The sequence below is a fragment of the Serratia entomophila genome (assembly GCF_021462285.1).
In the GTDB taxonomy this organism is placed as follows: domain Bacteria; phylum Pseudomonadota; class Gammaproteobacteria; order Enterobacterales; family Enterobacteriaceae; genus Serratia; species Serratia entomophila.
Map to the genome: position 1 here is coordinate 3,291,639 of NZ_CP082787.1, position 57,671 is coordinate 3,349,309.

Genomic DNA, 57,671 nt, shown 5'->3' on the forward strand with positions numbered 1-57,671 from the left:
TTCTTCACCGACTCGCTGTTGTATCGCTAACCCGCGCCCTACTTGCGCCGCACGGAACTGAGATAAATGGCGGCCAGGATGATGCCGCCCTTCACCACGTTCTGGATATAAGGCGACACGTTCATCAGATTGAGGCCGTTGTTCAGCACCCCGAGCATCATCGCCCCCACCAGCGTGCCGATAATCGCCCCCCTGCCGCCGGAGATCGCCGCCCCGCCCAACATCACGGCGGCGATGGCGTCCAGCTCGAAGCCCTCGCCGGCGTTCGGCTGCCCGCTCATCAGGCGCGAGGTCAGCACCAGCCCGGCCAGCGCGGCGGTCAGGCCGCTGATCACGTACACCAGCATCTTGTAGCGCGGCACGCGGATGCCGCTCAGGCGCGCCGCCTCCTCATTGCCGCCGATGGCGTAGACGTAGCGGCCGAACGGCAGATGGTTCAGCAACAGCCAGGCCAGCAGGTACACGCCGAGCATGATCAGGATCGGCACCTGAATGCCCAGCACGGTGCCGCGGCCGAAAAACGAGAACATGTCCGGCAGGCCGGATATCGGGTAGCCGCCGGTGTACAGCAGCGCCAGGCCGCGCGCGATGCCCATCGAAGCCAGGGTGACGATGATTGGCGGCATGCGCAGGTAGGCGATGCAGGCGCCGTTGGCCAGGCCGAACAGCGCACCGATCGCGATTGCCGCCAGCATCGCCAGCGGAATGGGCACGGCGGCCAGCATCAGCCCGGCGGCGATCGAGCCCGCCAGCGCCATCACCGGGCCGACGGAAAGATCGATGCCGCCGGTCAGGATGGCGCAGGTCATGCCGACGGCGATGATGGCGTTGATAGACACCTGCCGCGCCACGTTGGTCAGGTTATTGACCGTCAGGAAGCTGTCGTTCAACCCGCTCATCAGCACAAACAGGATCACGAAGCCGATAAACGGCAGCACCGCCGGGTGGTGCAGCAGCTTTTCCCAACGTTTGCCGAGGCCGGCGGCGCGGCCGGCAGCGGAAGACTGTTCAATTCCGATCATAATGCACTCCCGGTCGCATGAAGCATGATGTGGTTGGATTCGATTTCATCGCCGGCCAGTTCGGCGACGATGTGCCCGCCGCGGAACACCAGCACGCGATCGCATACGCCGATAATTTCCGGTAATTCGGATGAAATCATGATGATAGAGATGCCTTTTTGCGTCAGCTGCTGCATCAGCTGGTAGATTTCCGCCTTGGCGCCCACGTCGATGCCGCGCGTCGGCTCGTCGAAGATAAGAATGTTGCAGTCGTTATTGAGCCAGCGGGCGATCACCACCTTCTGCTGGTTGCCGCCGCTCAGGGTGCCGACGGCGGTGTCCGCATCCGGCGTTTTCACCCCCACCGCACGGATCAGCCGCTGCACGATGTCCTGCTCCTTGCGGGCGTTGACGAAAATCTTGCCGCGCCTGTGGTGGCGGTTAAGCGTGATGTTCTGCGCCACGGAAAACGGCAGCACCAGCCCTTCGGTCTTGCGGCTTTCCGGCAGCAGGCCGATGCCTTTTTGCAGCGCCTGCGCCGGGCTGCGCAGCGCGGCGGGCTGCCCGCTCAGGATAATGCTTTTGCGGTAGCAGCGGCTGGCGCCGATCATCGCGGAAACGGTCTCGGTGCGCCCCGAGCCCACCAGCCCGGCGAAGCCGAGGATTTCGCCCTGGAACAGCTGGAAACGGTCTTCCGCGCCCTGTTTCTCGCGCTGAATGCTCGCTTCCAGCAGCACCGTCGAGGTGTCGACCGGGTGCTGCTTCGGCGGGAAAGCGTTCTCGATTTTTCGCCCGACCATCAGCCTGACCAGCTCTTCCACATTGGTGTCGCCGGTCGCCAGCGTCTGGATGTAAGTGCCGTCGCGCAATACGGTGATGCGATCGCAAATGGTGAAAATCTCGTCCAGGTGGTGCGAGATAAACACCATACCCACGCCGAGCAGCCGCAAATCGTTCATCACGCTAAACAAATGCTCGGCCTCGCCCGGCGTCAGCGTGGCGGTGGGTTCGTCCAGCACCAGAATGCGCGCGTCCAGCGACAGCGCCTTGGCGATCTCGACAAACTGCTGCTGCGCCACGCTCAGCTGTTCAACCGGGCAATCAAGATCGATGGCCACCGTCAGCCGTTTGAAAATGGCTTCGGCCTTGCGCCGCATGGCCTTGCGGTCCAATAATCCCCAGCGATTTTTTATTTCCCGGTTCAGGAAAATATTGTCGATGGCGTTCATATAAGGAATTAACGAGAACTCCTGAAATATAATTCCCACCCCGGCATTGATCGCCTGACGATAATTATTGAAGTGGCGCTGCTCGCCCTCAATAAAAATATCGCCGGCGTCCGGTTGGTAAATGCCGCACATGATCTTCACCAGCGTGGATTTGCCGGCGCCGTTTTCGCCCAATAAGGCGTGCACCTCTCCACGCCGAATGCTGAGATCGATGCCGTCCAGCGCCTTAACGCCCGGAAAAGACTTTTTAATCTGTTTTAATTCCAATAAAGGTGTCAGCACTGTCATACCCTCCGCGTTTATCGCTCCGCGCGAACGGAGCGGTAAACGACGCCTTTACCAGCTGAAGCCCGCCGCATTGCTGCGGTCGATCAGCTTCACCTTTACCGGGATAGTCTTCGGCACGTTGGCGCCCCAGTAGCGCGCCAGGGCGATGCCCAGCGCGATACGCAGCTGATCGCGCGGGAACTGGGCCGAGGTGGCGATAAACGGCGAATTCGGCTTGAGGATCTCTTTGACGGCCTCCGCCTGGCCGTCGACGCTGACCAGCTTCACCTTGGCGCCGTTGCTCTCGATCGCCGCCAGCGCGCCCAGCGAGCCGATGTCGTTGACGCTGAAGATCCCCGCCAGATCCGGCACCGATTGCAGCATGTTCTCGGTCACCGTCAGCGCGGTGTCGCGCTCCTGTTTGCCGTTTTGCTTGGTGGCGATCTTGATGTCGGGGTATTTCTTCATCGCCGCTTCGAAGCCGCGCACGCGCTCAAGGATCGGCACCACCGGAATACCGTCGAGGATGGCGACCTTGCCCTTGCCGCCCAGCGCTTTCGCCAGGTATTCACCGGCCTGGAAGCCGGCGTCGTAGTTCTCGGAACCGACGAAGGCGTCGATCGGCCCTTCGGCCTGGGCATCTATTGCCACCACCACCGCACCGGCCTTATGAGCGGAGATCACCGCCGACTGCACCCCCACCGAATCGGTCGGGTTAATCAGCAAAATATCCACCTTCTTTTGCAGCATGTCTTCAACGTCGCTGATTTGCTTGGAGACGTCATGCCGCGCATCGGCAACGTAAACCTTGGCGTCGATGTCCTTGGCCGCCTGCTCCAGCGCTTCTTTCATGGTGACGAAATAATCGTTGTTCATTTCCTGGAATGAAATGCCAATGGTAATTTGCTTGGCCATGGTCATTTGGCTGGCCAGCAACATTCCACCGGCGACAATAAACGGCAAGCTCTTTCTGGCGAATGAAAACATAGCTTATTCTCCTGTAGGGTTCGGATATTATTGTGGTTATCAGAGCAACAGCATGTCTTGGTTTTATTTATTGATAAGGTGGCTTATTTCACCCTATTGCCGAGTGGAATAAGCCTCGGGGCTCACGTGATCAATCAGGGAACCAGAATAACCTTGATGGAATCCGTGGAGTCCGCCAGCGCGAAGGCCTCATCCCATTCATTCAAGGAGTAACTGTGGGTCACCACGCCGGTTGAGGTCACCAACCCGCGCTCAAACAGATCGATGGCGATTTCGTAGCTGTAGGGCGCCAAATGCGCGCCGCGAATATCCAGCTCCTTGCGGTCGCCGATAATCGACCAGTCGACGGTGGTTTCCTTGCCGAACACGCTAAACTCGACGAAACGCCCCAGCTTGCGGATCATTTGCAGCCCCTGGGTTACGCCGATCGGCGCGCCGGTGGCTTCAATGTAGACGTCGCAGCCGTAGCCGCCGGTCAAGGATTTGACTATCTGGTCGGCGTCTTCTTTCAACGGGTTGATCACCACGTCGGCGCCGAAGGCTTTCGCCAATGCCAGCCGCTCGTCGATGGCGTCGATAACAATCAGTTTTTTCGGCGTCTTCAGCCGGGCGACCTGCACCATGCACAGCCCCAGCGGCCCGGCGCCGGCCAGCACCACCACGTCATCGAGCTGAATATCCCCACGCGCCACGGTATGGATCGCGCAGGCCATAGGTTCGATCAGCACGGCGTCTTCATGGCTGAGGCTCTCGGGGATCCTGTGCACGATGGCGTTTTCGGAGAAGCGCATGTATTCCGCCATGCCGCCTTCCGCCACATCTTTCTGAAAACCGTAAATGTTGTGCGTTTCACACATCCAGTAGCTGCCGGATTTGCAATAGCGGCACGCCCAGCACGGCACGATCTGCTCGGCGATCACCCGCTCGCCAATTTTGTACTTCGCTTCGCTGCCCTCGCCCAGCGCGGCGATGCGGCCGTAAAACTCGTGCCCAGGCACCACCGGCGGTTTCACCCACGGGTTTTCGCCCCAAAACATCTGCGCGCCGTTTTTGCATTTGCAATCACCGGCGCAGATGCCGCAGCCCTCGACTTTGATCACCAGCTCGCGCGCCTTTGGCAGCGGCGTGGGCACCTGTTCGAAACGATAATCCTGCGGGCCGTGGCAAACGACCGCGCGCATTTTTTCCGGCAACTGGCTCATCTCTTCCTCCAATACACTCGTTAAACGCTTGAACTTTCTTAATGTTGACGTTGTCATTTTTATCAAACAAAAAAAGAACAACGCTATAAAATGATAAATTTCAATAAATTAACCATATAACATCCAAAAAATTCAAAATGACAACGTGAACATAGAACAACATATAACCAAAGCTGCAAAAATAATTATTTGAGCGAAATCACATATCGTTAACATCGCGGCTAAAAATGCTACAAATCCGGATCGCGATCCCATTACCCGGGATCGTCGATCCGTTCTGACTCGCCTAGATCAGCAACCGCACCCGATCGTAAATCTGGCGATCCTCCTGCCGCGCCGAGCGCGCATGCTGGCGCAGCGTGCGCACCAGCGTATCGATCAGCGCATGGGCGGCGGTGCTGAGGATGCTGTTGCGGCGGGTAACGATATTCAGCTGCGCCGGCTCGCTGCTTTCCCGCAGCGCCAGCGGCTGCATACGTGGGGCAAACTGCGGCAGTGCGGCAATCGGCAGCGGGCACCAGGTGCACATTTCCGCCGATTCCACCATCGACTGCAGCATGCCGAATGAGTGCGCCTGGATAATGCGCTGCGGATGCAGCCGGGCGCCATGGCGGTGAAACAAACTGTCGAGCAGCTCAGCATAGTTTTCCTGGGTATAACTCAGCGCCCAGTCCTGTTCCAGCAGTTGGTGCACGGAGGTGCTGCCGCTCAGCGCATGACCGCGCCGCACCATATACGCCGTCTCATACTCCAGCAGCGGCTCGCAGTGAAATTCCTGCGGCGCCGAGGAGGCCGGCAGCGGCGTGATGGCGAAATCCATCGTCCCTTCCCGCAGCTGCGACTGGGCGTTGGCCATCAGGCTTTCCGACAGTTCCAGCCTGACGCCCGGCACCTTATGGCGAAAGGCCATCACCGCCGCCGGCAATACCGTCAGCATCAGCCAGGGCGTAAAGGCCGCCTTGACCTGTTCCGCCGCTCTCCCCCGCAGCGCGGCCATTTCCCCCTGCGCCTGCTCCAGCTGGTTCAACACCAGCCGGGCGTGGGCCAGCAGCGTTTTGCCATAGGGGGTAAAACCCAGCCCGGTCGGGGTGCGGATTAACAGCGGCAGCGCCTGCTCTTGTTCCAGCTCACGCAGCGCTCGGGTCACCGCCGCCTGCGAAAGCCCCAGCAAGCGTGCGGCGGCGCGGATGCTGCCGCTGTCGGCGCTGGCCACCAGCGCCTGTAACTGATGCAGTTTCATTTTATCCCCCATGACAACTCAAGGTTGTCAGCATAACCGAACGGCGGCTACCCGGCAAAAAGGGAGTTTGCTAGTCTCGATCCTATCTTCCCTCCCGGCATGTTCTACTCCGCCGCGGGAAATCTTATCTGGAGACAGCCATGACCGAACCGCTGATTTTGCCTGAGATAGCCGCCGCTCACGACGAGATGGTCGCCCTGCGCCGCCACATTCATGCTCACCCGGAGTTGGGATTTCACGAATTCGCCACCGGCGAACTGGTGGCCGGGCTGCTGACCGAATGGGGTTACCAGGTCACGCGGCATGTAGGACAAACCGGCGTTGTCGCCACCCTTAAGCGCGGGGAAGGAAAATCGCTGGGCATCCGCGCCGATATGGACGCGCTGCCGATCGAAGAAACCACCGGGCTGCCCTACGCCAGCACCCACGGCGGCGTGATGCACGCCTGCGGCCACGACGGCCATACCGCCATGTTGCTGGCGGCAGCGAGCTACCTGGCCAAAAAGCCCGCATTTACCGGCACGCTGCACCTGATTTTCCAGCCGGCCGAAGAAGGCGGCGGCGGCGCAAGGGTGATGATCGAAGACGGCCTGTTCGAGCGCTTCCCCTGCGATGCGGTATTCGCCATGCACAACGTGCCCGGCTTCCCCACCGGCCAGCTGGGCTTCGCCAGCGGCCCGTTCATGTGTTCGGCCGATACGGTCAACATCACCCTGCACGGCCACGGTGGCCACGGTGCGGTGCCGCAAAATACCGTCGACCCGGTGGTGGTCTGCGCGGCCATAGTGATGAGCCTGCAAACCATCGTTTCGCGCAATGTCGATCCGCAAGAGACGGCGATTGTCACCGTGGGCGCGATCCACTCCGGGCAGGCCGCCAACGTTATCCCGGCTACCGCCACCATGACGCTCAGCGTGCGCGCGCTGACGGCGGCGGTGCGCCAACGGCTGGAACAGCGCATCACTGCGCTGGTGGAGGCGCAGGCGGCCAGCTTCGGCGCTCGGGCGGAAATTGATTATCAGCACGGCTATCCCGTGTTGGTGAACCACCTGGCCGAAACCGAACTGGCGCGGGCGGTGGCGGCGGACTGGGCCGGCGAGCGGCAGATTATTCCGGCGCTGCGGCCGTTTACCGCCAGCGAAGACTTCGCCTTTATGCTGGAAAAATGCCCCGGCAGCTATATCTCGATCGGCAACGGCGCCGCCACGCCGGGCAATGCCCTGCATAATCCGGGTTACGACTTTAACGACCAGTGCCTGCCGATAGGCGCCACTTACTGGGTCAAACTGGTTGAGCGTTTTCTGGCTTAACCCTGTGGCTTACTCCCCCTGCTGAGGAAAATGACATGAAGAAAACGATGGGCCTGGTTTTACTGCTGCCGCTGGCGTTAAGTTTTTCGGCCCTTGGCGGCGAATTTAGCGGCAAGGTGATTAAGTTGGGCATCGATCCCACCTTCCCGCCGCTGGAATACAAGACCGCGCAGGGCACCCTGACCGGCTTCGGCGTGGATATCGCTCAGGCGCTGTGCGACGAGATGCAGGCGAAATGCGTGTGGGTCGAAAGCAGCTGGGACGGCATGATCCCCGGGCTGCAGGCCAAGAAGTTTGACGCGATAGCCTCCTCGATGACCATCACGCCGCAGCGTGAAAAACAGATAGCCTTCTCGAACAAGGTCTCCAACGCTCCGGCGCGGCTGGTGGCGCGTAAGGGCAGCAACCTGCAGCCGACCGCCGCTTCGTTGAAAGGCAAATCGGTCGGCGTGCAGCAAGGCTCCAGCCAGGAAGCTTACGCCAATGCGCTGTGGCGCCCGGCCGGCGTTAACGTCATCGCCTACCAGAGCCAACAGGAAGTGAATGAGGATCTGGCCAACGGCCGCCTCGACGCTTCGCTGCTGGCCAGCGTCAACGCCAGCGAATTCTTCAAGACGCCCGGCGGCAAGGATTTCGCCTTTATCGGCGCCGAGCTGAGCGACAGCAAATACTTCGGCATCGGCGATGGCATCGGCGTGCGCAAAGAAGACACTGCGTTGCTGAATGCCTTCAACGCGGCGCTGAAGGCCATTATCGCCAACGGCACCTATAAGAAGGTTAACGATAAGTACTTTGACTTCGACATGTACGGCGCAGGCCAGTAATCCCCAATAAGCGTATCCCGGCGGCCTGCCTGCGGCTCAGGCAGGATGGAGAGGCGTCTTCGGCCGTCGGGTGCGCCCCTGCCGGCAATCGGCAGGATGGACGATGGCAGGCCTGGTGAAATACCGGCGAAAAAAAGAATTGAGGAAATATCGGAGGGGAAACAACGCGGGCCAGGCGCAGCGCCCAGCCCGATACAGCAGATAATTACTTCACTTCGCCCATCGCTTTCAGCTTTTTGGACAGCTCGCGGCGCTCTTTGGACAAATCGGCATTTTTGATGATGTAGTCATCAACGCGATCTTCATAGTCGCTGCGCATGTTGGCGATGATGCCCTGAATGTCTTCAATGCTCATGCCGGGCTTGATGTACTCACTCAGGTTGTCGAGCAACAGCACGCGCTTTTGGTTGTCACGAATTTTCTTTTCGTTGTCGACGATTTCGCGCTGCAGCTTGTTTTTACGGCGGAACATACGCACAAACTCCAGAACGTCCTGGAAACTCGGCTTATTTGCATTATCCATCTTCATACCCTTGCTTTAGTAATACACAGATTCATTTGCTTACGGCCACAATGGCACCAAGATACAGGTTTGTGGCGGTCAGGCACAACTCTCATTGCCTTATCTTACCCACTTTAGCCCGCCGGCCAAAACCGAAAGCGCCAGCTTCATGATCTGACCCCTTATTCAGGGCCACCGGCGGTGCACACCTTGAGCAGATCACCGAGTTCCTCCAGTTGCTGCGCCAGCTCCATGCTCAGCCAGACATAGCCGTAGATCGGCGCCTCGCCGTGCCGGCTGACGCTGGCTTCGCGCATCAGGACTTGCAACTCGCCGGCGATTTCATTCAGCTGCCCCACCGCGGCCTGCCGCTGTTGCTGCGGCCCTTCACGCATCAGCGCCGCCAGCGATTCCAATGAACTCAGCGTCAGCAGTTGGGCGCTGCGCAAGGTTTTGGCGTTCAGCATGATGAAGTGGGTCTCGCGCGAGGCCCAGTAGGCGTCGGCCAGCAGCTCCAGCGTGCACACCAGGTTGCGGCTGAGGGTCTGCACCGCTTCGAACACCGCCCTGGGGATATGGGTCTCTTTACTGCCGGGTTCGATCAACCCGCGCAGCTTCACCACCCGGCTGAGCAGATCTTTCAGCTGCGGCTCCAGCCGCGGCCGCTCAATCACGTTCGGAGAAAGGTAGGCGCCGTAGATTTTTCCGGCGGCCTGCAGGCAGTCGGCCATTTGCATGCGCCACAGAATGTAGGCGCGCTGCGGGTAGATGCTGGTGAACAGCAGCGCCAGCAGGGAACCGAAGATCACGTCGCCGCTGCGCCACAGCGCGGTATGCATGTCGCCGGCGCCGGCGCCGCACACCACCGCCAGCGTGATCCCCACCAGCAGCGCCATATAGGGCCGCTTGCCCAGCGTCAGGTAGCCGCAGAGAAACATCACCACCCCGCACCAGGCCAGCATCAGCGGCAGCGAATAGAGTTCAAGATACAGGGCAATCAGCCCCGAGGCGGCGCCGAACACCGTGCCGGCAATGCGTTGCAGCGCCCGCTGCAGCACGTTGCCCCAGAAAGAAATCGGCCCCATCACCACCACCAGGGTGATCAGCGGCCAGGTGCCTTCGGGCACCTCAAGCAGGCGGATCAGCAGGAAGGTCAGGATAAACGCCAAGCCGATGCGCACCCCGTGCACAATGCGGTAATGGCGGTAAGTCAGCAGTTCAAACGGCGATATTTTTCTGTCGAGGCGCACGGTGCCTCCGGTTGCCTATGGCCAGAAGCGTATTTTAGCGGAGGAAGGCGGCGGGAGAAAAGGCGAATGAGGCGTCCCCCATTCGCCACCGCGCCTAGGCGGCGTATTTATCCACCAGCGCGCGCAGAATGGCGGCGGTTTCTACATCCATGACGCCGTCATATTTCTGCTGACGGAAATGCAGTTGAAAGGCCCGCACCAGCTGGCGGTAGCCTTCCGCGGTGTTCGCCGCCGAGGTGTCGTAACCGTATTTGGCGAACAGCGCCAGCAGCGCCTGCTGCATTGGCAGCCCCTGGCTGCAGTAGGTTTGCTGATGCTGCTGTTTGGCCGCGTCGTCATACCAGGCGCCTACGCCGGCCTGATACAGCTGCCGCCACGGGAACTGCGGGCCGGGATCGCTCTTGCGGCCCGGCGCGATATCGGAGTGCGCCACCACGTTGACCGGGGAGATATCCGGGTAGCGCTGCAGGATATTTTGCGCCAGCTGGGTGACCGCCTCAATCTGCTGCGGGTTGAACGGAGGAAAGGTGATGTCTTCACCGTCGCCGCTCGCCAGGTTGACTATCTCGATGCCGATCGAGGTGTCGTTGATATTGCCGCGGGTGCCCCACTGGCTGGCGCCGGCGTGCCAGGCGCGCTCGTTCTCATCCACCAGGTTGAAAATGCGCATGTCGTTGAAACCGGCGGCCTGATAGCCGGCATCGGTCGGATCCGGCACCAGATAGTGCGCGCTGACCGATTTTCCGGTCAGCGACTGCACCGAGTCGACAAAATTCTGCGCGGTATAATGCAGCACCAGAAAACGCACGCGCCGGCCAAAGCTGGCGACCGAACGGTAGCTATTGTAATCAATCTTGAACATCGTAAAGTCCCTCTCTTGGTTGATTGCACTGAGCGGCTCATCATCATGACAGGCCATTCTCTCGCGGTGAACCCTTGGGCCACCCTCTTGTTTTAGCTAAATGCTAAAACATGCGCAAGCGTTTTTTAGCAAAAACGTTATTTACCTTTTTGCTAAAGAGTGAGATCATCCGGAAATGGAAACGAAAGAAATAAGACGCAACAATCTGCGCGAGCTGATGGCCCGCTACGCCCGGCAAGGCGTCAACCAGAACGAGTTCGCCGCCCTGGTTGACTCTTCTGCGCCGACGCTGAGCCAAATCATCGGTGAAAAATCCTCCCGCAATCTTGGCGACAACCTCGCCAGGCGCATAGAGGCTAAGCTGGATCTGCCGAAAGGCTGGTTCGACGTGTTTCATGAGAAGCAGCTGGTGCGCCCGTTCGACAACGTGGCGGCGGAATCGGATTTCCAGCCCGCCCGCCTGAAGCCGGTGGTGTGGGAAGATACCGAACAGGACAAGGAAGAGTTTGTGGAGATCCCACTGCTGGACATCGATTTTTCCGCCGGCGACGGTTGCTATGAAATCATCGATCGCGAAGAGTTTTCGCTGATTTTCCGCCGCTACTATCTGCACAAGATGGGGGTGGCGGTGAATGCGGCGCGGATTATCCGCATTTCCGGCTCCAGCATGGAGCCGCGCCTGCAGGATGGCGACGTGGTGGGCATCAATACCGACGACACACGCATTCGCGAAGGAAAAACCTACGCGATACGCCACGGCAACCTGCTGCGGGTGAAGATTCTGATTGAACAGCCCGACGGCGGCGTGATCATCCGCTCACTGAATCGCGAGGAGTATCAGGACGAACACCTCAGCTACCAGCAGCGCAAAGAGCAGCTGGTGGTGCTGGGGCGCGTATTCTGGTCTTCCTCATCCTGGTAAAACGGCGGCGGGCCGGGCGCCCGCATCCTTATTTATTTGAAGTCCACCACCATCTGTTGCTGAATCGTCAGACCGCGGGTTGACTGCACGCAGCTGTGGATATAGTCGGTGAAACGCGGCGGCTTCGGCATGCCCAGCTTGAGGATTTTCTCATTGCTGAAACGCACGTTCAGCATGGCGAACGAGCCATACAGGCGCATCGCTTTCAGCATCAGGCGTTCGTTGCATGGCCCGAAGATATCTTTCAGCTGCCGGCGCATTTTCACCAGCGCATCGTAGTTAACCTGCGCATAGGCATCGCCAACCGGCGGTTTTTCCAGCGCGATGGCCATGGCGCGATCGATATCGGCAAAGCTTACGCTGCTCCCTTCCCCGGCGGAGATATGGTAAACATCGTTTTCCAGCAGCTCGCTGTTCATCAGCATCACCAGCGCGTCGGCGCAGTAGTCCGCCGGGATCACGTCGATGTTATCCTGCAGCGAACACATAAACTTGCGCAGCATCAGCGCCATGCCGAACACCCAGAAAATGCTGCTGGAGGGTTGGCAGCCCAGGCGGGTGTGGCCGACCACGATCGATGGCCGGGCGATGACCAGCGGCAGCTGCGGGCAGCGTTGGCGCATCAGCTGCTCAATGGTGGATTTGGAACGCGTGTATTCCACCAGGTGTTCGGCGCTTTCTTCAAACTCGCCGCTTTCCGCCACTAAAGAACCCGGCTCGGGGGCGCAGGACATCGCGGTGCCGACATGCAGAAAACGTTTTAACCCTTTTACCTGCGCCATTCTTTCAGCAAAGGCCAGAGTACCTTCCACGTTTACTTTCCAAATTAACGGGTTATTGCCAAATGAGGCGACTGCGGCGCAGTTAATAACGTGCGTTACTTTATTAATGCGTTCGTCAGACAAAAAATCCGCCGGCTCTGACAAATCACCCAACAATATATTTTCTATCGTTATTTTGGATAATAAAGCTGCATCGATATTGAATTTTTCCATATTCGTCCGAATACGGGCCAACCCCTGCTGCTCATCTTCTGCACGCACCAGCAGCAGGCAGTTAATATCCTGATTTTCTTTCAGTAACTTTTCGAGAACCGCACCACCGAGAAAACCGGTAGCGCCAGTTAACAGCAGCGTTTTCATAATAATCACCCACATTGGCATTGAATGAAGCTGATTGTATGCGCGGATAATTAAACAAATATTAAATAAAACCATTTAGCCCAAAGTTATCTTTTCTTAATATTATCTTAAGAAAACTCGCGGAACGCAAAATACAAACTTGGTAACAAATGTGTCTTAAAGCGCCGGGGCTTAATCGGCGCCGTTTAAATAGTATTGATGTTGCCTCTGATTTAATTTAGCTGTCATCATTACTTTTCTCTTTTCTGCGAGGATCACATGACCTATAACCAAAAAGTCTGGTTGGGCATATTGCTGCTGTGCGGCCTCTTTTGGCTGACGGTCATCACCAGCCTCTTCTCGTTAGGCGGGGATCTTGGGCGCTCCGATTTAGGCTACCAGGACAGCGATCTTGCCGCCCTGCACGGCCAACGCCATCACGGCGGCCACATGCTGCACAGCGTTCAGACGCTGGGGCCCCGATCCCCCCTGTAATGGGTAGGGACAAGCGCCGCTAACGATCCTATGATGCCCCGATATTTACAGGGAGATAAATATGGTTCGAAAGCTGGACAGCTTGCCCCAGGCAGTACGCGAGAAAATCGAAACCGACTTGCTGGCCATCAGCGTCATCTATAACGAACGCTACGGCATCGTCACGACCGAGACCAATGTGGAACAACAGGTTCCCGAACACCTGCGCTCTTACTTTTTTCAGCGCCTGAACTACTATCGCGGTGCGTAATAACGCGCATTTCGCTAACCACCGCTTGGCATCGCGCCTCTCGCCGTTACAATAGAGGCCATATTTCCCCGCCACTGAAGAGATGCGATTTTGAGCAGCAAGGCACCGGCCACATTTTACATTCACGACTACGAGACCTTCGGCAAAAGCCCCTCGCTGGATCGCCCGGCGCAGTTTGCCGGCGTGCGCACCGATATGGATTTCAACATCATCGAAGAACCGCTGGTGATCTACTGCTCCCCGGCAGACGATTACCTGCCGGAACCCGAGGCGGTGATGATCACCGGCATCACGCCGCAGCTGGCGCGGGCCAAAGGCGTGAACGAAGCGGAGTTCGCGCGCCAAATCCATCAGGCCTTCAGCGCGCCGGGCACCTGCATTCTGGGCTACAACAATATCCGCTTCGATGACGAAGTCAGCCGTAATATTTTCTACCGCAGTTTCTACGATCCCTACGCCTACAGCTGGCAGAACGGCAACTCGCGCTGGGATCTGCTGGACGTCATGCGCGCCTGCTACGCACTGCGCCCGGACGGCATCGTCTGGCCGGAGAACGAAGAAGGCTTCCCCAGCTTCCGCCTGGAACACCTGACCCGCGCCAACGGCGTCGAGCATACCCAGGCGCATGACGCCATGTCGGACGTTTACGCCACTATCGCCATGGCCAAGCTGGTCAAGCAGGCGCAGCCGCGGCTGTTTGATTTTCTGCTGCAGCACCGCAACAAGCACAAGCTGAATGCGCTGATCGACATCGCCGAAATGACCCCGCTGGTGCATGTTTCCGGCATGTTCGGCGCGGCGCGCGGCAATACCAGCTGGGTTTCGCCGCTGGCCTGGCACCCGGACAACAAAAACGCGGTCATCATGTGCGATCTGGCCGGCGACATGACGCCGCTGCTGCAGTTGAGCGCAGAACAGCTGCGCGAGCGGCTGTATACCCGCCGCGATGAGTTGGCCGCCGGCCAGGCGCCGGTGCCGATCAAGCTGGTGCACATTAACAAGTGCCCGGTGCTGGCGCCGGCGAAAACCCTGCTGCCGGAAAATGCCGAGCGGCTGGGCATCGATCGCCAGGCCTGCCTGCAAAACCTGCAGCTGCTGCGCCAGCATCCGGAAGTGCGGGAAAAGGTGGTGGCGCTGTTTGCCGAAGCCGAGCCGTTTAAAGGTTCCGATGACGTTGACGCCCGGCTGTACGCCGGGTTCTTCAGCGATGCCGACAAGGCGGCGATGAAAATCATCCAGCAGACCAAGCCGCAGAACCTGCCGGCGCTGGATCTGGCGTTCAACGACGATCGCATGAAAGAGCTGCTGTTCCGATTCCGTGCGCGCAACTACCCTAATACGCTGGACGACGCCGAGCAGCGCCGCTGGCTGCAGCACCGCCAGGAAGCGCTGAGCGCTGAGCGGGTGCAAAATTACCTGCTGCAGTTAGAAGCCTTGTATAACCTGCACGAAGACGACAAAGAGAAGACCGCGCTGCTGAAAGCGCTGTTTGAATACGGCCGCGAGCTGGCGGGTTAGCACATAAAAAAGGCCGCATAAGCGGCCTTTTTCTTTATCGCGTAAAGGGTTCTTCGCGTTATGCCGCGTCTTCACTCGCCTGCGGCACCGGCAAGCGGAAGCTGCGGGTCACCACCGCCAGGTAGATCAGGCCAATCGCCGCCCACACCAGGCCCAGCGTCATCGAGCTGGCTTCCAGGTTGATCCACAGTGCGCCTACGGTCAGCGCGCCCATCACCGGCAGGATCAGGTAGTTGAAGGTATCCTTCAGCGTGCGGTTCAGCTTGTCGCGGATATAGAACTGCGAAATCACCGACAGGTTGACGAAGGTAAAGGCCACCAGCGCGCCGAAGTTGATCAGGGCGGTTGCGGTTACCAGGTCAAACGACACCGCCGACAGCGCGATAGCGCCTACCAGCAACACGTTCAACGCCGGGGTGCGCCATTTCGGATGCACATAGCCGAAGAAACGGGTTGGGAATACGCCGTCGCGGCCCATCACGTACATCAGGCGCGAAACGCCGGCGTGCGCCGCCATGCCGGAAGCCAATACGGTCACGCAGGAGAACACCAGGATCACCGACTGGAAGAACTTGCCCGCCACGTACAGCATGATTTCAGGCTGCGACGCATCAGGATCCTTGAAGCGCGAGATGTCCGGGAAGTACAGCTGCACAAAGTAAGACACCACGATGAAGATCACGCCGCCGATCAATGCCGTCAGGAAGATGGCTTTCGGGATGACCTTCTCCGCGTCTTTGGTTTCTTCAGACAACGAGCTGATGCCGTCGAAACCGAGGAACGAGAAGCACAGGATGGTCGCACCGGTAATCATCGGCACCACGTGGGCGTTTTCAGACCAGAACGGACGGCTGCTGACCAGCGTGCCGGCGCCTTCGCCGTGATAAACGCCGTTAATCACCAGGCCGAGGAACACGATCATGATAGCCACCTGCACCACCACGATGATCGAGTTCAGGTTCGCCACCAGCTTGATGCCGCGCAGGTTGAAGAGGGTCATCAAACCGACCAGCACGGCCACGAAGATCCACGACGGCACCCCTGGGAAGATGGCTTCCAGGTAAATTTTGGCCAACAGGATGTTGATCATCGGCATGAACAGGTAGTCCAGCAGCGATGACCAGCCCACCATAAAGCCGACGTGCGGGCTGATGGCTTTCTGGGCGTAGGTGTAGGCGGAACCGGCTGAAGGGAATTTCTTCACCAGTTTGCCGTAGCTCAGGGCGGTAAACAGGATCGCCAGCAGAGCGAAGGCGTACGCGGTCGCGACGTGACCGTCGGTCAGGCCGGATACGATGCCGAAGGTATCGAAGATGGTCATTGGCTGCAGGTAAGCCAGGCCCATCATCACTACCGGAACCAAAGTCAGAGTTTTACGCAGTTGGGTGCGTTGAGCCGGAGCGGCGCTGATGATGTTATCGGACATTGTTCAGCCCCCCCTTACCTTCTGCCTTGCGGATGGTGGACACGCCAAGACTTAAGGTTGCGGGGAAACTTCGCAACGAGCGACTTAATTCTAAAAGAAGGGGATTGGAAGCTGGATAACGGGTCAAGGAAGCCTCGACTGCTCCATAATCGCTGCGGCCGCAGCGGAAACCGGCGGGCACCGGTGCTAAAGTGAAAAATTGCCCCATCTTTCTTATCCTCATGAGTCACGACCATAAAGTTTTGTTTGATCGTGCACGAAACTATTTATCTATCCGGATCGGTGTCCGGCCTCGCTTGGTGTATGAAACGCTCAGTTTGTAAAACGCAAATGCAAAAAAAATAACCGACGCTTTAAAACGTCGGCTATCTGCATTGGGGGTATTTTGCACCAGAATGCCTCCGGATGACAAGATCCAGAAACCTTCTTACACAAATTTCTTTCGGCGATCGTACGGAAAACGCGCCCACCAGGCGAATTAATCCGCTACTAACCCGCTCGCCGCCAGAACAATGTCACTTACTTTACGCCCATTCAGGCGTTTTTCAACATCCAGTCGATTTCGGTTTCCGTCACCAGCCGCTCGAACTGCATCAGCTCATCCATCTTGCAGGCGTGGTAAACCTGGGCGAAACGCTCGCCGAGATACTGCGTCAGCTCGCGCTGGTGTTCAAACTCATACAGCGCGTCGCTCTGGCGGATCGGGAACGGCAATCCTTCCTGTTCCAACCCGTTGCCGGTGACCGGCTCAGGCAACGGCAGCTCATTGTCCAGCCCGTACAGGATCCCCGCCAGAATGGCGGCCACCACCAGATAGGGGTTGGCGTCGGCGCCGGCGACACGGTATTCCACCCGGTGGTTTTCCGGCTCGCCGATCGGAATGCGCAGCGCCACGGTGCGGTTGTTATGCCCCCAGGAAGCCTGCGTCGGCACATACATGCCCGGTTGGAAACGGCGGAAAGCGTTAACGTTCGGCGCCAACAGCGCCATCGAAGCCGGCATCAGGGTGATCATTCCGGCCAGCGCGCGGTGCAGCAGCGCTGAATCCTCCCCTTCGGCATCGACGAACCGGTTTTTCCCCTCGCCGTCCAGCATGCTGACATGCACATGCATGCCGCTGCCGGCGTATTCTTCGTAGGGTTTGGCCATAAAGGTGGCGTGCAGGTGATGGTTTTCCGCCACCAGGCGCACCAGCCGCTTCAGCGCCAGCGCGTGGTCGCAGGCCTGCAGCACGTTGTCGGTATGCTTGAGATTGACCTCAAACTGCCCCGGCGACGCCTCGGCCACCGCGCCGTCGGCCGGCAGCCCCTGCATCTGCGCCAGGCTGTCAATGTCGTTCAATACCTCGGCGAAGTGGTTCAGGTTATCCAGCGAATAGACCTGGCTCTGCATATTGCGCTCCTGGGTGCCGGGCGCACAGGGCGGCTGCAGATAACCCTCAGAGTCTCGCTGTCGATCGATGAGATAGAACTCCAACTCTACCGCTACCACCGGGAACAAGCCGCGCTGGCGCAACGCCTGCCAAACTCGATTCAGCACATTGCGGGGTTCAACGTCAAAGGGAGTACCATCTTCATCCAGCATGGTCAGCAACACCTGACCGATATTGTCCGGATCCGCCGCCGAGGGCGTCAGCGAGCCGGGCACCGGCATGCACACGCGATCCGGTTCGCCCAGCTCCTGGCCCAGGCCGGCCTCTTCCACCACGTTGCCGAGAATATCCATAGCGAATACCGAGGCGGGGAAGTAACAGCCTTTTTCCAGTTTTTTCAGCCCTGAGACGGGAATGCGTTTGCCGCGGAAGGAACCATTCAGATCGGTGAGAAGGATATCGATATACTGCGTGGCGGGATGGCGTTCCAAATAGTGAGCAACCTCACGTTGGAACGCGCTACTTCGCCTCTCTTCATTATGCTGTGCGAAATTTTCAACTGCTGCGATATTGGTTTGCATACATCACCCGCCATTATGCTTTGAGAGCGCCTGCGCGCCCGCTTGCCGATCGGTTCAACACATGGTCTGATTTCTCTGTAGACTGCGCCGACGCTGGCGCTCAAAATAACATCCATAATATGAAACATAGCCTTAACAGAATTGGTTTGCAAATGTTACAATCCTGTTTGATTATTCGCCACCGGCTGCTAAATTGATAAAATATTGACCGAAAAGGCCTTGGTGCCGTTTTCGCGTGCAGAATTTCGTCCGCCGTACCGAGGGTGAACATGGGCAATATATTTTCCAAACCCAACCCAACTACCGATATCATGCTGCATCGATATCACTCAGGCAGGCGCCCGATACCGATTTTCATTTCTGCCTGCCGTTCCTACCAGAAGGAAGTACCGCTATGAGCGAAGTCAGCTTGGCGCCGGGTAAGCGCCTGTCACAGATCCGTCTGCAATTGGGTTTGTCGCAGCGCCGGGTCGCCGAACTGTCCGGGTTAACCCACAGCGCAATCAGCACCATCGAACAGGACAAAGTCAGCCCGGCCATCAGCACGCTGCAAAAGCTGCTGAAGGTGTATGGGCTGTCGCTGTCGGAATTCTTTGCCGAACCGGAAGCCGCCGATGAACCGAAGGTGGTGATAAACGCCGAAGATCTGATCGAGATCGGCAGCCAGGGCGTTTCGATGAAGCTGGTGCACAACGGCAACCCGGCGCGCAACCTGGCGATGATGCTGGAAACCTACCAGCCCGGCACCACCACCGGCGAGAAGATCAAGCACCAGGGCGAAGAGATCGGCACCCTGCTGGAGGGCGAAATCGTGCTGACCATCAACGGCCAGAGCTACTGCCTGTCCGCCGGCCAGAGTTACGCCATCAACACCGGCATTCCGCACAGCTTCAGCAATACCTCGGCGCGCGTCTGCCGCATCGTCAGCGCGCATACCCCCACCACCTTCTGACCCAGCCGGGCGGAGGACGCATGACGGAACACGTTGCCAGCTACTACGCCGCTACCGCCAATCCGCATGCGCCCTACCCGGCGCTGAGCGAAGACATTCATTGCGACGTCTGCATCGTCGGCGGCGGCTTTAGCGGCCTGTCGTCGGCGTTGCACCTGGCGGAGGCCGGTTACGACGTCGTGTTGCTGGAGGCGGCGCGCATCGGCTGGGGCGCCAGCGGGCGCAACGGCGGCCAGGTGGTGAACTCCTACAGTCGCGACGTCGACGTGATCGAAGCGCGCTACGGCGCCGCCACCGCCGCCATGCTCGGCGGCATGATGTTCGAAGGCGCGCAAATTATCCGCCAGCGCATCGATCGCTACGCCATCGCCTGTGATTACCGCCCCGGCGGCCTCTTCGCCGCGCTCAACGCCAAACAGTGCCGCCATCTGGAACGCCAGCAGGCCAACTGGCGGCGCTACGGCAACGATCGCCTTGAGCTGCTCGACCGGCCAGGCATCCGGCGCGAAATCGCCAGCGAGCGTTACATCGGCGGGCTGTTGGATCACCATGGCGGCCACCTGCACCCGCTCAACCTGGCGCTGGGCGAAGCCGAGGCGATACGCGGCCACGGCGGACGGCTGGAAAACAACGTCTATTACCTGCAGGGCGACAGCGGCCACGGCGTTACCTTTACCCATCTGGCCGGCCGGCTGATCGCCGAACTGCTGCGCGGCGACGCCGAACGCTTCGATGCCTTCGCCAGGTTGCCGCACCTGCCGTTCTTCGGCGGCCGCCAACTGCGCGTGCCCTTCACCGCGCTCGGCGCCGCCTATTACGCGCTGCGCGACCGTTTGGGGCTGTAATCCACCCTCGCTTTGGGCCAACAACGCTTTTTCATCTTGCTTATGCCATTTAGTGGCTTGCTAAAGCCGCAATCTGTGTTACAAAAGATCACCTTTAGCCATCTAAACACCTAAACGGCTTAATTACGCTATGTCAATCGCCACGCCCTCGCGCCTCGAGATGCGCAATATCTCGATCGCTTTCGCCGGTTTCCACGCGCTGCAGAACGTCGATTTCACGCTGCAGGGCGGCTCCACCCATGCGCTGGTCGGCGCCAACGGCGCCGGCAAGTCCACGTTGATGGCGATCCTTTCCGGCACGCACCCGCATTACCAGGGGGAAATCCGCATCGATGGCGCGGCGGTGGACATCCGCAGCCCGCTGCAGGCGCGCCGGCACGGCATCCATCTGGTGCAGCAGGAAGTCGACGTAGCCCTGATCCCTCAGCTGTCGGTCGCGGAAAACATCATGCTGGACTGGCTCAATGAACCGGGCCACCTGCTGAACTGGGCGGCGTTGCGTCGCCACGCCGCCCAGCTGCTGCTGCTGCTGGATTCGCCGCTCAACCTGCGCCGGCGTATGGCGGATTGTACGCTGGCGGAAAAGCAGCAGGTGCTGCTGGCGCGTGCGCTGTCGCACCGCTGCCGTTTTCTGGTGCTGGACGAACCCACCGCGCCGCTGGATCGTACCGAAAGCGAGCGCCTGTTTCAGGTAGTCCGCCGCCTGCGCGCCGAAGGCATCGGCATCGTGTTTATTTCCCATCGCATTCACGAATTGAGCGAGATTTGCGACCGCATGACGGTGCTGCGCGACGGGCGCCACGTCAGCGAGGACGGCATGCGCGATCTGAGCGGCGAGCAGGTGGTCGAGAAAATGCTCGGCCACCGGCTGGACGATATCTTCCCGCCGCCGCGGCCGCCGCATGGCGATCGTCCGCTGCTGCAGGTGCAGGGGTTGCACGACAGGCACAAGCTGCGCGACGTGTCGCTGCGGCTGCATCAGGGGGAAATCCTCGGTATCGCCGGGCTGGCCGGCGCGGGCAAAACCGAACTGTGCAAAGCCCTGTTCGGCGCCTCACCGGCGCGAGTCGAACGCGGTGAGCTGCGCGGCCAACCCTGGGCGCCGCGCGCGCCGCATCTCTCGGTCGAACAAGGGCTGGCGCTGGTGCCGGAAGAACGCCGCAAGGAAGGCATATTTATCGACGAAGCGATCCCAATGAACCTGAGCGTCAGCGCCGACGACAGCTTCTCCCGCTGGAGCCTGTTCAGCCGCAGCCGGGAGCTGAGCTGGGCGCGGGATATCATGCAGCGCCTGAACATTCGCGCCGCCGGCCCGCAACAGCGGTTGGCGCGGCTCTCCGGCGGCAATCAGCAAAAGGTGGCGATCGGCAAATGGCTGCGCGGCGACGCGCAGGTGCTGATCTTCGACGAACCGACCAAGGGCGTGGACATCAAGGCCAAACAAGAGCTGTTCACCCTGATCGACGGCCTGGCGCGCGCCGGTAAAGGCATCATCTACGCCTCCGGCGAGTTCTCCGAACTGGTCGGCCTGTGCGATCGCATCTGCGTGCTGTGGGACGGCCGCGTAGTGGCGGAGCTGAACGCCGCCGACGTCGATGAAGAAACGCTATTACTGTATTCCACCGGAGGAACCCCAGCGTGAGTAACGAATTATCCCTGAAGAACGCCCATCCCTGGCGCCACCAGCTGTTCGAGTTTCTCTACAAATGGGGGATGCTGCTTACGGTAGTGGCGCTGATCGCGCTGTTCGGCCTGGCGTCGGATAACTTCCTCGATCCCAATAACATCGTCAATATCCTGCGCTCCATCGCCATCGTCACGGTGATCGCCATCGGCGTTTCCATTTCGCTGTCGGTCGGCGGTTTTGATCTGTCCGTCGGTTCCACCGCCTCGTTGGCCAATGCGCTGGTGATTTCGCTGTTCGCCTGGTACGGCTTCGGCACCACCGGCGCTATCCTGCTGACGCTGCTGCTCTGCACGCTGGTCGGCCTGTTCAACGCCTTTCTGATCGTGGTGCTGAAAATCCCCGATATGCTGGCCACCCTCGCCAGCCTGTTCGTGATCCAGGGCGTGGCGATGACCTATAGCTACGGCGGCTCGATTACCCAAAACATGGTGATGCCGAACGGCGATATGGCGGAAGGTTTGATCCCGGAGGCGTTTTCCGCCCTCGGCCAGGTGCCGGTGATTGTGCTGATCATGTTGGTGGTCACCCTGGTGGTGCAGCTGTTTTTGTCGCTGACCAAGCACGGCCGCCGCATGTACGCCATCGGCGGCAACCCGGAGGCGGCCCGCCTTTCGGGCATCCGCACGGCACGTTACAGGGTTGCAGCTTATGCTATTTCTTCACTGCTGGCCGCGCTCGGCGGCATATTGTTGGCGTCACGTATTGGCTCTTCGCAGGTCAATGCCGGCGGCGGCTACCTGATGGATGCCGTCGCTGCCGCCTATATCGGCTTCTCGTTGGCCGGCTCCGGCAAACCCAACGCGCTCGGCACCCTGGTTGGGGCGGTGATCCTCGGCGTGCTGCAAAACGGCCTGGTGATGCTCTCCGTGCCCTACTACGCAATGGACATTATTAAAGGCCTGGTGCTGGCCCTGGCGCTGGCGATCACCTATATCCAAAAACGCTGACCCTCCCGGCGCAGGCCTGCTGCGCCGCTTTACCTTTAATTCATCTGGTTAACTTTTCGCCTTAAGCTAATAAATATACAAATGATACGGATTATCATTTGCGTTTACATTTTTTTTGAAATCCTTACAATACCCTGACGCAACGCTGGCGGAACGATGCATTCCTCAGCAGTCATGGGATTATTTTACCTATTTTTCAACACGTTAATAAACAACACTAAACCAGGAAAGGTTTACCTCATGGAAAAGCCACGCTATAACAGACTCGCCGCATTGATTATCGCCTCATTCAGCAGCACCGGCGCGCTGGCCGCACCGCAGAACGACGCCCAGGACACCATGGTCGTCACCGCCTCCGGTTTCCAGCAAAAAATCCAGGATTCCGCCGCCTCTATCTCGGTGATCCCGCGCCAGCAGATTGAAGACAAAGCCTACCGCGACATCACCGACGCACTGAAAGACGTGCCGGGGGTGGTGGTCACCGGCGGCGCCAGCAGCAGCGACATCAGCATTCGCGGCATGTCGTCCAAATACACGCTGATCCTGGTGGACGGCAAGCGGGTAGACACCCGCGGCACCCGCCCGAACAGCGACAACTCAGGCATCGAGCAAGGCTGGCTGCCGCCGATGGAAGCCATTGAACGCATCGAAGTGGTGCGCGGGCCGATGTCATCGCTGTATGGCTCCGACGCCATGGGCGGCGTAATCAACGTCATCACCCGCAAAACCTCCAAGAGCGAGTGGAAAGGTTCACTGCACGGCGACGCCACCCTGCAGGAAAACCGCGACTCCGGCGATCTGTTCCAGACCAATGCCTACGCCTCCGGCCCGCTGATTGACGGCCTGCTCGGCCTGCGGGTCAATGGCCTGCTGTCGCGCCGCGCCGAAGACAAAATTCTTAACGGTTTCAATGAGCAGCGTATGCGCAGCGGCACCGCGGTGTTCACGCTGACCCCGGACGAGAAAAACGAATTCGACTTCGAAGTCGGCCGCTCGCTGCAGGATCGCAACAGCACCCCGGGCAAATCCATGGCAACCGAAAACTGCCGCAATAAGAAGTGTACGCCCAACAGCAACAGCGACAGCCTTTACACCCGCACCAACTATGCCCTGACCCACAACGGCTACTACGATTTCGGCAACTCCACCAGCTACATTCAGCGTGAAGAAACCAACAATCCGGGCCGTAACATGAAGATGTACAACACCATCTTCAATACCCAGAATCAGTTCGAGCTGGGTTCCCACATGCTGAACGTCGGCGGACAGTACCGTTACGAGAAACTGAGCGATGCGGGCAATCAGTTGGAAGCCGCCGACGGTTTGAACAAATTGACGCGCTGGAGTTGGGCATTGTTCGCCGAAGACGAATGGGCGCTGACCAACGACTTCAGCCTGACCACCGGCATCCGTATGGATAAGGATCAAAACTACGGCAATCACTGGACGCCGCGCATGTACGGCGTTTGGCACCTGACCGAACAGTGGACGCTAAAAGGCGGCGTCTCCGCCGGCTACCGTTCGCCGGACCTGCGCCAATCCTCCGCCAGTTGGGGGCAAATTACCGGTGGCGGACGCAAGTCGATCATTATCGGTAACCCGGATCTGCAGCCAGAAAAGAGCCTGAGCGAAGAGATCGCCGTGATGTGGGACAACCAGAAAAACCTGAACGCCGGCGTGACCTTATTCAATACCGACTTTAAAGACAAAATCACCGAAGTACGCCGTTGCGATAGCGGCGATGGCGATGCGCAATGCATGATAGGCAACACGCCTTACTATTTCATCAGCGATCGCATCAACGTCGACAAGGCCAATATGCGCGGCGTAGAAGCCACCTTCGGCTGGCAGATAGCCAAAGACTGGAAGTGGGACACCAACTACACCTTCACCTCGTCAGAGCAGAAAAGCGGTGACTTCCAGGGCAAACCGCTGAATCAGATGCCGAAACATATGGTAAATACCGTACTGAACTGGCAGGCCACCCACGATCTGAGCCTGTGGTCGCGCGTCAACTTCCGCAGCAAAACCTCGGACTACCTGAGCCGATCGTCGATGTCCAAAAGCACGCCGTCTTACACCTTTGTCGACGCCGGTCTGAGCTATCAGGCGGCGAAAAACCTGCAGCTGACCGGCGGGGTTTACAACATTCTCGACAAGATCGTGGATTACGATCATTACAACACCACGCTGGACGGCCGTCGTTACACCGTCGGCATGAGCTACAACTTCTGATGCCAAGCTGGGCGCGCATTGCGCGCCCTTTTCTTTTATCATGCCGGCGTGAAGGATTTTTCTTTTAATGGCGGAGAAGGCTCAATGGGTTTTGGCGATATATTTCTGATTATTGTTATTCCCCTCACCAGCCTGATGATAATGCGCGAAGGGGTGAAGGGTTACCGCAGGGGCGCTGTCGATACCCTGGTGAAAGGCTCGGCGGTCAGGGTGTATGCGTATAAATCAGAACAACCCATCAGCTTCTACTTTCACGTGATCTTCTATATTTTGGCGGGCATCGCCGGCTGGGTATTAATCCTGTACCTGTATCTCTGGCGCTGATCGCCATAGGTAAACCTAATGCCAAGGCGCGCGAGCCACAACTGGCTCCGCGCCCTGTTCAACCGGTCAAATCACCGGCTGGTTAACCAAACCGTCGATCAGCACCTGCGGCGTGCCCTGCGAGCAGCGCTCGATACGGCCGCGCACGCCGTAGACCCGCGCTAGGCTGTGCGGCGTAATCACCTGTTCCGGCGCGCCGTCGGCAATCACATCGCCATCCTGCAGCATCAGCACGTGGTCGCCATGGCGCAGCGCGATGTTGATGTCATGCACCACCACCACCGTCACGATATTGCGCCTGCGGGTTTCGCGCCGTACCAGATCCATCACGTGGAACTGGTAATTGAGATCCAGCGCGCTCAAGGGTTCGTCGAGCAGCAGCAGCGAAGGCTGGCGGATCAGCGACTGCGCCAAACCCACCAGCTGTTTCTGGCCGCCGGACAGCTGATCGAGATAGCTCAGGGCCAGATGGGCGATGCCCAGTTGCTCCAGCAAAGCCATCACTTCCGCTTCGCTGCCGGCGTTGCTGCGGCCGCCCGAAGCGCGCTGCGCCACGATGATCGACTCCAGCACGTGCAGGTGCACCCCGGCGGGCAGCGATTGCGGCAGGTACACCACCTTCTCCGCCCGGCGGGCGAACGGCATCTGCATCAGATCGCCCTCGTCCAGCCACAGCTTGCCCTGCGCCGGATTCAGCCCGGCCAGCGAACGCAGCAGCGTGGATTTGCCGCTGCCGTTAGGGCCCAGCAGCACGGTGATCTGGCCGCGCGGCAGCATCGGCACCGAAAGATCGCGGATAACCTGGCGCTTAGGGTAGCCGGCCGAGAAATGCTCGATACGCAGACCCTGGCTCATACATTCCCCCGGTGGCGCAGAATAATGCTCAGGAAGAACGGCACGCCCACCAGCGAGGTAACGATGCCGACCGGAATGATGACGCCCGGAACCAGATTTTTCGACGCCACAGAGGCCATCGACAATACCAGTGCGCCAATCAGGGCGCTGGCCGGCAGATAGAAGCGGTGATCTTCACCAAAAATCATGCGGGCGATATGCGGCGCCACCAGGCCGATAAAACCGATGGGGCCGACAAAGGCCACCGCCAGCGCGGAGAGAATGCTGATGCGCAGCAAGGTGGTCAGGCGCAGGCGGCGCACGTCGATGCCGAAACTCACCGCCCGGTCTTCCCCCAGGCGCAGCGCGGTCAGCTTCCACGAGCTCATCATCGACAACGGCAGCAGCACCGCGAAGACGCCGAGCAGAATGCCCAGTTTATCCCAGGATGCGCGCGCCAGGCTGCCCATGGTCCAGAACACCAGCCCCTGCAGCGTGTCTTCGCTGGCGATGAACTGCATCATCGACACCAGCGCGTTGAAGGTAAACACCAGCGCGATGCCGAACAGCACCACCCCGGAGGAGGCCACCCGCGTCCAACGCGTGATGCCGTCCAGCATCAGCGCGGCGAACAAAGCGAAAATAAAGGCGTTGGCCGAGATGAACCATTGGTCCGGAATGCCCGGAATGCCGATGCCCAGCACGATGGCCAGCGCAGCGCCAAAAGCCGCGGCGGAGGATACGCCCAGGGTAAAAGGGCTGGCCAGCGGGTTGTTGAGGATAGTCTGCATTTCGGCGCCGGCCAGGCCAAGCGCAAAGCCTACCACCACCGCCATCAGCGCGTAAGGCAAGCGAATATCCCAGACGATCACTCGCGTGCCGGCGTCCGCCGCCGCGGGATCAATCAACGTTTGCCACAGGGAGGACAGCGAAAGCCCGGATGGGCCCATGGTGAAATCCAGCAGCAGCGAGCCAAGGATCGCCAGTGCCAACACGCCCATAATCAGTAAGCGGTGGCGCAAAATATGCTGATAACGCCCCATGACGTTGGCGTCGGGTTGCCCCTTGGCGCCGGTGACGGGATCGGTGGATACGCTCATTATTTCGGATACCTGTTACGACGATAACGATAGCGGCAGGCGAAAGGCCGCTTCTACCTGGAAAGTGTGCTGCATTAACCGTTAAGCAGCCGCTAACAATAAAGCAAACGATAATACTTATCAATCATCTCGGGTGCTGTAAGCGAGCATATCAATATGTAACGCATTATTTTTTATACCTATTATTCAGAGCGCGCCTTGGCCGCAATAATGTAGTTTCGCAGGGTTAATAATTCCGAAAGTGCCCCCCGATACGGCCTGGTTGTAACAAACGCCGGAAAAACCACATAGAATCCAAAACCGAAGCGTTCCGCGAGGCGTTCTCCGCGTGCGGACTGATTTTCAGGCCCCAGAGTACAGGGGCCTTATTGACGAGGCAGTAATGAGAAGTGCACCCCCCGCGTTAACGCCCAAAAGGCCGGCGCTGCTGAATTGGCTGCTGCACAGCCCGCGGCACGCCGATAGCGACCCGTTTAAACGCCAGATGCGACGCTCTCTGGCGCCCTCCCCCCATACGCCCTGGCTGAACGCCGCCGGCCCGGCCGCGCTGCTGGTGGGCTACGCCTGGCTAAGCCACATGCTTGTCGGCGCGGCGCTGTTGCTGTCGCTGCTGTTGCTGACCGCCTGCCGCAGCATGCTGGCGCGCCGGCCCCCACTGCCCTGGCCGAACGCCATGCCGGTGACGATGCTGCTGTGGGTGGCGCTGGTCGGCGTCAGCGCGCTGCTGGCGATGCTGTCGGGCCGCCTGGTGCTGATTTTGTTTGCCGGGCTGGTGATTACCGCCCTGGCCTGCTGGCTGATGCACCGCCACGCCGCCGCGCCGCGTTTCGCTCTGCTGGAAGTCATGCTGCTGACCTTGCCCTATTTGCTGACCGCGCCGCTGTCGCGCGTGCAAAACCTGTTCCTGCTGGCCGACATCGCGCCGCTGTGGCTGTTACTGGCGCACGGCATGATTGCCGTCTATCACCGGCAATTGGCGCTGAACCTCACCCTCGCCTGGGAAAAACAGCAGGCGGCGCATCGCGATCCGCTCACCGGCTTTCTGAACCGCAGCGGCGGCGAAGCGGTGATGCGCGATATCTGCCAGCCATCGGCGACGCTGCACCCGCTTTCGCATCTGTTTATTATCGAGTTCGGCCCGCTGGCGGCGCTGTATCAGAGCCACGGCGTGCAGATCGGCGATGACGTGCTGCGCACCGTCGGCGAGCGCCTCAGGATGCTGATCCGCCCCAACGACTTTGTCTGCCGCTACCTTGGCGGCCAGTTTGTGATCCTGGTGCACGATCTGCCATACGGCGCAGAGGGGGAATTTCTGGCGCGCATTATGCCCGCGCTGGAGGCGCCCTATACCTTTGGCGCTTTCGGCGAAGTGAAGATGCAGCTTAAGGCCGGCGTGCTGGCGCTGACGCAGGATTACGCAGCGGTGGACGATTTGATGGCGGCGGCGCAGCAGGCGCTGGCGGAGGCAAAAAGCGGCAATAATTATTAAAGAAGCAACGCGGCGGTAGCCCGCCGCGTTGCGCCGCGTGGATTATTTATTGACGTCCATCTTCGGGAATTCCATTTCGCTGTACTTCACGACACGTGTGCCGCGCGTCAGCTTGTAGCCGAACCAGATGATCAGGAACAGCGGAATGCCGATATAGGTCGCGGTCACGCCGTACCAGTCGATTTTGTCTTGCAGGAACGCCTGGTAGTTTTGCCCCAGCGTGATGATCAGGCAGAGTACGAAGGCGAAGATCGGCCCCAGCGGGAAGAAGCCGGAGCGATACGGCAGATCGTTCAAGTCGCGCCCCTGCAGCATGTAGCCGCGGCGGAAGCGGTAATGGCTGATGGCGATACCCAGCCAGGCGATAAAGCCGGTCATGCCCGAGGTGTTCAACAGCCACAGGTAGACTGACTGATTGCCGAACATGGAGCTCAGGAAGCACAGGCCCGCCACCAGCGTAGTGGCATAGAGCGCATTGCGCGGCACGCCGCCTTTCGACAGTTTGGCGAAGATGCGCGGCGCCTTGCCTTCCGAAGCCAGGGTAAACAGCATGCGGGTTGAAGCGTACATGCCAGAGTTGCCGGCGGACAGCACCGCGGTCAGGATCACCGCGTTCATCACCGCCGCCGCCGACAGCAGGCCGGCATGCTGGAACACCAGGGTGAACGGGCTGACGCTGATGTCTTTAACGTCGTTGCGCAACAGGCTCGGATCGGTATAAGGAATGATCAGGCTGATGATCAGGATGGCGAAGATATAGAACAGCAAGATACGCCAAAACACCTGACGCACCGCGCGCGGAATGTTTTTGCCCGGGTTTTCCGACTCGCCGGCGGCGATGCCGATAAGCTCGGTGCCCTGGAATGAGAAGCCGACGATCATCGCCACGCCTATCATCGCCGAGAAACCGCCAGCGAAGGGCGCATCCCCTACCGTCCAGTTCTGCCAGCCGGCATGCTCGCCGCCCTTCAGAATGCCGAAGATCATCAGCACGCCGATGCCGATAAAGATAATGACCGTGGTCACCTTGATCAGCGAGAACCAGTATTCCGCTTCGCCGAAGCCTTTAACCGAAATGTAGTTAAGCAGGAACATCAGGCCGAGGAACAGCGCGCTCCAGATCCAGCCCGGCGTATCGGGGAACCAATAGGTCATCACCAGCTGCGAAGCCACCAGGTCAACGGCGATGGTAACCGCCCAGTTGTACCAGTAGTTCCAGCCCAGCGCGAAGCCGAAGCCCTCTTCCACGTATTTGGCGCCGTAGGTGGAGAATGAACCGGACACCGGCATAAAGGCCGCCAGTTCGCCGAGGCTGGTCATCAGGAAGTACACCATCAAACCGATCAGGGCGTAGGACAGCAATGCCCCGCCTGGGCCGGCCTGAGAAACCGTAGCGCCCGAGGCGACAAACAGGCCGGTGCCGATGGAACCGCCAATGGCGATCATGGTTAAATGCCGGGCTTTCAGCTCGCGGCGCAATCCGGGTGCTTGCTGCCCCGATGTTTTTATATCCTGCTGAGCCATTCTTACCCTATCTGCTCGTCAAAAATGAGGGCGGATTGTAACAAATACCCACCGATGAACTAGCAACATTGCACTGATATAAGATAGCTTCATAACTCAGCGGCAATTATTAGCAGCGGGCCAGTTAGCCTTACTTACTGTCATTAATGTGACAAGGCGCAGGTTTTTATGCTTATTTTTCCTGCGCGGAGGCGAGATTTGCGTAGTGAAGAATTACAGCGTGCAGTAGCTGAGGAAACGCTGCAGCGCGTTGGAGATGTGTTTCTGCCGGTGGTGAATCAGATACAGGGTACGCATCAGCGGCGGCAGCGGCACCTTCAGCTCCACCAGCGCGCCGCTGGCCAACTGCTCGCCCACCACCCGCCGCGACAGGCAGCTGATGCCAATGCCGTGGCGCACCGCGTGCTTGATGGCCTCCGAGTTGCCCAGCTCCATCACCAGCTGGAAATGCGGCAGATGGGCCAGCAGCAAGTGGTCCAGCACTTCGCGGGTGCCCGAACCGCGCTCGCGCAGGATCCAGGGCGCATTGGCCAACGCCGCCAGCGTCAGCGGCTGCTGCGCCAACGGGTTATCCGGCGCGGCGAACACCACCAGTTCATCTTCCTGCCAGGGCTGAGTCACCAGCTCCGGCATATGGCATGGCCCTTCGATCAGCCCCAGATCGACGCGGAAATCCGCCACCGCCACGATCACGTCCTGGCTGTTGCCGACGTTCAGCTCCAGCGGCGTGTCCGGAAAACTCTGCCTGTAGCGGGCGATCATCTCCGGCAGCATATAGTTGCCGATGGTGCTGCTGGCGGCGATGCGCAGCGCGCCGCCGTCGTGGCGGAACAGTTGCTCAATTTCCCCCGCCTGCTCGAGCAACGACAGAGCTTTGGGATACAGCAACCGGCCGTGTTCGTTGATCACCAGCCGCTTGCCGACGCGGTCGAACAGTTGGACGCCCAGTTGACCCTCCAAATCCGCCAACGCCGCGCTGACCGCCGATTGCGACAGCGCCAGCACCACCGAGGCCTGAGTGGTCGAACCGCTTTTCAGCACTTCGGTGAAAACTTCCAGTTGACGCAGGGTGATATGCATAGCCGTCTCGGTGTTAAAGGGTGGCGCATTGGAAAAGCCACTGAAATGATTGCAAAATTCGCGCCGCCATTCATCCGGCGGCGCCTTATAAGATTACCACATCTGCAGGATCCGGCATGCGACGCCGCCGATTACTTGCCTAATTCAACCAGGTGCGCCGCCTGAGCCAGCACCGGTTCCAGCGGGGTGCCCGCCTCGTCCCGCTGTTTCAGCTTCAGCGCCGCGGCGATGGCATCGCGCCCGATCGCCTTGTTCTCTTCAATCAGCAGCCTCACCGCACGCCCCAGCTCCAAATCTATCAGCTCTCTACCTTGGTCATCGGTATCCATCAGTGACTCCTGCTCGCTTTGGGAAATTAGCGGATAGCTCCGCCTGCTCGCTGAACCTGAAGCTTCATCCAGCGCCCTTTCAACATAGCCCCGATGCCGGTTTAAGCCAGCACCTTTCATGCGCCCTTAATACCACTTATTCAGATAGGTTATAAATATATAATCAATTTCTCTTTTATGCCGCGAAAACGTAGTCTGTCAGCAAGAAATTTGATGAAGGACTGACTCTATGGCGACTGATACCACACACACCTTCCCGGAACGGCGATACCCCCTGTTTGGCCTGCCGAGGCTGGTGCCGGGGCTGCTGCTGACCGGCGCGCTGACCGCGTTAGCCATCTGGGCCGGCAATATTCCCCGGGTGGCGGGATTGGGGCTGGGGGCGCTGACGCTGGCGATCCTGTTCGGCATTCTGGTGGGCAACACGCTTTATCCCTGGCTGCAGCCCAGCTGCCACAGCGGAGTGCAGTTAGCCAAGCAGCGTCTGCTGCGCCTGGGGATCATCCTTTACGGCTTCCGGCTGACCTTTCAGCAAATCGCCGACGTCGGCGCCACCGGCATCGTTATCGACGCGCTGACGCTGACCACCACCTTCCTGCTGGCTTGCTGGCTGGGCAAGAAAGTGTTCGGCATCGACAGCCAGACCGCAATGCTGATCGGCGCCGGCAGCAGCATCTGCGGCGCGGCGGCGGTGATGGCGACCGAACCGGTGCTGAAAGCGGACTCCAGCAAAGTGGCGGTAGCAGTGGCCACCGTGGTGGTGTTCGGCACGCTGGCGATCTTCGCCTACCCCTGGCTGTATCAGCTGAATGCGCATTTCCAGTGGATGCCGTTCAGCCAGGAAAGCTTTGGTATTTACGCCGGTTCCACCATTCACGAGGTGGCGCAGGTAGTGGCCGCCGGGCACGCCATCGGGCCGGACGCCGAGAACGCCGCAGTGATCGCCAAAATGATCCGCGTGATGATGCTGGCGCCCTTCCTGTTGCTGATTTCCGGCTACATCAGCCGCGGCGGTGCAGCGAGCAAGGCGGACAAATCCGCCATCACCATTCCGTGGTTCGCCGTGCTGTTCATTGGCGTCGCCGGGCTGAACTCGTTCAACCTGCTGCCGGCGACGCTGGTGCGGCACCTGATTACCGCCGACACCTGGATGCTGGCGATGGCGATGGCGGCGCTGGGGCTGACCACCCACATCAGCGCGGTGCGTCAGGCTGGGGTAAAACCGATTCTGCTGGCCACCCTGCTGTTCGTCTGGCTGATCGTCGGCGGCGCCGCGATTAACCAACTGGTGCAACACCTGTTTTAATCCTCCCTGCGGCCCGCTCCGGCGGGCCATTTTTTTCCGCCATTCAATCTGCCCGCCATCAATGCCATAATGACGCCGATAACACAGGAGAATGAAAATGAAGTTTGTCGGTGCACATGTCAGCGCGTCAGGCGGCGTGGATCAGGCGGTTATCCGCGCGCACGAATTAGAGGCGACCGCATTCGCCCTGTTCACCAAAAATCAGCGTCAATGGAAGGCCGCGCCGCTGCCCGCCGACGTGATTGATAAATTCAAGAGCGCCTGCGCCCAGTACGGCTTCGGGCCGGGGCAGATCCTGCCGCACGACAGCTACCTGATCAACCTGGGCCACCCGGTGGCCGAAGCGCTGGAAAAATCGCGCGACGCTTTCCTTGATGAAATGCAGCGCTGTGAACAGCTGGGGCTCACGCTGCTCAACTTCCACCCGGGCAGCCATCTGCTGCAGATAGAGGAAGATAAATGCCTGGCGCGCATCGCCGAATCGATCAATATCGTGTTGGATAAAACCGAGGGCGTAACGGCAGTGATCGAAAACACCGCCGGCCAGGGCAGCAATCTGGGGTTCAAATTCGAGCACCTGGCGGCGATCATCGACGGCGTGGAAGACAAAAGCCGCGTTGGCGTTTGCATCGACACCTGCCACGCCTTTGCCGCCGGTTACGATCTGCGTACCGAAGAAAACTGCGAACAAACCTTTAAGCAGCTGGGCGATATCGTCGGTTTCAACTACCTGCGCGGCATGCACCTGAACGACGCCAAAAGCGAGTTCAACAGCCGCGTCGACCGCCACCACAGCCTGGGCGAAGGCAACATCGGCAAAACGGTGTTCAGCTACATCATGCGCGATCCGCGCTTCGACAATATTCCGCTGATCCTCGAAACGGTGAACCCGGATATCTGGGCGGAAGAAATCGCCTGGCTGAAGGCGCAGCAGTAAAGCCCGCTCATTCGCGTAATGCCGGTCAGTTAAGCCTGACTGGCATTTTTTTATCCAATCTCTGTTTGCTCCGTGCAGGAGGAATTGCCGTAAATACCCTGCATTTCTCTGCTACCGCAATGAACGGCAATTGGAGGGGCCGAAGGCGCGGCCCCTCCCCCCGCGCCCTCGCTTAACACCGTCTGTCCTGCGGGAATTACTCGGCCCGTCCTGGGCCTCGCCCCTTCGGGGCCGCCAACCGTCTGATTGGGCAAGGGCGGGGGTTGCAAGGGACCGCGCCTACGGTCCCTTGCTCGGTCGAGGCGCGTGAGTCTCATGGTGCATCTCACCTTTATTGACCGAAAACTTCACGAACGCCCGCAGAAAAACGCTAACTGACAAGCATTAGAGCCTGAGCTCCGGTTTTTTTATATCGCTTGCGCCGCCTTAAGCAGCAGTGGCCACCGGCGCCTCGGCACGTTTCAGCAAGGCGTAAGCCACGCCCGCCAGCAGCGTACCGGCGGCGATCGCCACCAGATACAGCAGCACCGGCGTGATGGCGCCCGGGATCAGCAGCACAAACAGCCCGCCGTGCGGCGCCATCAGCTTGGCGCCGAACGCCATCGACAGCGCGCCGGTCAGCGCCCCGCCGGCGATGCAGCATGGCAGCACGCGCATCGGGTCGCGGGCGGCAAACGGGATAGCGCCCTCAGAAATAAAGCACAGACCCAGCACCAGCGCCGCTTTACCGCCTTCTTGCTCGGATTTCTGGAACTTGCGGCGCGCCAGCAGCGTCGCCAGCCCCATCGCCAGCGGCGGCACCATGCCCGCGGCCATAATCGCCGCCATAGGCGCATACACCGACGAACTCAGCAGCGCCACGCCGAAGGCGTAAGCCGCCTTATTGACCGGGCCACCCATGTCGGTACACATCATTGCGCCCAGGATAGCCCCCAGCAGCACCGCATTGGCGGTACCCAGCGACTGCAGCCAATGGGTCAGGCCTTCCATGATTTTCGCCACCGGCGTGCCGACCACGTAAATCATGATCAGGCCGGTGATCAGGCTGGCCACCAGCGGAATGATCAGAATCGGCTTCAGCGCCTCCATGCTCTGCGGCAGATGCAGCTTGCCGCTGATCGCCCTGGCGACATAGCCCGCCAGGAAACCGGCGATGATGCCGCCGAGGAAGCCAGCCCCGGTGCTGACCGCCAGCATGCCGCCGATCAGGCCCGGCGTCAGGCCCGGACGATCGGCGATCGAGAAGGCGATAAAACCGGCCAATACCGGCACCATCAGCGCAAACGCCGAGCCGCCGCCGATCTGCATCAGCGCCGCCGCCAGGGTGCCTTTCTCTTCAAACGCCTTGATGCCGAACACGAACGACAGCGCGATGCACAGGCCGCCGGCCACCACCATCGGCAGCATGTAGGACACGCCGGTCAGCAGGTGGCGATAAGGGCCGTTGCCCTCTTTCTTTTTCCCTGCAGGGGCCGCACCGCCGCTTTTTTGCGGCTGAAAGACTTCAGCTTCGGCCAGCGCCTTGTCCAGCTCCTGCGCAGTTTTCTTCAGCGCCAACCCGGTCGACGTGCGGTACATCGGCTTACCGGCAAACTTGTCCAGATCCACTTCGATGTCCGCAGCCACCATTACCAAATCGGCCGCCGCCACTTCTTCCGGCGTGATGGCATTGCCGGCGCCCACTGAGCCGCGGGTTTCCACCTTCACCCACCAGCCACGTTTTTTGGCTTCACTTTCAATGGCTTCTGCCGCCATAAAGGTGTGCGCCACCCCGGTTGGGCAGGCGGTGATCGCCACGATGCGCTTTTGCCCGGCGGCGTTTACCGGCACGGCCGCAGCAGCCGGCGTCCGGTAAAGCTGAGCGGCGCTTTTAGCCTGCGCCAGGAAGGCTTCCGGCTCGCGCACCGCGTGTTCAACTTCGCCAACATAAACCAATTTACCGTTCAGCGCGGCGTCGGCGGGCGCAGCCTGCCCCGCCACCACCACCAGTTCGGCATCCGCCGGCGACGCCACCAGCGTCAGGCCGGTTTTGGCCGCGGCGGCTTCCAGCATGCGTTTCGCCAGGTGGCTGCGGGCCTGCCCCAGCGAACTGTCTATCATCAGCAGCGTTTTCATTCTGCCTCCTGCTTATGGGTTGAAAGGTTTCAGGTCGACGCGCGCCATCATCGCGGCCAACTGGGGACGATCGGTCACGCCGACGTTGCTCTGGCTTACCGCCAGCGCGGCCACGGCGGTGGCCAAACGCAAGGTATGTTCACTGGACTCGCGCATCAGCAGGCCGTAAATCAGGCCGCCGACCATCGAATCGCCGGCGCCCACGGTGCTGACCACCTCGCAGGATGGCGGTTTGGCGATCCAGGCGCCGGAGGCGTTCACCCACAGCGCGCCCTCGGCGCCGAGAGATATCACCACGTGGGCGATGCCCTGATCGCGCAGCGCATGCGCGGCTTCCACCACGTCCGCCAGCTGCGGCAGCGGGCGCCCCGCCCAAATTTCCAGCTCGCGGCGGTTCGGCTTCACCAGCCATGGCGCCGCTTTCAGCCCGGCGACCAGCGCCTCGCGGCTGCTGTCGAAAATAATGCATGGGCACTGCGCGCGCAGCCGGATCATCCAGTCGGTAAAGGCGTCGGGATCGACGCCGGCCGGCAGGCTACCGCTGACCGCCACCATGTCGAACTGGCCCAGCCAGCTCAGGGAATCATTGACGAAACGCTCCCAGTCCTGCGGCGTCACCTCAAAGCCCGAAAAGTTGAAATCGGTCACTTCGCCGTCTTTTTCGGTCAGCTTGACGTTGATGCGGGTACGGCCCGGCACCACCTGGAAGCGGTTGGCGATGCCCAGATCGCTGAACAGCAACTGGAAGCCGTCCTGGTTGTCTTTGCCCAGAAAACCGCCGACGGTGACGTCGATGCCCAAATCCTTCAACACTTTGGCGACGTTAATCCCTTTGCCGGCGGCGTGCAGGCCGGCGGTTTTCACCCGGTTGACTTCCCCGCGTTCGATCTCCGGGCAAAAGCCCACCAGATCGTAAGCCGGGTTCAAGGTAATAGTTGCTACTCTTCTGCTCATGCTGCGCCCTCGCCCAGACCTTCAGTAATTGCTTCGCCGATCGCCTTCAGCGCGGCTTCAGCATCTTCTCCATTCGCGGTAAAGCGCAGGCGATGCCCTTTCTTCACGCCCAACGCCACCACCTTCATCAGGCTGCGCCCGTTGGCCGGTTTGCCGCTGCCGTCCAGGTTGGTGACGGTAATGTCACTGCTAAATTGCTTGATCACGTTAACCAGCGCGGTGCCCGGGCGGGCATGCAGGCCGTGTTCGTTGCGGATCACATATTCGGCGCTCAGCGTGGCGCTTTCTTCCGCCACGTCGCTGGTCAGCAGCGCCAGCAGGGTCGCGGCGTCGGCGTTCAGCAGCCGTTCAGCTTTATTGGCCAACAGCAGATCGCCGAGGTAGTTCAGCACCGCCAGCGGCTGCGGATCGGTGACGGACAGCGTCAGCAGCAGCGCCACTTTCTCGCCGTCTTCGTCGAACGCCTGCGCCGGGCGGCTGACGGTGGCCGCGCTGGCCAGGTTGCCTTCGGTGCTGTCGCTCAGCCAAATGCCCTGCCCCAGATTCAGCGGCCTGCGGGTAATGGCATCGCTGACGAACTGCGCGTTGACCGCGCCGATCTTCTGCAGACGGCCGGCGTTCAGCGCCTGCAGCGTCATCAGGCTGTCGGCGGCGACGTCGAGCGCAATCAGGGAAACGTCAAACTGGAATTCAGCCGACTTTTTCTCGCCCATCAGCAGGCTGCGCAGCTCTTGCGCGGAGTCGGTTTTCGCCAACTGCTCGGCGACGCTGTCGTCGCTCAGTACGTGGGTCAACTGGCGCAGCAGCGCCAAATGCTCGTCTGAGCGGGCGGCGATGCCGATCACCACATAGGCGGTCTGGCCTTCGCCCCATTCGATGCCCTGCGGGAACTGGAACACCTGCACGCCGGTGTTCAGCACCAGATCGCGGGTATCTGTGGTGCCGTGCGGAATGGCGATGCCATTGCCCAGATAGGTGGAGGTTTGCAGCTCGCGCTGCAGCATGCCGTCCACGTAGGCGGCGCTAACGCAGCCGGCCCCGGTAAGCGCGGCGGCCACCTGGCGGATGGCCTCCTGTTTGTCGCCGGCGGCGGCGCCCAGGTGAATGTCTTGCGGTGACAACTGGAACATGATTCTCCTCTCCTGCTGAATTGAATCGTTTCAGCTTCATTGAGAAAAAGGAGCGTTACCCACGGCCTAAACATGCCGACGATAACGCTGAAACGTTTCAAGGAGTGTGTGAGCAACGGGAGCCGAAAGCAAGTTTTCTCCCTTGCGCCATTACAGTTTTTTGAACTTACGCACACTTTAATCGCAGCGTTCGCCGCGCCAGGCGCAAAATGACATACTGTGCTGAAACTTTGCTGACGGAGAAATGCATGAACGTAGCCACCGGCGTGGGGGTGATTATCGTTAACCCGCAGGGGAATATTTTACTGGGCAAGCGCTGCGGCGAGCATGCCCCCTTTTGGTCGATTCCCGGCGGGCATCTGGATGCCGGCGAAACCTTCGAGCAGTGCGCGCAGCGCGAAATCGCCGAAGAAACCGGATTGCTTATCGAACAGCCAAGCTTTATTGGCGTCAGCAATAATCTGCAAACCTGGCGCGCCGAAGGCAAACATACGGTATCGATCTGTCTGTGGGTGCGGCACCCTGGGGGTGAGGCTGAACGGAAAGAGCCGGAGAAATGCGCCGAATGGCGCTGGTGTTCACCGCATGCCCTGCCGGAACCGCATTTCGAAGCCAGCCGCAACGCCATCCAGCTGTGGCTGAGCGGCCAAACCTATCTGCCGACAGCCTGAACCTGCCGCAAGCGCCCGCTCTCCTTTGCGCGCTTGCGGCCTCTATCGCACGCTTCGCTATATAAAATAGAATATAACGCTATTTTTTTCGATATAACCCATTTTTTTGACTACGGATAACTCTATGGGGTTAACCGTCTTTTATCATTACCCCTGCAATCGACATGGCATTCTGGCCTCCAGTCGGTGACTTTTGGCAAAATTTTACTTCAAATTCATAATTATAAGCGGGTTTACCATGAGCAAAAAACTGACTGGCTTCGTTAAAAAGCGTCGGTGGGGATGGCTGTGGCTTTTGTTGTCAGGGATTATCCTCGGCGCGGCGCTGTTGGCCGGCACCGCCACCGTCTTCCATAAAACCAGCGACACCGCCTTCTGCGTTTCCTGCCACACCATGCAACAGCCGTTGGCTGAATACCAGGGCAGCGTTCACTTCCAAAACACCAAGGGCATTCGCGCCGAATGCGCCGACTGCCACGTGCCGCATGAGCCGCTCGATTACCTGTGGACCAAGATCCGTGCGGTAAAAGACATTTATGGCGAAGCGGTCGGCACCCTGGATACGCCGGAAAAATACGAGGCGCACAAACTGGCGATGGCGCAATCGGTGTGGAAAACCCTGAAAGAAAGCGACTCCGCCACCTGTCGTTCATGCCACAGCTTTGACGCCATGGACATCACGGCGCAGCGCCCGGAAGCGCGCCTGCAGCATCCGGTGGCCATCAAGCAGGGCGAAACCTGCATCGATTGCCACAAGGGCGTGGCCCATATCCTGCCGGACATGAGCGGCGAAACCCAGGCCGGCGCCGCCGAACTGGCGAAGGCCGCGGCGCAGACCGCCCCTAACGCCACCACGCTCTATACCATCGCCACCGAGCCGTTCTTCCTCAACGCCGATGACAGCCATAATGCCGGCAACCTGATGCCGTCCACCGAGGTTCAGGTGGTGAAACAGGATGGCGAAAAGGTGCTGGCCACCGTCGCCGGCTGGCAGCAGGACGGGGTCAGTGAAGTGTTTTACGCCGCCCAGGGCAAACGCATTCTCAGCGTGCTGCTGGGCGAAGAGGCGCGCAAACGGCTCAAAACCGGCGACACCCTGACCGATGCGGAAACCGGGCTGGTATGGCATCAGGTGGCCCTGCAGGTCTGGCTGCCGCGCAAGCAGCTGATCGACGACCAACAGAAAATCTGGCGCTACGCGGCGGACATGATGTCGGCCAACTGCACCGGCTGCCACGGGCTGACCGCGCTCGATCGTTTCAACGCCAACCAGTGGATCGGCGTGATTAAAGGCATGGCGCCGCGCACCTCGCTGACGCAGGAACAGCTGCGCGTGCTGACCCAGTACGTGCAAAAACACGCCAGCGATATGCCATCCGCGGCACCGGCCAGGCTTTAAGGGAGAAGCGCAATGAGCAACCATCAATCACCGTTAAACATCAGCCGCCGCCGCTTCCTGGCCGGCGCAACCGCGCTGGCCGCCGCTCCGCTGCTTGCCGGCCTGTGGCCGCGATCGGCGCTGGCGCAGGCCATCAGCGAAGCGCTGCCGCAGTTTGTGGCGCTGCGCCAGGCGCAGAAAGGCATTCTGACCGGCGCGCACTGGGGCGCCTTCGAGGCCATCGTCCAGGACGGCAAAATGGTCGGCGTGCAGCCGGTCAAAGACGATCCTTACCCGAATGAGCTGATCGCCATGGCGCCGTATCAGGTGCACGCCGAAAACCGCGTCAAATACCCGATGGTGCGCAAGAGCTGGCTGGAAGGCGGCCCCGGCAGCCGCACCGAACTGCGCGGCCGCGACGAATGGGTGCGCGTCAGCTGGGACAAAGCCATCGAGCTGGTATGCAATGAAATCACCCGGCTGCAGAAGGACCACGGGCCGCAGTCGATCTATGCCGGTTCTTACGGCTGGAAGAGCGTCGGCATGCTGCACAACAGCCGCACGCTGCTGCAACGCCTGATGAACCTGACCGGGGGCTTCCTCGGCTATGCCGGCGACTACTCCACCGGCGCAGCGCAGGTGATCATGTCGCACGTGGTCGGCTCGATGGAGGTCTACGAACAGCAGACCGCCTGGCCCAACGTGGTCGCAAACAGCCAGCTGGTGATCCTGTGGGGCTGCAACCCGATGATCACGTTGAAAAACAGCTGGAACGTACCGGACCACGTCGGCCAGACCGGCTTCGAGGCGTTGAAGAACAAAGGCACCCGGGTGATCAGCATCGATCCGGTGCATAACGACAGCGCCAAATTTCTCGGCGCGCAATGGATAGCCCCGCGCCCTTATACCGACGGCGCCATGCTGATCGGCATCGCCCATACGCTGCTGACCGAAAAGCTGCATAACCCGGACTTCCTGAAAACCTATACCGTCGGCTTCGACAAATTCCAGGCCTATCTGCTGGGCGAGAGCGACGGCACGCCGAAGACCGCCGAATGGGCGGCCGATATCAGCGGCGTCGACGCCGAGGCGCTGCGCCAGCTGGCGCGCGACATGGCGAAGCACCGCACCATGATCATGGGCGGTTGGGGCATCCAGCGCCAGCACCACGGCGAGCAGCAGCACTGGCTGCTGGTCACGGTGGCGGCGATGCTCGGCCAGGTTGGCCTGCCGGGCGGCGGCTTCGGCTTCAGCTATCACTACTCCTCCGGCGGCAGCCCGACCGCCAAGGGCGGCATCATCGGCGGCATCTCCGCCGGCAATGCGCCGAAGAACTCGCCAACGCCAATCCCGGTGGCGCGCATCGCCGAATGCCTGAGCAATCCGGGCAAAACCATCAACTTCAACGGCGCGCAGGTCACCTACCCGGAAGTGAAAATGGTGTATGTCGCGGGTGGCAATACCTTCCACCAGCACCAGGACACCAACAACCTGGTCAAGGCCTGGCAGCGGCCGGAGACCATAGTGGTCAACGAACCCTACTGGACCGCCACCGCCAAACATGCCGATATCGTGCTGCCGGCCACCACCAGCTATGAGCGCAACGATCTGGAGATGGGCGGCGACTACTCGCAGCTGTACGTGTTCCCGATGCACCAGTGCGTGCCGCCGCAGCATGAGTCGCGCAGCGATTTCGACATTTTCTCCGCCATGGCGGCCAGGCTCGGCGTGCAGGACGCCTTTACCGAGGGCAAGGATGAAACCCAGTGGCTGAAAGGCATGTACGACGACATGAAAACCCAGGCGCGCGGCGCCCGGGTGGCCCTGCCGCCGTTCGACATGTTCTGGCGCGCCAACAACTACATCCGCTTCCCGGTGCCGGAGGCCAACAAACAGTGGGTGCGCTTCGCCGACTATCGCGAGAACCCGCTGCTGAACCCGCTGGGCACGCCGTCCGGTAAAATCGAGATCTATTCCGACGCCATCGCCAAGATGAACTACCGGGATTGCCCCGGCATCCCGACCTGGATGCCGCCGCACGAATGGTATCGCGGGCCGGAGGCGGCCAAATATCCGCTGTCGCTCAATACCGCGCACCCGATCAACCGGCTGCACTCGCAGCTCGACAACACGCCGCTGCGGCAGAAATACGCGGTGGCGGATCGCGAGGCGATCGTCATTCATCCGCAAGATGCGCAGCCGCGCGGCATCGCCAGCGGCGATCTGGTGCGGGCGTTCAACGATCGCGGCCAGATCCTGGTCGGGGCGGTGGTCAGCGAAGACGTGCGCCCCGGCGTGGTGCGCATCAGCGAAGGCGCCTGGTTCGATCCGGCCGATCCGGCGCAGCCCGGCTCGCTGTGCAAAAACGGCAACGTCAACTGCCTGACCTTCGACGTAGGCTCGTCCAGCCTGGCGCAGGGCAACTGCGGGCAGATGGCGCAGCTGCAGATCGAAAAATACCGTGGTGAAGCGCTGAAAAATACCGCGCATGCGGTGCCGGCCGGCGCCTAATCGCGCCAACCGGGGGCGGTGAAACCGCCGCCCCCTCTTTCCCCCTGCGCGTGGCGCTTAAACAAATTGAAACCGTTTTTTGTTTTTTTCCCTTTTGTTTTTTGTTTTTTTTTAAAGAACGGGCGTATTATGCGCGTGACCTTCCCTTCCCCGACTGTTTAATGACCCTATGCCGACTTCAACCGCGGTAACGCGCCGCTCACCCGACTTCACTTCGCTGGCCTTTTTGGCGGCGGCGTTCCTTACCGGCATCGCCGGTGCGTTACAGACGCCAACGCTGAGCCTGTTCCTGGCGACGGAGGTCAACGTGCGCCCCGCGATGGTCGGGCTGTTTTTCACCGGCAGCGCGGTGATCGGCATTCTGGTCAGCCAGTTTCTCGCCAGCCGTTCGGATAAAAGAGGCGACCGCAAGTCGCTGATCTTCTTCTGCTGCATGCTCGGCGCACTGGGCTTCGCGCTGTTCGCCTGGAACCGCAACTATTACCTGCTGCTGGCGGTCGGCGTGTTGTTGACCAGCTTCGGCTCCACCGCCAACCCGCAAATGTTCGCGCTGGCGCGGGAGCATGCCGACCGCACCGGGCGCGAGGCGGTGATGTTCACCTCCATCATGCGCGCGCAGGTGTCGCTGGCCTGGGTGATCGGCCCGCCAATCGCTTTTGCGCTGGCGCTGGGGTTCGGTTTCAAGGTGATGTATCTGGCGGGAGCGGCGGCCTTCGTGCTGTGCGGCGCGCTGGTGTGGAAGCTGCTGCCTTCGATGCCGAAAGCCGCAGCGGTAGGCGGCGCAACGCTGGAAGCCCCGCGGCAGAATCGCCGCGATGCGCTGCTGCTGTTTGCCGCCTGCACCCTGATGTGGACCGCCAACAGCATGTATCTGATCAACATGCCGCTGTATATGGTGCACGAGCTGCAGCTGCCGGAACGGCTGACCGGCATACTGATGGGCACCGCCGCCGGGCTGGAGATCCCGACCATGCTGCTCGCCGGCCTGGTGGCGAAGCGCTTCGGCAAGCGTTTTCTGATGCGCGGCGCGGTCGGCGCCGGGCTGCTGTTCTATATCGGCCTGCTGTTTATCACCGGCAGCTGGCAGCTGATTGCGCTACAGCTGCTTAACGCGGTATTTATCGGCGTGTTGGCGGGCATTGGCATGCTGTATTTCCAGGATTTGATGCCCGGCCAGGCCGGCGCGGCCACTACGCTGTTCACCAACACCATCCGGGTGGGCTGGATCATCGCCGGCTCTATCGCCGGCACGGTGGCGGAGATCTGGAACTATCACGCGGTGTTTTATTCCGCGCTGGCGATGGTGGCCGGCGCGGTGCTGTGCCTGTGGAAGCTGAAAGACGCTTAGGGCGCGGTGTCCGCTTCCAGCTTAGCCAGGTAGATTAACGCCTGGTCGCGGTGATCGTGGCACATTTCGCGGCTGGCCTGCAGGCTGCCGCACACTCTCGGCCGCAGCGGCGAATGAAACAGGCCGCAGCGCAGCTGCTCATCCAGATGAATGCAGCGGGTATTGGCGGGCTTGCCATTGGGCATGCCGGGGATCGGGCTGGATATTGACGGCGCGATACAGCAGGCGCCACAGTCGGTACGGCAGTCCATCAGCGCGGCTCCTGGTGGGCTGGCGGAAGTGAAGCGCGACAATATCAGCAGCCATGATTCGCCGCCAGAACAATCCCGCTTTCCCGCCAATCTTTACACCCACCGTTTTTCCTCCCGTGCGATAAACGGTTATCCGATGGCGCTAAAACGTTCAAAACAAGCCCATTACCGGGATTCCATGCATGAAACAAGCCCATTCCCTTCTTTACATGCACCATTTGCGCCTGTACCATTAAGCTAGTACAAAAGAACTTAGCCCACCAGGAGCAAAAATGTCCACGGACACCCTTCAGAAGCCGGCTCGCCCTTCCGTATTCGGCGGCGCGATGATCATTGCCGGTACCGCCGTTGGCGCCGGCATGTTCTCCATTCCGATCGTCACTTCCGGCGTCTGGTTCAGCGGTTCCGTCGCGTTGTTGGTTTATACCTGGGCCTGCATGCTGATCTCCGGCCTGATGATCCTCGAAGCCACCCTCCACTACCCGAGCGGCGCCAGCTTCCACACCATCGTCAAGGAGCTGCTGGGCAAGGGCTGGAACGCCATCAACGGCATCTCGATTGCGTTCGTGCTGTATATTCTGACCTATGCCTATATTTCCGCCGGCGGTTCGATTATCGCCCACACGCTGGAAGGCATCGTCGGCGTCGGCCAAAGCACCGCCGGGCTGGTGTTCGCCATCCTGGTGGCGTTTATCGTCTGGTTGTCCACCCGCGCGGTCGATCGCCTCAGCACCATCCTGATCGGCGGTATGGTGATCACCTTTGTGATGTCGGTGGGCGACATGTTCACCCACGTGCAGCCTGCGGTGCTGTTCAACCGCGGCGACAGCGACGCCAGCTACCTGCCCTATGCGCTGGCGGCGCTGCCGTACCTGCTGACCTCGTTCGGCTACCACGGCAACATCCCCGGGTTGGTGAAGTATTACCACAAGGACAGCGGCGCGGTGGTGCGCAGCCTGGTGTACGGCACCCTGCTGGCGCTGGCGATCTACATCCTGTGGCAGTATGTGATCCAGGGCAATATCGCGCGCGACGCCTTCAAGCAGGTGATTGCCGAGGGCGGCAACATCGGCAGCCTGCTGAAACAGATGGGCAACGTCTCCAGCGGCCAAACCGTCGGCCAACTGTTGAACGCCTTCTCTTATATGGCGCTGGCCAGCTCGTTCCTCGGCGTGTCGCTGGGGCTGTTCGACTATCTGGCGGACTTCTTTAAATTCAGCGACGACGCCGTCGGCCGCAGCAAAACCGCGCTGGTGACTTTCGCGCCGCCAACGCTGGCCGCGCTGCTGTTCCCGAACGGCTTCCTCTACGCCATCGGCTTCGCCGGTCTGGCGGCCACCGTCTGGGCGGTGATCGTGCCGGCGATGATGGCGCGCGCCAGCCGCCGCCGCTTCCCGCAGGCAAGCTATCGGGCGCCCGGCGGCCGCGGTATGATCCTGTTCATTATTCTGTTCGGCCTGATCAACGCCGCCGCGCACCTGCTGTCGCTGTTCGGCCTGCTGCCGGTATTCCAATAGTTCCGCCAACGGGGAAGGCGCACGCCCTCCCCGTTTTTACGCCTTTCCCGCACTGTTTTTACACCGGGCTCTTGCCTGAAATCGGCGGCGCGAGTAACTTGTCGCAACTTCTCAAAACCTCTTCATTGCGGATGACTTTATATGGCAAGAGCTAACGAAATTAAGCGCGGTATGGCGATCAGCTACAACGGCAAACTGCTGCTGGTGAAAGATATCGATGTACAGAGCCCAAGCGCGCGCGGCGCCAGCACCTTATACAAAATGCGTTTTTCCGACGTCCGCACCGGGCTGAAAGTGGAAGAGCGTTTTAAGGGCGACGATATTCTGGACACCATCACCCTGTCGCGCCGCAAGGTGAACTTCTCCTACATCGACGGCGAAGAGTACGTGTTCATGGATGACGAAGATTACACCCCGTACATCTTCAAGAAAGACCAGATCGAAGACGAACTGTTGTTTATCCCGGAAGCCGGCCTGCCGGGCATGCAGGTGTTGACGCTGGAAGGCCAGGTGCTGGCGCTGGAGCTGCCGCAAACCGTGGATATGGAAATCGTCGAGACCGCGCCGGGCATTAAGGGCGCCTCCGCCAGCGCCCGCAACAAGCCGGCCACCATGGCGACCGGCCTGACCATTCAGGTGCCGGAGTACCTGAGCGCCGGTGACAAGATCCGTATACATATCGCCGAACGCCGCTACATGAGCCGGGCTGAATAAGTTATCTTGCTTGCTTCTTCCCGTTACGGCAGTTCCGGGAAGAAGCGTCGTTTCAACGCCAACTCAACCCCACGCAGTTCCGCCAGGCCCTTCAGGCGGCCAATCGCCGAATAGCCCGGGTTGGTCTTCTTCTTCAGATCGTCCAGCATCTGGTGCCCATGATCGGGGCGCATCGGGATCGGCCTGGCGTCGCCCGCCCGCAGGCGGCGCTGCTCTTCGGTCAAAATCGCCTCAATCACCGCCACCATGTCCACATCGCCCTGCAGGTGCGCGCCTTCGTGGAAGCTTTTCGGGTTTTCCTCCCGGCAGGTGGCGCGCAGGTGGGTGAAATGAATGCGATCGCCGAAGGTTTCTATCATCCGCACCAGGTCGTTGTCGGCGCGCACGCCGTAAGAGCCGGTGCACATGGTGAAGCCGTTGTGGATGCTGTCGACGGTCTGCTTCAGCCAGTGCATGTCTTCAATGGTGGAGACAATGCGCGGCAGGCCAAGGATTGGCCGCGGCGGATCGTCCGGATGCACCGCCAACCGCACGCCGGCCTCCTCCGCCACCGGTACGATGGCCCGTAGAAATACCGCCATATTTTCACGCAGCTGCGCTTTGTCGATGGCGTCGTACTCCGCCAGGCGCGCACGGAACTGATCCAGCGTATAGCCCTCTTCCGCCCCCGGCAGCCCGGCGATGATGTTGCCGGTCAGTTTGGCTTTCTCCGTCTCGCTCATGGCGGCAAAGCGCGCCGCGGCCTGGCTTTGCTCCTCCGCCGTATAATCCCGTTCGGCCCCGGCGCGCTGCAGGATATGCAGGTCGAAGGCGGCGAAGGCTATCTGATCGAAACGCAGCGCCTTTGAGCCGTCCGGCAGCAGGTACTCCAGATCGGTGCGCGTCCAGTCGAGGATCGGCATGAAGTTGTAGCACACGGTGTCGATGCCGCAGGCCGCCAGATTACGCAGCGACTGCTGGTAATTGGCAATATGCCGCTGCCAGTTGCCGCTGTGGGTCTTGATCTCTTCGTGCACCGGGACGCTTTCAACCACCGACCACACCAACCCCTTCTCCGCCAGCAGCGCCTGGCGCGCGCGGATCTCATCTATCGGCCAGACTTCGCCATTCGGAATATGGTGCAGCGCCGTCACCACCCCGGTTGCCCCGGCCTGGCGCACGTCGTCCAGAGAGACGGGATCTTTCGGCCCATACCAACGCCATGTTTGTTCCATTATGTATCCTTGTTCACATCGCCAAGACTTGCGATTCTGTTATACCAATTTAAGAGAGATATCACTTACCTTTACCTTACCCTTTCGCCCTGCGCTGTCAAAAGCGAAAGCGTCATTGGTTGATCCACTTCACGGATCTGGCTTATTTTGGACTGACCAATTTCATTGATACGCCAGCCGCTCTACACTGGGGGCTATTACTTTTTCAGGCGCATCACGCCGCCATCGTTGTTTACAACGGGAAAAACTGGTCTGCTAACTTATCGAAAGTTGCCAGCCAGCCGCTTTCCCCGTTTTGGGAGCCATGCATGAACACGATCGCCAACTCACCGCTGCCGGCCGCCGTTCAACGGCCGCAGTATGACCGCCGCGCCCTGCGCAGCCGTATAGTCCATCTCGGTTTCGGCGCTTTTCACCGCGCCCACCAGGCGCTGCTGACCGACCGGGTGCTGAATCGCCAGGGCGGCGACTGGGGGATTTGCGAAATCAGCCTGTCCGGCGGCGTGCCGCTGTTTGAGGCACTGCGCCGGCAGGAGCATCTGTACAGCGTGCTGGAGAAAGGGGCCGGCGGGGATCAGGCCATTATCGTCGGCGCGGTGCATGAGAGCCTGCACCGCAAGCTGGAAGGCATCGAAGCGGTGCTGGAGAAACTGGCGGAACCCCAGGTAGCGATCGTGTCGATGACCATCACCGAAAAAGGTTACTGTATCGAGCCCGGCAGCGGCCGGTTAGATCTGCAACACCCGGGGATCGGCGCCGATCTGGCCAACCCGCAGCAACCGACAACCGTGCCGGGCATTCTGGTGGAAGCGCTGCAGCGGCGGCGCGTGCGCGCGCTGCCTGCGTTCACCCTGCTCTCCTGCGACAATATTCCGGAAAACGGCCACGTGCTGCGCAGCGCGGTGCTCGATCTGGCTCAGGCGCGCGATCCCGCCCTCGCCGAGTGGATCGCGCGCACGGTGACCTTCCCCAGCACCATGGTGGACCGCATCGTGCCGGCGGCCACGCCGCAAACGCTGGATGAGATCGCCGCCGCGCTGGGCGGCGTGCGCGACGAATGCGCCATCGCCTGCGAGCCCTTTATCCAGTGGGTGGTAGAGGATAATTTCGCCGCCGGCCGCCCGGCATGGGAGCTGGCCGGCGTGCAGCTGGTAGACAACGTGTTGCCCTTCGAGCAAATGAAGCTGCGCATGCTGAACGGCAGCCACTCGTTTTTGGCCTATCTCGGCTACCTGGCGGGCTATCAGTACGTCAACGAGTGCATGGAAGATGAATATTACCGCCGCGCCGCGCACCATCTGATGCTGAACGAACAGGCGCCGACCCTGAGCGTTAGCGGCATCGATCTGGCGGCCTACGCCGCCGAGCTGATCGCCCGTTACAGCAACCCGGCGTTGCAGCATCGCACCTGGCAAATCGCCATGGACGGCACGCAGAAGCTGCCGCAGCGCATGCTGGACTCCATTCGCTGGCACCTGCAGCACGGCGGCGATTATGCCGGCCTGGCGCTGGGGGTCGCAGGCTGGATGCGCTACGTCGGCGGCGTGGACGACGCCGGACAGCGGATCGACATCCGCGATCCGCTGCTGCCGATTTTGCAGCAGCAGGCCGAGCGCACGCCGGATAATCAGCAGCGTGTGCTGGCGCTGCTGCGGCTTACGTCGGTTTTCGGCGAGCAGTTGCCGGCTGATGAGGCCTTTGTCGCGGCGGTGACCCGCGCTTATCTGTCGCTGCGCGATCGCGGCGCGCGCCAGACGATAAAAGAGTGGGTGGTGGAACGGCGGATATCGGCCTGAGGATAGCCATGCCGGCGCAACGCTCCGGCATGGCGGAACGACTTAACGATAAACGACCGTCATAATGGCAAGTTTCTTCTGCTGATCTGCCCACTTCATTTCGGTGGTACCGAGATTAAGCGGCAACTCTTTGCGTGTAGCGTCAAAAGTGGACAAGGTTTGCTGGGCCTGATAGCGCTGGCCGTTGCGATAACACTGCGTCTTCGCCTTAGAATCCGCAATACTTACCGTGCAAGGACTTTCTACGATAGAACCGACAAAGCGAATCACCCCGCCGTTTCCCCCCGCCTGACTTACTGCCGTCCATGAAAACAACATTCCTGCGATCAAAAATAACCGAAAGACATTCATGGCAACCTCATTTTTAGTTAAGCCAATTTAAACATAGAGGATCTTGTTAAGAATAATCGCAAGGAAAGGAGATTTATTTGTCGGGTAATCGGGTAATTAACAACGTAAAAACAAGCTACTAACCCCAACACTTTGCAGCTAACGCCGAGCTTTATCTAGGAATTATCCTGCTTTTAGCGGTGGATTTTGCCGGTTGAAAAGCGCATCGTAGCGTGCAAAATTTGCGAGATGGCGCACATTCATTAAAGCGCCGGGCGGCCAACGCGCCGCCTATTGAACAGATGAACTTTTGCAATCGGGAATGAGCGATGACCAAAACCAACCTGATTACCGGCTTCCTCGGCAGCGGTAAAACCACCACCATCCGCCACTTGCTGGCGCAAAAGCCCGAGCATGAGCGCTGGGCGGTATTGGTGAACGAGTTCGGCGAAATCGGCATCGACGGCGCGCTGCTGGCGGACAGCGGCGCCGTGCTTAAAGAGATCCCCGGCGGCTGCATGTGCTGCGTGAACGGGCTGCCGATGCAGGTCGGGTTAAATATGCTGCTGCAACAGGCTAAACCGGACCGCCTGCTGATCGAACCCACCGGGCTCGGCCATCCGAAGCAGATCCTGTCGTTGCTGACGCAGGACAGCTACGCCGGCTGGATCGATTTGCAGGCTACCCTGTGCCTGTTGGATGCCCGCCAGCTGAGCCAGCCCCGTTACCGCGAGAATGAAAACTTTCGCGATCAGCTGGCGGCGGCTGACGTCATCATCGCCAGCAAAAGCGACACTTACCAAGCGGAAGACCTGCAGGCGCTGCAGGCATGGAGGGCGCAAGACAGCCTGCAACGGCCCTGCCATCGCATCGAGCAAGGGCGGGCCGAGGTAGCCTGGCTGGATCTCCCGCGCACGAATCGCACAGAATTACCGGATGCGCAGCAGCATCATAGCCATGCTAAAACGCAGGGCCTGGGCGCGCTGCGGCTGCCGGAAAACTCACGCTGGCGCCGGGCGCTCAACCAGGGGCAAGGATTTACCAGCTGCGGATGGATTTTTGACGCCGACACCCAGTTCGATACCGTCGGCTTTATGGAGTGGGTGCGGCTGGCACCGGTGGATCGCGCCAAAGGCGTGGTGCGCATCGCAGAAGGCACGCTGGTGATCAACCGCCAAGGGCAAGATCTCAGTATAGAAACCCGCCCAGTGGCGCCGCTCGACAGCCGAATTGAGCTGATCCACAGTGAAAATGCCGACTGGAACGCCCTGCAATCAGCATTGTTTAAGATTCGTTTAAACTAATATCACTACCGTTGTACCCCAGCGGTTTTCAGGCCCGGCGGCATCGCCGGCTGAAAATCGCTGAGCATTATTATTATTTATTTATACTGCCAACAGGTTATGTCATGACGCGCCGCAATTTACCCCTCATCATTTTATTAAACTTACTGGGCATTGCGCTGTTTCTGTCCTGGTTCTTGCCGGCTAACCATGGCGAATGGTTTACGCTGGACTCCACGATTTTCTTTTTCTTTAATCGCCATCTGGCGAGCGATCCGGCGTTTTTGCACCTGGTCGCCATCACCAACAACCGCGCATTCGACGTGATTTCACTGCTCGCCATGGGGCTGCTGTACCTGTGTTTCTACCTGAAACGGGACGCCGCCGGCCGCCGCCGCCTGCTGGTTACCGGCGTGGTGATGCTGCTCACTGCGGTAGTGTTAAACCAGCTCGGCCATCTGCTGCCGGTGAAGCACCCTAGCCCAACGCTGTCCTTTGACAATATCAACCGCGTCAGCGAACTGACCGGCATCCCCACCAAGGATGCCTCCAGCGACAGCTTCCCCGGCGACCACGGCATGATGCTGATGATCTTCTCCTGCTTTATGCTGCGCTACTTCAACCGCCGCGCCTTCGCCGTGGCGCTGCTGATCACCCTGGCATTCTCGTTGCCGCGGGTCATGATCGGTGCGCATTGGTTCACGGATATCGCCGTAGGTTCACTGTCGGTCGTGCTGGTCGGTGCCAGCTGGTGCCTGATGACGCCGCTCAGTGACAGGTTGATCGATGGCTTGAATCGCCTGCTGCCCGGCAAGCATCGACCGGGCCAACCATAACCAGCGATTATGACTACCGGGAGGCTCCCCGCCTCCCGATTATCCTCCCCGCCACCCGACGTTTATTTCGGTATCAGTACGTTAACCTTTTCGTCACCTGATTCGCATCAAATCATCACAACGGGCATTCAGCGTTTTTTATATGAAGATTTACATTATGTTACATCACAAATTCATATAAGAAAGGCGAGAAAAAGGCTCGCAATCCCCTATTTGTTCCGGTAATCTCAGATGCGTTTGTGCCTGGTTTAACTCGACTCAGCATTAAATCCGCTAAAAGTGTGCGTTCCAGCACGTTTTCAGGGGTAAGCGATTGTCGATGCAACAGGTGCAGATTAGTCTCGTTCCGTTTGGCATTTTTCAGGTAGCGACTTTCGTCGTTAAGGACTTCAAGGGAAAACAACAACAATGGTCAAATCTCAACCGTTTCTGAGATATTTTTTGCGGGCAGTCCCTGCAATTGCCGCAGCGGTATTGCTCTCCGCCTGTAGCTCGACTCACACTTCGAACTTGAATAACGCACAAACTGAGATGCGTGCAGTTAATGACAAAGACGGTCTTTTACTGCAAGCCTCTCAGGATGAATTCGAAGCTATGGTCCGTAACGTTGACGTTAAGTCAAAGATTATGGATCAGTATGCCGACTGGAAAGGCGTTCGCTACCGTTTAGGCGGTGAAACCAAGCGCGGCATCGATTGCTCGGCGTTTGTACAGCGCACCTTCCGCGAACAGTTTGGCATGGATTTACCGCGCTCTACCTACGAACAGGAAGACCTCGGCAAGAAAATCCAGCGCACCAAGCTGCGCCCCGGCGATTTAGTGCTGTTCCGCGCCGGCTCTACCGGGCGCCATGTCGGCATCTATTTAGGTAACGATCAGTTTGTTCATGCCTCAACCAGCAACGGCGTGATGATTTCAAAACTCAGCGATAACTACTGGAATAAGCGTTATCGTGAAGCCCGCCGGGTGCTGACCAGCAGCTGACGGCGCAAAACCTGAAAGTCCTGAATACCAAACGAGCGATAAGACGCCGCCCCCGGGCGGCGTTTTTTTTCCGCAGGCACCGGCCGCAATCTCTGTGATGTGCCCCCTGCCCCGACGCCCCGGTTGTTTAGCCAGCCATATAAACGGAGCCTACTTTGAGCGTTCATCGCGATCCCCCCGCTAAAAGCGCGCGCAAAAACGATCCCGAAGGTCTAAAGCAGCGCATCTTCGAAAGCGCACTGGCGGAGTTTTCCGAAGCCGGGCTAAAAGGCGCACGCCTTGAGCGCATCGCCGAGCAGGCAGGCACCACCAAACGCATGGTGGTTTACCATTTCAAAAATAAAGAAGCGCTGTATATCGCAGTGCTGGAATATGCTTATACCCATATTCGGCAAGATGAAATGGCGCTCAACCTGGAGACCCTGCCGCCCATGCAGGCAATGCGGCGCCTGGCGGAAGCCAGCTTCGACTACCATGCGGCGCACCCGGCTTTTATTCGCCTGGTCAGCCTGGAAAACATGCAGCGCGGCCAGTACGCCCGCCAATCGGAGAAATTGAAGCAGCTTAATACCAGCGCGCTGCAAACGCTGGAGAATATTCTGCAACGCGGCGTGCGGGAAGGCGTCTTTACCGGCGACGTCCATGCCCGCGATTTGCACCGCATCATCAGTTCGCTGTGTTTCCATCACGCCGCCAACCAATATACTTTTGATACATTGTTTGAAGGAAATCGCACCGCCGATGAGAAACTCGCCTATTATCGTCAAATGACGATAACGGTAGTTATGCGTTATTTAAACGGCGACTGAGCAACGCGGGAAAAATGCCCGGTGCGCAGCGGCGGATAGCGATGAAAAATGATTGAAATATCGGCAGCAAGATATATTAAGCCATACCACCATAACAAGAACAGATGGTTACACCATCCTCAGGGGGCACGTTTATGGGCTTGAAAAGGGCATTTGCCCGCAGCGTGTCGCGCAGACAGCGCAGCCTGGTTAAGAGCAGCATTGCTGCCCTGGTATTTTTTATCCTCTTTACCGCGATAACCCTATTTCTTATTACCCATCAGCGCATGCAATATCAACACGCCGTGGAAGAGCGCACGCAAAAATTCACCCTGAGTTATATCGGTCGCCTGACGGGCATTATGCAACAGATGCTGCCGCTGACCGCCAAGCACTGCGTGTCCAGCCAGGGGGACATTACCTATCAGGCGGCGTTCACCCCCGGCGTGCGCACCTTTTTACTGGTGAGAAACGGCTTCGCCTACTGCTCCTCCGCGACCGGCGACATGATGGTGTCGCTGAAAAACCTTTACCCGGAAATCGACGCCGGCCAAAACCTGGATCTTAAGCTGCAGCAGGGTACCCCCATGGTGCCGGATAAACCGGCGATCGCCCTCTGGCTGCGCCAGCCCGGCGGCCAAGACGCCGGTATTCTGGCCACGCTGGACGTCGATCTGATGCCCTACCTGCTGTTCACCTCGCACGATGAACAAGCGCCGGGCATCGCCATCGTCATGGGCGAGCGAGCGCTGACCACCTTCAGCCCTAACCTGATGCCGGTCAGCCAGCTGCCGCAAGATAAGGCGGATCGCCTGGTGATCCCCGGCCTGCCGTTAACCATTTTGTTTTACAACGAAAAACTGACGCCCAACGATATCCGCCTGACCCTGTTGGGCAGCCTGGTGCTGTCGCTGATGATCGGCGTGCTTTGCTACTACATGCTGCTGTTGCGCCTAAGCCCCGAGCGCGCGCTGCTGCGCGGCATCAGGCGCAATGAATTTTTTATCGAATATCAGCCGGTATTCCATACCCGCAGCGGCACCATCGGCGGCCTGGAGGCGCTGATCCGCTGGCAGCACCCGCTCGAAGGACGCATACCGCCGGACTTGTTCATCCCCTACGCAGAAAGCGCCGGGCTGATCGTGCCCCTGACCCGCCATCTGTTCAGCCTGATTGCCGCCGATGCGCCGCAGCTGGCCAAAGCGTTGCCGAAAGGCGCCAAAATCGGCCTCAACATTTCCCCTTCCCATCTCAGCTCGCCCTCATTCCACCAGGACGTGTATGAACTGCTGGCGCAGCTGCCGGGCGACTACTTTACGCTGGTGTTTGAAATTACCGAACGCGGGATGGTAGAGGAAGAGAGCGCGCTGGCAGAGTTCGACTGGCTGCACAAACAGGGCATCGAGATCGCCATCGATGACTTCGGCACCGGCCACAGCGCGCTGATCTACCTTGAGCGTTTCAGCATGGACTACCTGAAAATCGACCGCGGCTTCGTCAATTCGATCGGCCAGGACACCGTTACGGCGCCGGTGCTGGACGCGGTAATTTCGCTGGCCAAGAAGCTGAAGATGCTCACCGTTGCCGAAGGGGTGGAAAGCGCCGAACAGATGCATTTTCTGCAGGAGCATGACGTTAACTATATGCAGGGTTATTATTTCAGCAAACCGCTGCGCCTGGAAGATTTCGTCACCTACTGCAACGCCAATCAGGTGTTTGATTATCAGACGCTACCCGTCTGATCTTTAAACTTCTTTACCCTGCGCCACGCGGAGAATGTTATGCTGGGCGCCAGTTAATATCATTACACAGCAGGAGCTTACCGTCTGATGTCCGTGCGCGTTTTTGCTGCCCTGGTGCTCTCGGCACTCAGTTTTGGCCTGCGGGCCGAAACGCTCAATGAAAGCTACGCTTTCGCCCTGATCGGTGAGCCGAAATACGCCACCGACTTCAGCCATTTCGACTACGTCAACCCGGCGGCGCCCAAGGGCGGCGACGTGCGGCTGTCGGCCATCGGCACCTACGACAACTTTAACCGTTTCGCCACCCGCGGCGTGCCCGGCGAGCGAACGGAACAGCTCAACGACGCCCTGTTTACCACCTCTGACGATGAGATCGGCAGCTACTATCCGCTGGTCGCCGAATCCGCCCGTTATCCGGCCGATATGCGCTGGGTCGAGGTGGATATCAACGCCCGCGCGCGTTTCCACGACGGCAGCCCAATCACCGCCGCCGACGTCGCCTTCACCTTCAACAAATTCATGACCGAAGGCGTGCCGCAGTTTCGCATTATTTATAAGGGCGTCACCGTCAAGGCCATCTCGCGTTTGACGGTGCGGATGGAGTTCCCGCAGCCGGACAAAGAAAAAATGCTGGGGTTGTTCGGCCTGCCGGTCCTGCCGGCCAGCTTCTGGAAAGATCACCTGCTCAACGAACCGCTCAATACGCCGCCGCTGGGCAGTGGCCCCTATAAAATCAGCGACTATCGCCTCGGCCAATACATCACCTACCAGCGGGTACGCGACTATTGGGCGGCCAACCTGCCGGTCAACCGCGGCCGTTACAACTTCGACAGCATTCGCTACGACTACTATCTCGACGATAAAGTGGCGCTGGAAGCCTTCAAGGCCGGCGCTTACGACTTCCGCGTCGAAGCCTCGCCCAAAAGCTGGGCCACCCAGTACCAGGGGGGCAACTTTGCGCGCAACTACATCATCAAACAGGATGAAATCAACCAGTCGGCGCAAAACACCCGCTGGATGGCGTTCAATATCCAAAAGCCGCTGTTCGCCGATCGTCGGGTGCGGCAGGCGATTACCCTGGCCTTCGACTTTGACTGGATGAACAAGGCGCTGTATTACAACGCCTATCAGCGCACCGACAGCTATTTCCAGAACACCCCCTACGCCGCCAGCGGTTATCCCGACGCCGCCGAGCTGGCGCTGCTGGCGCCGCTCAAGGGCCAGGTGCCGCCGGAAGTGTTCACCAGCATCTACCGGCCGCCCTCCTCCGACGGCAGCGGCAATGACCGCCAGAACCTGCTGAAGGCCACCCAACTGCTGAAAGAAGCCGGCTGGGAAATCAAAAACCAAAAGCTGATCAACGTAAAAACCGGCCAGCCGTTCACCTTTGAGCTGATGTTGCTGACCGGCAGCAACTTCCAGTATGTGCTGCCATTCCAGCATAATTTGCAGCGGCTGGGCATCGATATGCAGCTTCGCGACGTTGACGCCACGCAATACATCCGCAGGATGCGTGAGCGCGATTTCGACATGATGTCGACGGTGTACACCGCGATGCCGTTCCCCAGCACCGATCTCCGGATCATCTGGGATTCCGAATACATCAATTCCAGCTATAACCGCCCAGGGGTGAAAGATCCGGCGGTCGATAGCCTGGTCAGGCAAGTGGCCCAGCATCAGGGCGACGAGAAAGCCCTGCTGCCGCTCGGCCGCGCGCTGGATCGGGTGCTGACCTGGAACATGTACATGGTGCCGATGTGGTATTCCAACCACGACCGCTACGCCTACTGGGACAAGTTCTCCGCGCCGCCTGTCCGCCCGGCATACGTTATCGGCTTCGACAACTGGTGGTTCGACGTCAACAAGGCGGCGCGCTTACCGGCACAACGGCAATAAGGAGTCTGCGATGACGGCTTATCTGATCCGCAGGCTGCTGCTGGTGATCCCCACGCTGTGGGCGATTATCACCATCAACTTTTTTATCGTGCAGATCGCGCCCGGCGGCCCGGTCGATCAGGCGATCGCCAATATCGAGATGGGCCAGAGCAGCGGCTTCGGCGGCGGCGGCATCGGTGAAGGCGCGGGCCATGCACGCGTCGGCGTCGAAGCCGCCGCCGACAGCCACTACCGCGGCGCGCGCGGGCTGGATCCGGAGGTGATC

The 57,671-nt window shown here is 59.8% G+C and carries 52 protein-coding genes (2 of these 52 cut by a window edge); 30 read left to right on the forward strand and 22 right to left on the reverse strand.

Features of this window, described 5'->3' with window-relative positions:
• Positions 1-30, forward strand: the end of a protein-coding gene (locus KHA73_RS16010; protein ID WP_234585362.1) for a LacI family DNA-binding transcriptional regulator. The gene continues 975 nt to the left of window position 1, outside the view; the window shows 30 of its 1,005 coding nt (coding positions 976-1,005); the start codon falls outside the window, past its left edge; its stop codon occupies positions 28-30.
• Positions 31-38: 8 nt separating this feature from the next.
• Here the strand turns inward: KHA73_RS16010 and KHA73_RS16015 are convergent, their stop codons facing one another.
• The 5 genes from KHA73_RS16015 to KHA73_RS16035 form a co-directional block, all read right to left on the reverse strand.
• Entirely contained in the window at positions 39-1,022 is a 984-nt protein-coding gene (locus KHA73_RS16015; RefSeq protein ID WP_234585363.1) for an ABC transporter permease, read from the reverse strand.
• Positions 1,019-2,509 carry a sugar ABC transporter ATP-binding protein gene (locus KHA73_RS16020; RefSeq protein ID WP_234591301.1) on the reverse strand — a complete coding sequence of 497 codons (1,491 nt, stop codon included), beginning with the start codon at positions 2,507-2,509 and terminating at the stop codon, positions 1,019-1,021. Before KHA73_RS16020 ends, KHA73_RS16015 begins: the two co-directional genes overlap by 4 nt.
• Before the next feature lie 57 nt (positions 2,510-2,566).
• On the reverse strand, positions 2,567-3,484 hold the full coding sequence (locus KHA73_RS16025) for an ABC transporter substrate-binding protein (RefSeq protein ID WP_234585364.1): 918 nt from the start codon (positions 3,482-3,484) through the stop codon (positions 2,567-2,569).
• 134 nt (positions 3,485-3,618) lie between these two features.
• The gene (locus tag KHA73_RS16030) at positions 3,619-4,686 is read right to left on the reverse strand and encodes a zinc-binding dehydrogenase (protein WP_234585365.1); all 1,068 of its coding nucleotides are present in this window, start codon (positions 4,684-4,686) and stop codon (positions 3,619-3,621) included.
• 286 nt (positions 4,687-4,972) lie between these two features.
• Positions 4,973-5,926 (reverse strand): LysR family transcriptional regulator, encoded by a 954-nt coding sequence (locus KHA73_RS16035; RefSeq protein WP_234585366.1) that lies wholly within the window; start codon positions 5,924-5,926, stop codon positions 4,973-4,975.
• A gap of 140 nt (positions 5,927-6,066) precedes the next feature.
• Between KHA73_RS16035 and KHA73_RS16040 the strand changes: the two genes are divergently transcribed.
• Complete coding sequence (locus tag KHA73_RS16040; RefSeq protein ID WP_234585367.1) at positions 6,067-7,236, forward strand: M20 aminoacylase family protein; 1,170 nt, start codon at positions 6,067-6,069, stop codon at positions 7,234-7,236.
• A 35-nt stretch (positions 7,237-7,271) separates the two neighbouring features.
• Entirely contained in the window at positions 7,272-8,060 is a 789-nt protein-coding gene (locus KHA73_RS16045; RefSeq protein ID WP_234585368.1) for an ABC transporter substrate-binding protein, read from the forward strand.
• A 205-nt stretch (positions 8,061-8,265) separates the two neighbouring features.
• Here the strand turns inward: KHA73_RS16045 and tmaR are convergent, their stop codons facing one another.
• The 3 genes from tmaR to KHA73_RS16060 all read right to left on the reverse strand — a co-directional run bounded on the left by tmaR (position 8,266) and on the right by KHA73_RS16060 (position 10,674).
• A complete protein-coding gene (gene tmaR / locus KHA73_RS16050; RefSeq protein ID WP_004935612.1) occupies positions 8,266-8,583 on the reverse strand; it encodes a PTS system regulator TmaR in 318 nt (105 codons plus the stop codon).
• 161 nt (positions 8,584-8,744) lie between these two features.
• A complete protein-coding gene (locus tag KHA73_RS16055; RefSeq protein WP_234585369.1) occupies positions 8,745-9,812 on the reverse strand; it encodes an FUSC family protein in 1,068 nt (355 codons plus the stop codon).
• 94 nt (positions 9,813-9,906) lie between these two features.
• Positions 9,907-10,674: an N-acetylmuramoyl-L-alanine amidase gene (locus tag KHA73_RS16060; protein WP_234585370.1), complete on the reverse strand. Its 768-nt coding sequence runs from the start codon at positions 10,672-10,674 to the stop codon at positions 9,907-9,909.
• Positions 10,675-10,849: 175 nt separating this feature from the next.
• Here KHA73_RS16060 and KHA73_RS16065 point away from each other — a divergent pair, with 175 nt between their 5' ends.
• Positions 10,850-11,596 (forward strand): LexA family transcriptional regulator, encoded by a 747-nt coding sequence (locus KHA73_RS16065; RefSeq protein ID WP_234585371.1) that lies wholly within the window; start codon positions 10,850-10,852, stop codon positions 11,594-11,596.
• A gap of 32 nt (positions 11,597-11,628) precedes the next feature.
• Here KHA73_RS16065 and KHA73_RS16070 read toward each other — a convergent pair whose 3' ends face one another.
• Positions 11,629-12,738, reverse strand: a complete 1,110-nt coding sequence (locus KHA73_RS16070) for an SDR family oxidoreductase (protein WP_234585372.1) — start codon at positions 12,736-12,738, stop codon at positions 11,629-11,631.
• Positions 12,739-12,996: 258 nt separating this feature from the next.
• Between KHA73_RS16070 and KHA73_RS16075 the strand changes: the two genes are divergently transcribed.
• From KHA73_RS16075 to sbcB, 3 genes are all read left to right on the forward strand, one after another.
• Positions 12,997-13,212: a hypothetical protein gene (locus tag KHA73_RS16075; RefSeq protein ID WP_234585373.1), complete on the forward strand. Its 216-nt coding sequence runs from the start codon at positions 12,997-12,999 to the stop codon at positions 13,210-13,212.
• A 61-nt stretch (positions 13,213-13,273) separates the two neighbouring features.
• Complete coding sequence (locus KHA73_RS16080; protein ID WP_234585374.1) at positions 13,274-13,462, forward strand: DNA polymerase III subunit theta; 189 nt, start codon at positions 13,274-13,276, stop codon at positions 13,460-13,462.
• 90 nt (positions 13,463-13,552) lie between these two features.
• Positions 13,553-14,980, forward strand: coding sequence for an exodeoxyribonuclease I (gene sbcB / locus KHA73_RS16085; RefSeq protein ID WP_234585375.1), 1,428 nt, complete (start codon positions 13,553-13,555; stop codon positions 14,978-14,980).
• Positions 14,981-15,038: 58 nt separating this feature from the next.
• Here sbcB and KHA73_RS16090 read toward each other — a convergent pair whose 3' ends face one another.
• Positions 15,039-16,406: an APC family permease gene (locus KHA73_RS16090; protein WP_234585376.1), complete on the reverse strand. Its 1,368-nt coding sequence runs from the start codon at positions 16,404-16,406 to the stop codon at positions 15,039-15,041.
• Between the two features lie 534 nt (positions 16,407-16,940).
• Positions 16,941-18,359, reverse strand: a complete 1,419-nt coding sequence (locus tag KHA73_RS16095; RefSeq protein WP_234585378.1) for a glutamine synthetase family protein — start codon at positions 18,357-18,359, stop codon at positions 16,941-16,943.
• A 394-nt stretch (positions 18,360-18,753) separates the two neighbouring features.
• On the opposite strand from KHA73_RS16095, the gene puuR reads away from it, so the two are divergent.
• The 6 genes from puuR to KHA73_RS16125 all read left to right on the forward strand — a co-directional run bounded on the left by puuR (position 18,754) and on the right by KHA73_RS16125 (position 25,349).
• Positions 18,754-19,311, forward strand: a complete 558-nt coding sequence (puuR, locus tag KHA73_RS16100; protein WP_234585380.1) for an HTH-type transcriptional regulator PuuR — start codon at positions 18,754-18,756, stop codon at positions 19,309-19,311.
• 20 nt (positions 19,312-19,331) lie between these two features.
• The gene (locus KHA73_RS16105) at positions 19,332-20,156 is read left to right on the forward strand and encodes an NAD(P)/FAD-dependent oxidoreductase (RefSeq protein WP_234585382.1); all 825 of its coding nucleotides are present in this window, start codon (positions 19,332-19,334) and stop codon (positions 20,154-20,156) included.
• A gap of 130 nt (positions 20,157-20,286) precedes the next feature.
• Positions 20,287-21,798: a sugar ABC transporter ATP-binding protein gene (locus KHA73_RS16110; protein WP_234585383.1), complete on the forward strand. Its 1,512-nt coding sequence runs from the start codon at positions 20,287-20,289 to the stop codon at positions 21,796-21,798.
• Positions 21,795-22,790: an ABC transporter permease gene (locus KHA73_RS16115; RefSeq protein ID WP_234585385.1), complete on the forward strand. Its 996-nt coding sequence runs from the start codon at positions 21,795-21,797 to the stop codon at positions 22,788-22,790. The genes KHA73_RS16110 and KHA73_RS16115 overlap by 4 nt, the downstream gene beginning before the upstream one ends.
• A gap of 240 nt (positions 22,791-23,030) precedes the next feature.
• Positions 23,031-25,025, forward strand: coding sequence for a ligand-gated channel protein (locus KHA73_RS16120; RefSeq protein WP_234585386.1), 1,995 nt, complete (start codon positions 23,031-23,033; stop codon positions 25,023-25,025).
• Between the two features lie 84 nt (positions 25,026-25,109).
• Entirely contained in the window at positions 25,110-25,349 is a 240-nt protein-coding gene (locus KHA73_RS16125) for a DUF2542 family protein (RefSeq protein WP_234585388.1), read from the forward strand.
• Between the two features lie 66 nt (positions 25,350-25,415).
• On the opposite strand, the gene KHA73_RS16130 is transcribed toward KHA73_RS16125, so the two are convergent.
• On the reverse strand, positions 25,416-26,204 hold the full coding sequence (locus tag KHA73_RS16130; RefSeq protein WP_234585390.1) for an ABC transporter ATP-binding protein: 789 nt from the start codon (positions 26,202-26,204) through the stop codon (positions 25,416-25,418).
• Positions 26,201-27,283 carry a FecCD family ABC transporter permease gene (locus KHA73_RS16135; protein ID WP_234585392.1) on the reverse strand — a complete coding sequence of 361 codons (1,083 nt, stop codon included), beginning with the start codon at positions 27,281-27,283 and terminating at the stop codon, positions 26,201-26,203. The genes KHA73_RS16130 and KHA73_RS16135 overlap by 4 nt, the downstream gene beginning before the upstream one ends.
• A gap of 382 nt (positions 27,284-27,665) precedes the next feature.
• Here KHA73_RS16135 and KHA73_RS16140 point away from each other — a divergent pair, with 382 nt between their 5' ends.
• Positions 27,666-28,772: a GGDEF domain-containing protein gene (locus KHA73_RS16140; protein ID WP_234585393.1), complete on the forward strand. Its 1,107-nt coding sequence runs from the start codon at positions 27,666-27,668 to the stop codon at positions 28,770-28,772.
• A gap of 42 nt (positions 28,773-28,814) precedes the next feature.
• Here KHA73_RS16140 and KHA73_RS16145 read toward each other — a convergent pair whose 3' ends face one another.
• The 3 genes from KHA73_RS16145 to KHA73_RS16155 all read right to left on the reverse strand — a co-directional run bounded on the left by KHA73_RS16145 (position 28,815) and on the right by KHA73_RS16155 (position 31,705).
• On the reverse strand, positions 28,815-30,296 hold the full coding sequence (locus KHA73_RS16145; RefSeq protein WP_234585394.1) for an amino acid permease: 1,482 nt from the start codon (positions 30,294-30,296) through the stop codon (positions 28,815-28,817).
• Positions 30,297-30,509: 213 nt separating this feature from the next.
• Positions 30,510-31,376: a DNA-binding transcriptional regulator YeiE gene (yieE, locus tag KHA73_RS16150; protein WP_234585395.1), complete on the reverse strand. Its 867-nt coding sequence runs from the start codon at positions 31,374-31,376 to the stop codon at positions 30,510-30,512.
• A 131-nt stretch (positions 31,377-31,507) separates the two neighbouring features.
• Positions 31,508-31,705, reverse strand: a complete 198-nt coding sequence (locus tag KHA73_RS16155; protein WP_234585397.1) for a hypothetical protein — start codon at positions 31,703-31,705, stop codon at positions 31,508-31,510.
• Between the two features lie 229 nt (positions 31,706-31,934).
• Here KHA73_RS16155 and KHA73_RS16160 point away from each other — a divergent pair, with 229 nt between their 5' ends.
• Complete coding sequence (locus KHA73_RS16160) at positions 31,935-33,011, forward strand: YeiH family putative sulfate export transporter (protein WP_234585399.1); 1,077 nt, start codon at positions 31,935-31,937, stop codon at positions 33,009-33,011.
• A gap of 97 nt (positions 33,012-33,108) precedes the next feature.
• Entirely contained in the window at positions 33,109-33,948 is an 840-nt protein-coding gene (gene nfo, locus KHA73_RS16165; protein ID WP_234585400.1) for a deoxyribonuclease IV, read from the forward strand.
• 426 nt (positions 33,949-34,374) lie between these two features.
• On the opposite strand, the gene fruA is transcribed toward nfo, so the two are convergent.
• Genes fruA through fruB form a run of 3 tightly spaced genes read right to left on the reverse strand, consistent with a single transcriptional unit; the run spans position 34,375 to position 38,147 of the window.
• The gene (fruA, locus tag KHA73_RS16170; RefSeq protein WP_234585401.1) at positions 34,375-36,063 is read right to left on the reverse strand and encodes a PTS fructose transporter subunit IIBC; all 1,689 of its coding nucleotides are present in this window, start codon (positions 36,061-36,063) and stop codon (positions 34,375-34,377) included.
• Between the two features lie 12 nt (positions 36,064-36,075).
• On the reverse strand, positions 36,076-37,017 hold the full coding sequence (gene fruK / locus KHA73_RS16175; protein ID WP_061795875.1) for a 1-phosphofructokinase: 942 nt from the start codon (positions 37,015-37,017) through the stop codon (positions 36,076-36,078).
• Positions 37,014-38,147, reverse strand: coding sequence for a fused PTS fructose transporter subunit IIA/HPr protein (gene fruB / locus KHA73_RS16180; protein ID WP_234585402.1), 1,134 nt, complete (start codon positions 38,145-38,147; stop codon positions 37,014-37,016). The genes fruK and fruB overlap by 4 nt, the downstream gene beginning before the upstream one ends.
• Before the next feature lie 248 nt (positions 38,148-38,395).
• Here fruB and KHA73_RS16185 point away from each other — a divergent pair, with 248 nt between their 5' ends.
• From KHA73_RS16185 to KHA73_RS16200, 4 genes are all read left to right on the forward strand, one after another.
• The gene (locus KHA73_RS16185) at positions 38,396-38,818 is read left to right on the forward strand and encodes a nucleotide triphosphate diphosphatase NUDT15 (RefSeq protein WP_234585403.1); all 423 of its coding nucleotides are present in this window, start codon (positions 38,396-38,398) and stop codon (positions 38,816-38,818) included.
• Between the two features lie 238 nt (positions 38,819-39,056).
• Positions 39,057-40,217, forward strand: a complete 1,161-nt coding sequence (locus tag KHA73_RS16190) for a NapC/NirT family cytochrome c (RefSeq protein ID WP_234585404.1) — start codon at positions 39,057-39,059, stop codon at positions 40,215-40,217.
• A 12-nt stretch (positions 40,218-40,229) separates the two neighbouring features.
• Positions 40,230-42,707, forward strand: coding sequence for a trimethylamine-N-oxide reductase TorA (torA, locus tag KHA73_RS16195; protein WP_234585405.1), 2,478 nt, complete (start codon positions 40,230-40,232; stop codon positions 42,705-42,707).
• A gap of 169 nt (positions 42,708-42,876) precedes the next feature.
• Entirely contained in the window at positions 42,877-44,055 is a 1,179-nt protein-coding gene (locus KHA73_RS16200) for a sugar efflux transporter (RefSeq protein ID WP_234585406.1), read from the forward strand.
• Here KHA73_RS16200 and KHA73_RS16205 read toward each other — a convergent pair.
• Complete coding sequence (locus KHA73_RS16205; protein ID WP_234585407.1) at positions 44,052-44,306, reverse strand: YkgJ family cysteine cluster protein; 255 nt, start codon at positions 44,304-44,306, stop codon at positions 44,052-44,054. The genes KHA73_RS16200 and KHA73_RS16205 overlap by 4 nt on opposite strands.
• A gap of 272 nt (positions 44,307-44,578) precedes the next feature.
• Between KHA73_RS16205 and mtr the strand changes: the two genes are divergently transcribed.
• Positions 44,579-45,823 (forward strand): tryptophan permease, encoded by a 1,245-nt coding sequence (gene mtr / locus KHA73_RS16210; RefSeq protein ID WP_234585408.1) that lies wholly within the window; start codon positions 44,579-44,581, stop codon positions 45,821-45,823.
• A 141-nt stretch (positions 45,824-45,964) separates the two neighbouring features.
• Entirely contained in the window at positions 45,965-46,537 is a 573-nt protein-coding gene (gene yeiP / locus KHA73_RS16215) for an elongation factor P-like protein YeiP (RefSeq protein ID WP_234585409.1), read from the forward strand.
• A gap of 23 nt (positions 46,538-46,560) precedes the next feature.
• Here yeiP and uxuA read toward each other — a convergent pair whose 3' ends face one another.
• Positions 46,561-47,751, reverse strand: coding sequence for a mannonate dehydratase (gene uxuA, locus KHA73_RS16220; protein WP_234585411.1), 1,191 nt, complete (start codon positions 47,749-47,751; stop codon positions 46,561-46,563).
• A gap of 308 nt (positions 47,752-48,059) precedes the next feature.
• On the opposite strand from uxuA, the gene KHA73_RS16225 reads away from it, so the two are divergent.
• A complete protein-coding gene (locus KHA73_RS16225) occupies positions 48,060-49,547 on the forward strand; it encodes a mannitol dehydrogenase family protein (protein WP_234585412.1) in 1,488 nt (495 codons plus the stop codon).
• 42 nt (positions 49,548-49,589) lie between these two features.
• Here the strand turns inward: KHA73_RS16225 and KHA73_RS16230 are convergent, their stop codons facing one another.
• Positions 49,590-49,898 (reverse strand): type 1 fimbrial protein, encoded by a 309-nt coding sequence (locus KHA73_RS16230; protein ID WP_234585414.1) that lies wholly within the window; start codon positions 49,896-49,898, stop codon positions 49,590-49,592.
• A gap of 308 nt (positions 49,899-50,206) precedes the next feature.
• Between KHA73_RS16230 and KHA73_RS16235 the strand changes: the two genes are divergently transcribed.
• From KHA73_RS16235 to KHA73_RS16265, 7 genes are all read left to right on the forward strand, one after another.
• Entirely contained in the window at positions 50,207-51,181 is a 975-nt protein-coding gene (locus tag KHA73_RS16235) for a CobW family GTP-binding protein (protein WP_234585415.1), read from the forward strand.
• Positions 51,182-51,285: 104 nt separating this feature from the next.
• Entirely contained in the window at positions 51,286-51,996 is a 711-nt protein-coding gene (locus KHA73_RS16240; protein WP_234585416.1) for a phosphatase PAP2 family protein, read from the forward strand.
• Between the two features lie 408 nt (positions 51,997-52,404).
• Complete coding sequence (mepS, locus tag KHA73_RS16245; RefSeq protein ID WP_234585417.1) at positions 52,405-52,980, forward strand: bifunctional murein DD-endopeptidase/murein LD-carboxypeptidase; 576 nt, start codon at positions 52,405-52,407, stop codon at positions 52,978-52,980.
• Positions 52,981-53,135: 155 nt separating this feature from the next.
• Positions 53,136-53,789: a TetR family transcriptional regulator gene (locus KHA73_RS16250; protein WP_234585418.1), complete on the forward strand. Its 654-nt coding sequence runs from the start codon at positions 53,136-53,138 to the stop codon at positions 53,787-53,789.
• Between the two features lie 134 nt (positions 53,790-53,923).
• The gene (locus KHA73_RS16255; RefSeq protein ID WP_234585419.1) at positions 53,924-55,510 is read left to right on the forward strand and encodes a cyclic di-GMP phosphodiesterase; all 1,587 of its coding nucleotides are present in this window, start codon (positions 53,924-53,926) and stop codon (positions 55,508-55,510) included.
• Between the two features lie 87 nt (positions 55,511-55,597).
• Positions 55,598-57,406: an extracellular solute-binding protein gene (locus KHA73_RS16260; protein WP_234585420.1), complete on the forward strand. Its 1,809-nt coding sequence runs from the start codon at positions 55,598-55,600 to the stop codon at positions 57,404-57,406.
• Between the two features lie 10 nt (positions 57,407-57,416).
• A protein-coding gene (locus KHA73_RS16265) for a microcin C ABC transporter permease YejB (RefSeq protein ID WP_234585421.1) crosses the window boundary here: on the forward strand, positions 57,417-57,671 show its start. Its footprint extends 840 nt past the window's final position; only the first 255 of its 1,095 coding nucleotides appear in the window; it begins with the start codon at positions 57,417-57,419; its stop codon lies beyond the right edge, outside the window.

Excerpts from the sequence above, each read along its gene's own strand:
- KHA73_RS16015 (WP_234585363.1), bottom strand. The coding sequence starts at position 1,022 with ATGATCGGAATTGAACAGTCTTCCGCTGCCGGCCGCGCCGCCGGCCTC.
- KHA73_RS16025 (WP_234585364.1), bottom strand. The coding sequence starts at position 3,484 with ATGTTTTCATTCGCCAGAAAGAGCTTGCCGTTTATTGTCGCCGGTGGA.
- KHA73_RS16030 (WP_234585365.1), bottom strand. The coding sequence starts at position 4,686 with ATGAGCCAGTTGCCGGAAAAAATGCGCGCGGTCGTTTGCCACGGCCCG.
- KHA73_RS16035 (WP_234585366.1), bottom strand. The coding sequence starts at position 5,926 with ATGAAACTGCATCAGTTACAGGCGCTGGTGGCCAGCGCCGACAGCGGC.
- KHA73_RS16040 (WP_234585367.1), top strand. The coding sequence starts at position 6,067 with ATGACCGAACCGCTGATTTTGCCTGAGATAGCCGCCGCTCACGACGAG.
- KHA73_RS16045 (WP_234585368.1), top strand. The coding sequence starts at position 7,272 with ATGAAGAAAACGATGGGCCTGGTTTTACTGCTGCCGCTGGCGTTAAGT.
- tmaR (WP_004935612.1), bottom strand. The coding sequence starts at position 8,583 with ATGGATAATGCAAATAAGCCGAGTTTCCAGGACGTTCTGGAGTTTGTG.
- KHA73_RS16060 (WP_234585370.1), bottom strand. The coding sequence starts at position 10,674 with ATGTTCAAGATTGATTACAATAGCTACCGTTCGGTCGCCAGCTTTGGC.
- KHA73_RS16065 (WP_234585371.1), top strand. The coding sequence starts at position 10,850 with ATGGAAACGAAAGAAATAAGACGCAACAATCTGCGCGAGCTGATGGCC.
- KHA73_RS16070 (WP_234585372.1), bottom strand. The coding sequence starts at position 12,738 with ATGAAAACGCTGCTGTTAACTGGCGCTACCGGTTTTCTCGGTGGTGCG.
- KHA73_RS16075 (WP_234585373.1), top strand. The coding sequence starts at position 12,997 with ATGACCTATAACCAAAAAGTCTGGTTGGGCATATTGCTGCTGTGCGGC.
- KHA73_RS16080 (WP_234585374.1), top strand. The coding sequence starts at position 13,274 with ATGGTTCGAAAGCTGGACAGCTTGCCCCAGGCAGTACGCGAGAAAATC.
- KHA73_RS16090 (WP_234585376.1), bottom strand. The coding sequence starts at position 16,406 with ATGTCCGATAACATCATCAGCGCCGCTCCGGCTCAACGCACCCAACTG.
- KHA73_RS16095 (WP_234585378.1), bottom strand. The coding sequence starts at position 18,359 with ATGCAAACCAATATCGCAGCAGTTGAAAATTTCGCACAGCATAATGAA.
- puuR (WP_234585380.1), top strand. The coding sequence starts at position 18,754 with ATGAGCGAAGTCAGCTTGGCGCCGGGTAAGCGCCTGTCACAGATCCGT.
- KHA73_RS16105 (WP_234585382.1), top strand. The coding sequence starts at position 19,332 with ATGACGGAACACGTTGCCAGCTACTACGCCGCTACCGCCAATCCGCAT.
- KHA73_RS16110 (WP_234585383.1), top strand. The coding sequence starts at position 20,287 with ATGTCAATCGCCACGCCCTCGCGCCTCGAGATGCGCAATATCTCGATC.
- KHA73_RS16120 (WP_234585386.1), top strand. The coding sequence starts at position 23,031 with ATGGAAAAGCCACGCTATAACAGACTCGCCGCATTGATTATCGCCTCA.
- KHA73_RS16125 (WP_234585388.1), top strand. The coding sequence starts at position 25,110 with ATGGGTTTTGGCGATATATTTCTGATTATTGTTATTCCCCTCACCAGC.
- KHA73_RS16130 (WP_234585390.1), bottom strand. The coding sequence starts at position 26,204 with ATGAGCCAGGGTCTGCGTATCGAGCATTTCTCGGCCGGCTACCCTAAG.
- KHA73_RS16135 (WP_234585392.1), bottom strand. The coding sequence starts at position 27,283 with ATGAGCGTATCCACCGATCCCGTCACCGGCGCCAAGGGGCAACCCGAC.
- KHA73_RS16140 (WP_234585393.1), top strand. The coding sequence starts at position 27,666 with ATGAGAAGTGCACCCCCCGCGTTAACGCCCAAAAGGCCGGCGCTGCTG.
- KHA73_RS16145 (WP_234585394.1), bottom strand. The coding sequence starts at position 30,296 with ATGGCTCAGCAGGATATAAAAACATCGGGGCAGCAAGCACCCGGATTG.
- yieE (WP_234585395.1), bottom strand. The coding sequence starts at position 31,376 with ATGCATATCACCCTGCGTCAACTGGAAGTTTTCACCGAAGTGCTGAAA.
- KHA73_RS16155 (WP_234585397.1), bottom strand. The coding sequence starts at position 31,705 with ATGGATACCGATGACCAAGGTAGAGAGCTGATAGATTTGGAGCTGGGG.
- KHA73_RS16160 (WP_234585399.1), top strand. The coding sequence starts at position 31,935 with ATGGCGACTGATACCACACACACCTTCCCGGAACGGCGATACCCCCTG.
- nfo (WP_234585400.1), top strand. The coding sequence starts at position 33,109 with ATGAAGTTTGTCGGTGCACATGTCAGCGCGTCAGGCGGCGTGGATCAG.
- fruA (WP_234585401.1), bottom strand. The coding sequence starts at position 36,063 with ATGAAAACGCTGCTGATGATAGACAGTTCGCTGGGGCAGGCCCGCAGC.
- fruK (WP_061795875.1), bottom strand. The coding sequence starts at position 37,017 with ATGAGCAGAAGAGTAGCAACTATTACCTTGAACCCGGCTTACGATCTG.
- fruB (WP_234585402.1), bottom strand. The coding sequence starts at position 38,147 with ATGTTCCAGTTGTCACCGCAAGACATTCACCTGGGCGCCGCCGCCGGC.
- KHA73_RS16185 (WP_234585403.1), top strand. The coding sequence starts at position 38,396 with ATGAACGTAGCCACCGGCGTGGGGGTGATTATCGTTAACCCGCAGGGG.
- KHA73_RS16190 (WP_234585404.1), top strand. The coding sequence starts at position 39,057 with ATGAGCAAAAAACTGACTGGCTTCGTTAAAAAGCGTCGGTGGGGATGG.
- torA (WP_234585405.1), top strand. The coding sequence starts at position 40,230 with ATGAGCAACCATCAATCACCGTTAAACATCAGCCGCCGCCGCTTCCTG.
- KHA73_RS16200 (WP_234585406.1), top strand. The coding sequence starts at position 42,877 with ATGCCGACTTCAACCGCGGTAACGCGCCGCTCACCCGACTTCACTTCG.
- KHA73_RS16205 (WP_234585407.1), bottom strand. The coding sequence starts at position 44,306 with ATGGACTGCCGTACCGACTGTGGCGCCTGCTGTATCGCGCCGTCAATA.
- mtr (WP_234585408.1), top strand. The coding sequence starts at position 44,579 with ATGTCCACGGACACCCTTCAGAAGCCGGCTCGCCCTTCCGTATTCGGC.
- yeiP (WP_234585409.1), top strand. The coding sequence starts at position 45,965 with ATGGCAAGAGCTAACGAAATTAAGCGCGGTATGGCGATCAGCTACAAC.
- uxuA (WP_234585411.1), bottom strand. The coding sequence starts at position 47,751 with ATGGAACAAACATGGCGTTGGTATGGGCCGAAAGATCCCGTCTCTCTG.
- KHA73_RS16225 (WP_234585412.1), top strand. The coding sequence starts at position 48,060 with ATGAACACGATCGCCAACTCACCGCTGCCGGCCGCCGTTCAACGGCCG.
- KHA73_RS16230 (WP_234585414.1), bottom strand. The coding sequence starts at position 49,898 with ATGAATGTCTTTCGGTTATTTTTGATCGCAGGAATGTTGTTTTCATGG.
- KHA73_RS16235 (WP_234585415.1), top strand. The coding sequence starts at position 50,207 with ATGACCAAAACCAACCTGATTACCGGCTTCCTCGGCAGCGGTAAAACC.
- KHA73_RS16240 (WP_234585416.1), top strand. The coding sequence starts at position 51,286 with ATGACGCGCCGCAATTTACCCCTCATCATTTTATTAAACTTACTGGGC.
- mepS (WP_234585417.1), top strand. The coding sequence starts at position 52,405 with ATGGTCAAATCTCAACCGTTTCTGAGATATTTTTTGCGGGCAGTCCCT.
- KHA73_RS16255 (WP_234585419.1), top strand. The coding sequence starts at position 53,924 with ATGGGCTTGAAAAGGGCATTTGCCCGCAGCGTGTCGCGCAGACAGCGC.
- KHA73_RS16260 (WP_234585420.1), top strand. The coding sequence starts at position 55,598 with ATGTCCGTGCGCGTTTTTGCTGCCCTGGTGCTCTCGGCACTCAGTTTT.